Below are 56,434 nucleotides of genomic sequence, written 5' to 3'. Positions count from 1 at the left end.
GACAAAGCCGGAGAGCCACTTCGGCTGTCGGGCCAATTTCAAGGCCTGCACCGTTTCGTTGATGGCCGCCGATTCCGGTATCCGATCCAGAAAAATAAGCTGATACAGACCGACCCTGAGCGCCGCGAGGGTAAGAGGCTTCATCTGCCGCAGAGGATGGCTGGAAAATTTCTGGATACTTGCATCCAGATAGCCTTGCCAGCGGACAACCCCGTAGACCAGAGCCATGACAAGCTGCCTGTCGCGCGGATCGTCCATGGCAGCCAGGGACACCATGCTTTCCAGCACCTGATCCAGCGGCTCCTGCGATTTCTCCCAGGCAAGGAGGGTATCCATGGCAATACCGCGGGAATTTATCATGCAGAATCAGCCGGTAGCTGGCAGATGACGGTTTTCAGCTTTTTTATAGTATCCATTCGATGGCTCTCCAAAATGCGTTGTTATGCTTCGACAAGGCCCTCCTGAGCAACGTCGAAGGACTCAGCATGAACGGAAGAAACTATAATGATTTCAAGATGGATTCCGTTCGCCCTGAGCCTGTCGAAGGGTGTTTTTCTCTTTTTTGCAAAAGGCTCATTCGTTCCTTCTTTTTTATCTGACAGATGACGCTTGAACGCTCTCCGCTGAGACCAGCCCTATCACCGAGGCGAAGCGTCCGGTAACTCCCTCGCGACGGAAGGAGAAATAATTTTCATTGCAGACCGTGCAGCGTCCAGCGATCTCGATATGTTCGATCATCACCCCACAGTCGCGGAGCTGATCGCGGCTGATGGCCCAAAAATCAAAATGATTGGGCTGCGGCTGGTAGGCGTGAAAGGCCGGGGGCAGTTCTTGCTGATAATTGACAAACTCCCCGCAGCATGGCCCCAGAGATGGACTGATTGCGGCATGCAACGCGGCTGGTCGTGTGCCGTAGGCTTTGGTCATGGCTGCCACGGTTTTGGCGATGATGTTCTGCACGCTACCACGCCAGCCGGAATGGATGTTGGCCACGGCCCCGTGTTCCGGGTCATAGAGCATCACCGCCTGACAGTCGGCCTGCTGGATCATCAGGCCGAGGTCGGGAATATTGGTCATGAGGGCGTCATGGTCCGCATACTCCACATCGGCATCCGGCAGCCAATTCACATTCAGAATGTTGTCCCCATGCACCTGACGCGCCGAAACCAACCGCGCCAGCCCAAGTTCTTCCCTGATCAACGCCCGATTTCGCAGAACCGTCGCCTCGTTATCGCCTACATGCAGGCCGACATTACGCGAATGATACGGAGCCTCGCTCAAACCGCCATAACGCGAGAAAGTGCGGGCAGAAAGCGTTTGCACGTGAGAAAAAAATGAATATCGCACAAAAAACTCCAAAATAAAAAGAGGGAAAAGTCAAACACCCTTCCCTCTTCGCAACAAGTGCAGCGAGAAAAACTTCAACTGTCAGGCGGTACGCAGATAGTTACACCACTTCCAATTATTCCGTAGAATATCTACGCTGCGGAATGATTGGAAGTGGTGGCGTGGCCGTGCAGCTTCAAGCCCAAGGCCTTGATGACCTTCATCACCGTGGCAAATTCAGGATTCCCCTCGGCGGACAGCGCCTTATACAGCCCTTCCCGAGCCAGACCGGTATCGCGGGCCAACTGACTCATCCCACGAGCGCGAGCGATATCGCCAAGGGCGGCGCGGATCAGGCTTCCGTCTCCAGGGTCTTCCTCCACGCAGGCATCAAAATACAGTTCGATGTCCTCTTCTGTCTTCAGATGATCAAGCACATCCCATTTGCGCAAAGCGATCTTGCTTCCCATTTTTTTCTCCTATACCTGCCGCGCCAGCTTCAACGCGGTCTTGATGTCCTTTTCCTGCGTTCCTTTGTTCCCACCCGCCAGCAGAATCACCACATCAAGACCCCGCCGGACGAAATAGATGCGATATCCAGGCCCGCAGTGAATCCGCATCTCCGACACGCCTTCTCCCACCGGCTTGCAATCTCCAAAATTTCCCAGCTCAACAGAACGCAGCCGCGCTTTAATGCGGGCCCTTGCAATCGTATCGCGCAGTCCGGCAAACCACGCGAAAAAATTCTCTGTTTCGCTGATCGTGATCACAAAAATAATGTATACCATGGATTACATGCTGTCAACCACAGGCTACACAAACCGAACAAAAAGGGGAAAGACTATAATGGCAGGAAAATTCTATTGCTTGTTTTCTATTCGCCGGGCTGTAGATTTCCAGGTGGCAAGCGCGGATCCCACGCTTTTGGCCCTAAGCGACCATTCCCATTGGCTTGAGGTGGTAATTCTCTAGGTTCACGTCAAGGCATGAGCATCTTCCCGCAACATCTCGCCGGGGTGAGTGGGCCTGCGTTTTTTGGCGCGCATGGTATCCATCAGTGGCAATCCTTATCATGCCGGATTATGCGTTTTCAACCATTCGCGCAGGGCTTCGTTGACGCGAGTCTGCCAGCCCTTGCCGGTTGCCCTGAAGGTATCAAGAACATCCTGTGACAGCCTGATATTAATGGCCTTACGCGGTGCATCAACCGGCGGTCTCCCTCGGAGTGCCTTCGCAAATGCGGCTTTTCCTTTTTCAGGAGAAACCACTTTATCTCCTATCCGCCAGACGCCACGGTCGATTTCTTCTCCGGTCAATTCCGGTGCATCGTCCGGGTCAACCCAATTTTGTGCTGTACTTTTCAATCTCGCGCCCATTGGCATACCTCATGGAGATAATGCGGCGTGCCGCGCCGCGCGGTGTCCAAACTACAACTGCCATCCGCCCAGCAATAAAACCGACCGTTACAAAACGGGTTTCTCTATAGTCTGTTCGGTTGTCCTCGAATGTCACGTTCACCGATGCAAATATTTCGGTGGCCTGTTCAAACGGTAATCCTCGTTCTCTGGCATTCCTCTCGGACTTCGCCGGGTCAAAATCGATTTCCATATATTTAATGTATCCACAATAAACAATTCTGTCAATAGCGCCATACACCAAACAAAAAGAGGGAAGGGCTTGCGCCCTTCCCTCTTCAGATAATGCGAGAACAACAGGTACTACACGACCGGATTAGAATGCAGCCTCAAAGGTCATGTACACCTGATCTGCACTCTCAATCGGCGCACCCATCTGCGCCCCATTGGGATCGGTCAACAGTTCGTCCATGTCAACCGGCTGAAAACCCCATTGACCAGAACCAGTGTAGTTATAATCATAGTGCTGGTATCCCAAACGGATAAAGGCCTTGCCGTACTTGGAGACCGCCTCGCCGCCGGGAATGTCGTAGATGCCGTAGACTTCGTACACATTGCCACGGGTGGCAAGCTTGGACTGATACAGGTCGTCATGGCCCGGGGTCATGGAAATCCAGTACTTGGAACCATGGTTGTACTCAGCACCCAACTTGAAAAGAGAATCCGGAATGTCGTAGCGAACGCCCACATGCACGGCATAGCCATCATCACTCTCAGTGTTGACGCCGGTCGCTGGTCCATTGAACATCCCACTGCCATCAGGATCGGTGCGGCTCCAGCCCAAGGAACCAAAGTAGTTCAGGTTCTGCCACTTGTCCATATACACGGCGCTGGTGTGGAGCAGATTGCCAACATTCTCCCGAGGCATATTGTAAACATCCGAATAGGTCATACCCAAGGCGTCATAGGTGTCGCTGGCGGGATAATTGAAGATGTTCATGGCCAAGAAGGATTGAATATAGGCAAAACGGTCGCCCTTCTTGTAGATATCCCAGCTCACCCCGGTAAAATCGGTGTCATCGAGGTTGTTGCCGTTCAGATCCTGCTGCAAGCCATCTTCAAAGCCACGGCCCCAGCAGATCCGCACCCGGCCAGGGGCATCCTGTATGCCAAAAAGATTGTTGTAGGCATAGCCCACGGAAACGCCGTCAAATGGCCAGTCCATGTAGGCGGTGGGGGTAGCCATCCGCTCGTCCTGGTTCATGCGCAGATGGTTGGGCGGACCATCGGTAGTGGGCCTGCGGCCAACGGAAAACCATACCGGCGCGCCGCCGATGTTGTTCCAGTTGACAAAAGCACGGTCAACCCGGAGAATGGAGTCGTTGGGCTGACGGGTGGCGTTGCTGTCCATGAGCATGGTCGGGCTGCCGTTAACATCATACACTGGGTTATTCTGATGGCCCCAAGCCTTGTACATGGCCAGACGGCCTTTGAACTCCACGTCCTCCAGCGCCTTGGCCCGCATATCCAGACGGAAGCGGTTGGTAAACATCGTTTTGTTGTCATACTGTGCGTCGGGCATTTGAACCGGAACACCCCCGGATAAGAGCCCATTGTTCGGGACTAAAGCACCACCCGCACCCAGAGGGACCAGCATGGGGTAATACGCCTTGGTATCGGCGGTGTAGTAGTCACCCCGGGCGCGGAAATCGCCGGAAAGCTGGATACGGGAAGCCAGGTCCCACTGTTCGGACTTCTCCTCCAGAGCCTGTATTCTGCTGCTCTGGTCGCTTACCGGGGCCGGAGCAGCTTTTACCTTTGCCATCTCGGATTTCAACTGCTCAAGCTGCCTGGTCAGGGCATCGACCTGCGCCTGGATGTCCGAGGCAGCGGCTGCGCCGCCCGCACCCGCGGAAGCCATGGCAGGAAGAGCCAGAAGACCGGCCAACGCCAATGTAGAAATTTTCTTCACCATCTCATTTTCTCCTTAAGAAAATATTTGGTAATTCAGGGTGATTGCTCCACCCCCTCCCTCGCAGTGGCATGCGACGTCCACATGCCACCATTAGCTCAATGCTCCCCGCCTTTTAAAAAAGGCTGAAAAGCAAGATCAAGAACTCATTTGTAGCTGACTGCTGTCAGGCGAGTGTTGTCAGCTTGCAACGCAATTTTCCATAAAAATATAAAGATTTGTACTTTTTTACCGCAGTCTGACGCCATTGTCAAAATAAAAGTGTGTAAAATATGAATACTCCTTCAGAAATACAGTCAACAGCACTCAGATCACTTGCATTTTTCCACGCCATTGCTCCGGGCAAAAACCGGCATGCGCCCCCGCTTCCCCTGTGTGCCGGGCTATCTCCCCTGTTGCTCGTAAAAAAATCTTGCCAGCCCTGCTTGCTATGTATTAAAGGTTGAAGGCCTGTAGGAGCGGCTTCAGCCGCGAAAGAAAAAATTGGGCCGGGGACACTCGCTATTTCGCGGCTGAAGCCGCTCCTACAAAGGTTTCAAAAAAATGGCTGAAGGTTGCATCAGCTAAATAATCGCCTGTTCCCAAGGGAACCCAAGGAAATCACATGTATTTTCAGGATATCATTCTCGAACTCAGCAGATTTTGGGCCCAGCAGGGTTGCGCGTTGCAACAGCCCTATGACATGGAAGTAGGGGCCGGCACCTTCCACCCGGCCACTTTGCTGCGGGCCTTGGGGCCTGAGCCTTGGAAAACCGCCTATGTTCAGCCCTCGCGGCGGCCGACCGATGGCCGGTATGGCGAAAACCCCAACCGCCTCCAGCATTACTACCAGTTTCAGGTGATGATCAAGCCGTCCCCCCCCAACATTCAGGATCTCTATATCGAGAGCCTCACCCGCTTCGGCCTGGACCCGCTGGAGCACGACATCCGCTTTGTCGAGGACGACTGGGAATCCCCGACCCTGGGCGCCTCGGGGTTGGGCTGGGAGGTGTGGCTGGACGGGATGGAGATTACCCAGTTCACCTACTTCCAGCAGGCAGGCAGCCTGGAGCTCTCTCCGGTCACGGTGGAGGTGACCTACGGGTTGGAACGCATCGCCATGTATCTGCAAGGGGTGGACAGCGTCTACGATATCGCCTGGAACTCCGAGGTCTCCTACGGCGATATCTTTCATCAGGCCGAGGTGGAATTTTCCACCTTCAACTTCGAGCAGGCAAATGTGACGGCTCTGCTCTCGTTTTTCGACACCTTTGAGTCCGAGGCCCACCGGCTGCTGGACGCGGAGCTGATTTTGCCGGCCTACGATTACTGCCTCAAGTGCTCGCACACCTTCAACCTGCTGGACGCCAGAAAGGCTATCAGCGTGGCGGAGAGGACCCGGTATATCGGCAGGATCAGGAATATCGCCAGAAAGGTTGCGGAAAAGTTTGTGGCCCAGCGGGAGAGGATGGGATATCCGTTGATCAAGGCTAGAGGCTGAAAATTTTAGCACAAGGACAGTGGTTCGACAGGCTCACCACGAGCGGAAATGGTCAATGATTGCAAAACGACTACTGTTCACCCTGAGCCTGTCGCAGGATGTTTCTAAAAATTTGTAAACGTGTGGCGGAAGTGCATGGGAATCGAACCCACCCACCAGGCTGTTAACCCGGTGCACCGGATTTGAAGTCCGGGAGAGCCACCAGAGCCCTTTCCACTTCCATCCGCTGTGCCAAGATATAATGTTGTCCGCGGGGAAACAACATTTTTCTTTTTTTAACAAAAGAGTCTGGGCAGCGGAAAAAAAATACAGTACATATGGCTCGAATCACGGCAAGCATGGAGCTTGCCCTCTTGGTGATGTTACGCCGGTTTTAACCAGACAAAGGAGTACGTAGCGATGGAATGCGAGCGCTTACAGAGGCTTGTCAAATCATGGTATGCCCAAGTCCAGGAAGAGTCCATGGCCCCGGCGCGCATGGTTTCCTTCATGGAAAAGCACATTGCCGAATGTGCCTTTTGTCTTGCAGATCCGCTGGTGCGACAAGATATTGCAAAAATCACGGCCATCATCCTGCCCCCGACAAAAATCCGCAAGCCAACAGGTGAGGAAGAGGACGCCCTTGCCGCCGAACCGGATGAGGAATCAACCGCGGCTGACGATGAACTGCCGGAAGATGATGACGCCGGCGTCGAGGATGATGACACCGATGACGAGGTCGAGGCTCTGGAGGATGAAGAGCTTGAGGAAGACGATTTGGAGGATGACGAATAACTCCAATCACGGATCATAGAACACACAAAGCGCTCCCGAGGGGGCGCTTTTTTTATGGGCGAAAGGCTCCTCGCCCCCAACACCTGAACACAGCGCCGTTTATTGGCGGGATTTTTACCTGTATGCTTCCGGAAGAGCAACGCCATAAGAATCGCAACTCCGCCAACCACCACCCAGACTGGAGAAAAAACAAAAGCCTGTTTTTCGACATAAAAAAAGCTCCCGCCCGATGTGTTAGATCGGAGCGAGAGCTTTTTGTATACTGCAACCCGCGATACTTTCAACGGGTGATAGGTGCGATGGTGGCGATGCAGGGACTTGAACCCCGGACACTACGGATATGAGCCGTATGCTCTAACCAACTGAGCTACATCGCCAGTGAAAAAGAAGTCCTTATATTCAAGATTTTGCGGCAATTGTCAACCACAAAAAAAGGCCCCCGGTGTTTCCGCACGCGAAAAACCCGGGGGCTACTAACAGTACACAGGAAACAGCGGGCGCGCGGCTCTTACATCATGCCGCCCATGCCGCCCATGCCACCCATGCCGCCCATACCGCCAGGCATGCCGCCGCCTGCACCCTTATCTTCCTCGGGATGCTCGGCAATCATGCACTCGGTGGTGAGCAGCAGGCCGGAAACGCTGGCTGCGTTCTGCAGGGCAAAACGGGTTACCTTGGCAGGATCGATGACCCCTGCCTCAAGCAGGTCTTCAAACTTCTCGGTATCGGCGTTGAAGCCCTTGGAGCCCTTCATGTTCTTGACATGCTCCACAATCACCGAGCCTTCGAGGCCGGCGTTGTTGGCGATCTGGCGCACCGGCTCTTCAAGGGCGCGGGCCACGATCTGTCTGCCAAGATCCAACTCCGGGCTGAGCTTGAGAGCCTTCAGGGCGCCGAGGCAGCGCAGGTACGCAACGCCGCCGCCGGGAACAATACCCTCTTCCACCGCAGCGCGGGTGGCGTTTAAGGCGTCTTCCACGCGAGCCTTCTTCTCTTTCATCTCGATCTCGGTGGCTGCACCGACATTGATAACCGCTACGCCGCCGATCAGCTTGGCCAGACGCTCCTGGAGCTTCTCGCGGTCGTAGTCGGAGGTGGAGGAGTCGATCTGGGCGCGGATCTGCTTGACCCGGGCCTCGAGGCTCTTCTTGTCGCCGGCGCCGTCCACGATGGTGGTGTTGTCCTTGTCCATGACAATGCGCTTGGCTGTGCCGAGATCATTGATGGTGACGTTCTCCAGCTTGATGCCGAGGTCTTCGGTGATGACCTGGCCGCCGGTGAGGGTGGCAATGTCTTCCAGCATGGCCTTGCGGCGGTCGCCAAAGCCAGGGGCCTTAACGGCGGCAACGCTCAGGGTGCCGCGCAGCTTATTGACCACCAGGGTGGCCAGGGCCTCGCCGTCCACGTCCTCGGCGATGATGCACAGGGGACGGCCCATCTTGGCGATCTGCTCAAGGATGGGGAGCAGGTCCTTCATGTTGCTGACCTTCTTCTCGTTGATCAGGATGAAGGGCTCTTCCAGGTTCACTTCCATCTTCTCGGCATCGGTGACAAAGTACGGAGAGAGGTAGCCGCGGTCGAACTGCATGCCCTCGACCACGTCCAGGGTGGTCTCCATGCCCTTGGCCTCTTCCACGGTGATAACGCCTTCCTTGCCGACCTTGTCCATGGCCTCGGCAATGATATTGCCGATGGTGGCGTCATTGTTGGCGGAGATGGTGCCGACCTGGGCGATCTCTTTCTGCTCCTTGGTGGGCTTGGCGATTTTCTTCAACTCCGCAACCACGGCCTCGACGGACTTGTCGATGCCGCGCTTGATGTCCATGGGGTTGTTGCCAGCAGCAACCAGCTTGGAGCCCTCGGCATAGATGGCCTGGGCCAGGATGGTGGCGGTAGTGGTGCCGTCGCCGGCCACGTCGGAGGTCTTGGAGGCAACCTCCTTGACCATCTGGGCGCCCATGTTCTCGAACTTGTCCTTTACCTCGATCTCCTTGGCAACGGAAACGCCGTCCTTGGTGATAATGGGCGCGCCGTAGGATTTCTCGATCAGTACATTGCGGCCCTTGGGACCAAGCGTTACCTTCACGGCGTTAGCCAGGATGTTTACGCCATTCAGAATGGACTCACGGGCTTTTACCCCGTATTTGATATCTTTTGCAGCCATGGTGATAATTCTCCTTTCCGTCTAATCACAAAAAATTACACAATCTGTCGGAGTACGATTTATAGCGGTCCGGTTATTTCCCTTCAACAACCCCGAGCACATCGTCTTCACGCATGATGAGGTAGTCCTCGCCGTCGATCTTGATCTCGTTGCCGCCATATTTGGAAAACAACACCCGGTCGCCGACCTTGAGATCCACGGCAACCCGCTCGCCCTTCTCGTTATGGCGGCCCTTGCCAACGGCAACAACTTTGCCCTCGGCGGGTTTTTCCTTGGCGCTGTCGGGGATGAAGAGCCCACCCTTGGTTTTCAACTCTTCCTCCAGTCTTTTGATCAGGACACGATCATTTAACGGACGAATTTTCATGTAATGCCTCCAGTTGTTTTTGGTAATCTATTGTGTGTAACCACGAAACGACACATCGGGGGGAAACAACAGCCCGAAGCGCTTCCCGACCCGTAAATGAAGCGGCAGGGAAGACCGCTTGGCGCGGCGCTTTCCTGCCTTGATGGCACACAATATGTATCGGGCCTTAAAAAATCAAGAGCTGCTGTTTACTTTTTTTATTAAACAATATCAATATATTACGCCCATCTCCAGGATCCCGCCACTTTTCTCCCACGAAAAGCTCAGAGCCGTGTCACCCAGCCATAGGGGTCTTCCTTGGCGCCATACTGGATGGCCTGGATTTCATCAAACAGCTTTTGCGACAATTCCCCGGTGTTCCCGTTGTTGATCAGGCAATCCCGCCCCTGGTAATGCAGGGAGCCAACCGGGGAGATCACCGCCGCGGTGCCGGTGCCGAAAATCTCCTTGAGCGAGCCGTTTTCCTGGGCAGCCAAAACCTCGTCAATGGAAATTCTGCGTTCCACCACGGTAAGACCCCAGCCTTTGGCCATCTGGATGACCGAATCGCGGGTAACCCCGGGCAGGATGCTGCCGCCCAACGGCGGGGTGATGATCTCGTCGCCGATGACGAAAAAGATATTCATGGTGCCGACTTCCTCGATGTAGCGCCGCTCCACGGCATCGAGCCAGAGTACCTGGGTAAACCCGGCCTGATGGGCCTCCACCGCCGCCATGATGCTGGCGGCATAGTTGCCGGCGGCCTTGATATGGCCGATGCCGCCGGGCACTGCGCGGACATACTTGTCGGTGACATAGATTTTCACCGGATTGAATCCCTCTGGATAATAGGCCCCAACCGGACTCATGATGACAAAAAACAGGTACTCTTTCGCCGGACGCACGCCCAAGGCCGCCTCGGTGGCGATCATGGTGGGCCGGATGTAGAGGGTGGCGCCCGCAGCCGTGGGAATCCAGTCCTGGTCGAGACGCAGCAGCTCCTTCAAGGCGGCGAGCACCTCGTCCACGGGCAGTTGCGGCATACAGAGCCGCGCCGCCGAGGTGTTCATCCGCTCGAGATTGGTCGCCGGGCGAAAAAGATAGATGCCGTTGTCCTTACCCCGGTATGCCTTCATCCCTTCGAAGATCGCCTGCCCGTAATGCAGCACCATGGCCGCCGGGTCCAGGGAAAAATTCCGGTATGGCTGGATCGTGGCATCGTGCCAGCCCCTGCCCTCGGTGTAAGGAATGACCAGCATGTGATCGGTGAAATGCCTGCCAAAGCCCAAGGCGTTTTGATCCGGCTTGGGCTTTGCTTCTTTTTCCGTGATTTTTTCCAGATGTAGTTCCATGCGCTCTTCCTCGAACAAAAACTCTTCATTGCCCTGCGACACAGCCATGTTTCCCTGATTGCGAGGCCATTATCGAACAAAAAGCCAGGGGGCTGACCCAAAATCAAAGACAACAAATATAAATGATAATGCGCCGGGCTGAAACAACTTATTGATGATGGCGCGGGAAACGTGTGAATTAGGCGAGCAGGAAGGACGAAACAGGGGGGGAGTAAAGGTGGTCGGGGCGAGAGGATTCGAACCTCCGGCCTCCTGCTCCCAAGGCAGGCGCGCTAACCAGACTGCGCTACGCCCCGACACTGACGACAATGGGAAGCTGCTTTATTAGCACTCTGCCCGTAAGCGGTCAAGAGAATTGTTTTTTGATCGACGCCTAAAAATGTTGACGCACGGATGCGCAGTTGCTATATTGCCCGCGTTCAGTTTCACGATCGATCCTGGGTAGCTCAGTCGGTAGAGCAGGTGACTGTTAATCACCCTGTCGGGGGTTCGAATCCCTCCCCGGGAGCCATGAAAAATTTAAGGCCGCCTCCATGAATGAATAATGGGCGGCCTTTTTTTGCGCCTTTTTCCCGGCCCCGCCCTTTGCTCCGGTGATACCGGGTGACAGCCAGAGAGTGATAGGGTATTTTAGCCGTGTGCCCGTCTGGATTTCCCGCACAAAAAACCGGATCATCAACCCACAAGGAGGAATCATGTTTGAATTCACCTTTCACAACCCGACCAAAATCATCTTCGGCGCAGGCAAGGAATCCCTGATCGGCTCAGAACTCAACGCCGCCGGAATCAAGCGTGTCCTGCTGGTCTATGGCCAGAATTCGGTGATCAAGAGCGGCCTGCTCGACCGGGTTATGGCCAGTCTCAAGGCCAGCAATATCGGGTGCACCCAGTTTGGCGGGGTGGTCTCCAATCCGGTGCTTTCCCATGCCAGGGAAGGCGTGGCCCTGGCCAAGCGGGATCAGGTCGAAGCGATCCTGGCGGTGGGCGGCGGTTCGGTGCTGGACGAGGCCAAGGCTATCGCGGTGGGCGCTTTGGCACATGAAGATGTCTGGCAATTCTTTGTCGGCAAGGAGGTGGAGCGCGCCCTGCCCGTCTTCACCATCCTGACCATCGCGGCCACCGGCAGCGAGATGAACGGCAACTCGGTGGTCACCAATGCGGAGACCAAGCAGAAATACAATATCGCCTCACCCCATGTCTACCCAAGGGTCTCCATCCTCAATCCGGAGCTGACCCATTCCGTGCCCCTGAATTACACGGCCTACAGCGCGGTGGACGCCATCGCCCATGTGATTGAGGGGTACTTCACCAAACAGCCCGGCACCCATCTGCAAGACCGGCTGGTGGAAGGGATCATCAAGACGGTGATCGAAACCACCGACCTGATCATGGCCGAGCCGACCCACGCCAAGGCGCGCGCTTCCTTCATGTGGACCGCCACCCTGGCCTTAAACGGCCTGACCCCGGCCGGGATCGGCGAGTACAGCTTTCCCAATCACATGATCGAACACGCCCTGAGCGCTATCTACAACATCCCGCACGGGGCCGGGCTGTCCATTGTCATGCCCGCCTGGATGAAATGGTATCTCCCGAAAAACCCCAGCCAGTTTGCCCGGTTTGCCAAGGAGATCTTCGGGCTCGATTCCGGCGAGGCTGGGATCAAGGCGTTGGAACAGTGGTTTGTCGCGATCAAGTCGCCGGTGCGGTTGGGTGAGGTGGACATCCCGGCCGCCGATATCGGGGCAATCGCGGAAAATGCCGAGGGCCTTGCCAAACAATGGGGGATTGGCGACCTCTACCCCAAGGCAAGCATTGGTGAGATTTTGAAATTGGCGGTATGAAAATAAGGAAATCGTAAAAATAGCCCTTCGACAAGCTCAGGGCGAACGGTTGTTCTCATCGCGTAAAAAAAATCCGCTCGTGCTGAACCCTTCGGCAAGCTCAGGAGAGCCCTGTCGAAGCACCGATGTCTGTCCTGGCTGCTACTTTTCCACAAAAAGCACCGCATGGCGCTGGCGTTGATGCCCGGCAACACACTCCTGTTCCTGAAAAAAGCAGACATACCCGCCAGGGGATGCTTGGCCTTGGGCCAACCCCACCACCGTGAGCAACGACCCGGAAAACCGGGCAAAGATTCCCCGCTTGAAAAATTCGTTCCTGGTCAGCCGAGTGTAGTGCGGGGGCAGCTCTTCCGGCAGGCTCCGCCAGAGATGATCCCGGATCTCCTTGGATGGCTCTGCATCCAGCCAGGGCGGCAGCAGCCGCTGTCCGCTCACCAGCCAGTCAAAGCGCACCAGTTCGCAAAACAACTCCCGATCCGGCCTGGTATGGGCCAGCTCGACCAGCATCCGGGTCATGAACTCCTGGGTTTTCGCCAGGGAGAAGAAATCCGCCGCCTGGCAGATGGCGAGCAGTTGCGTGAAAAAGCCGAAGGGCTCTTCTCCTGTTTCCCTGATATACGCCCAGAGGTTGCGGAAAAACCGGTTGTTATAAAAAGCCTCCAGGCACTCACCCAGCCAGTACAGGCGAGAGAGAGCCGCATGGTCCAACCAGCGGGTGGCCAGCACCGAATAGGGCGGGGTGGCTGCGCTGACCAGGCCGAACGCTTCCGCCGCCTTGCTGATCGCGGTGCCGGGCAGAACCTTCAATAACCCCATCTGGAGATGGTGGGGCGCCATGCCGAAGGCCTCGTTCAGGGAGGCCGTAAAGGTTGCCTCAGTTTCACAGGGAAGCCCGAGGATCAGGTCCAGATGCAGGTGGATGTTATCAAAGGCCACCAGACGGCGGATGTTCTCTTGGGCCTTCTTCAGATCCATTTTCCGATTGACCGCCTCCAGGGTGGCGGGGTTGGTGGACTGCAAGCCGATTTCAAACTGGAAGCGTCCCTGGGGCACCTGGGCCAGAAAGGCAAGCATCTCTTGGCTGAACAGGTCCGGGGCGATCTCGAAATGAAAAAGGGTCTCCCCCGGCTGGGCCAGGAGCCAGCGCCAGATGGCCAAAGAACGCTCGGGCAGGGCGTTGAAGGTCCGGTCCACAAAGCGGATGATCTTGGGTTTATGGGCCAGGATCTGGGCCAGCTCTTGCTCCACCTCGGGCAGCTCCCGGTAGCGCACCCCCTGCCCCACCGAGGAGAGGCAGTAGCTGCAGGAGAACGGGCAGCCCCGGGACGATTCGTAGTAGATATTGCGGTTGGCAAGATGGGGGGCGTAATCGGCCTCCCAATAGGGCATGGCAAACGGAGGGGCAGGGGCGGCGCAATACTCGGCCTGGAGAGTCAAGGCGGCCAGAGCACGGAAAAAATCATCCCCCAACCCCTCCACCTCGCCCCGGACCACGGTGCAGCCCGCGGGCAGGCTTGCCAGCGCCATGAAGGTCGCCTCCGGCCCGCCCAAGATGATCGGGATCTCGGGCAGAATCCGGCGCAGGTCGCCAACCAGCCGCATGGTGTAGTCGGCATTCCAGATGTATACGGAAAAACAGATGATCTCCGGTTGATCGCCGGTGATGCGAAGCAGGGTCTGGTAATAGGGATCGTTGATGGTGAACTGGTGCAGTGCCAGGCTGCTTTCCGGCAACGCCCGCGCCAGGGCATTGCGCACATGGAACAGCGCCGGGCAGGAATGCGAGTAGCGGGCATTGAGGGTGATCAGGCTGATTTGCATTGTTTAACCTGCGGGAAACGGGTACATGTTTGTTTGTAACGCAGAGGCGCAAAGACGCAGAAAAGCATCGACTCCGAAGGTACACCATTTGATTTTTAAAACAATTCTATTTGCGACCTTGCGCCCCTGCGTTAATTTTTCACTCTTAACTTTTACCTTGTAATTGCCCTATGCTCCCCTACCCCGAAATCGACCCTGTCCTCCTCCACCTCGGCCCCCTCCAGGTCCGCTGGTACGGCCTTATGTATGTCCTGGGCTTTATCGCCTCCTATCTGCTGGTCCAGCACCAGATCAAGCGATACAACCTCACCGTACTGGCCAGACATTTTGAAAACCTCAATCTGGTGCTGATCGTCAGCCTGGTGCTGGGCGCCCGGTTGGGCTATGTCCTGTTTTATAATCCGAGCTACTATCTGGCCAATCCCCAGGATATCCTGGCTACCTGGCAGGGCGGCATGTCCTTCCACGGAGCACTGGCCGGCATGCTGATCGGAGGCCTCATTTTCTGCCGGGTCACCGGGTTGCCCTTCTGGCAGAGCGCGGATGTCTACATCATCACCACCCCCATCGGCCTGGGGCTGGGACGGATCGGCAACTTCATCAACGGCGAACTCTACGGCCGGATAAGCGATGTCCCCTGGTCCATGGTTTTTCCCGCAGGCGGAGTGATGCCGCGCCATCCCTCCCAGCTCTACGAGGCGTTCCTCGAAGGGGTGGTGCTCTTTTCCCTGCTCTGGTTGCTAAAAAACCGATACTGGCAACACCGCTGGCCCTCCGGCTCGCTCCTCGCTTTGTTTCTCCTGTTCTACGGGATATTTCGCACCATTGTCGAGCTGTTCCGCGAACCCGACGCCCAGCTCGGCTTTTTGTTCAATGTGCTCACCATGGGCCAGTTGTTGAGCAGCCTGATGATCGGGACCGGGTTGCTCATCCTGCTTGTAAGGCGAAAAAGCAACGGATTGGCCTGATCTCTTGACGCAGAATCCACAGATGTTTACAGTGCTCGGGAAACAAAAGACAACGGCTGGGAAATTCCCTCCCCCTCGCCGCTGACACTGCTGACCGGCGGGGGGATTCAATTTGGCACAGTTTTGCAAGAAATTCGCCGCTTGTCACAGCCCCAAGGCCAAAAACCATGACCCATACCAGACAGTCATCCACGAGGCTTGAATCCGGGTTGCGCCACCGGCTGCAGCCTTTCTTTTTCTTCCTTTTTCTCCTGTGTATAGCCATGACCCCCACCTATGTCGAAGCTGTTGAAATCGCCCCGCACCTCCATAAAAACAAGCTCGACAACGGTCTGACCGTTCTGGTCAAGGAGACCCCCGGCACCAAGGTGGCCACGGTCCAGATCTGGGTGAAGGCAGGGAGCATCTACGAGGAAAAGCATGAGGCGGGCATCACCCATCTCATCGAGCACATGATCTTCAAGGGCACTCCCACCCGGGCGCCCGGCGAGGTGGCCGGAGCCATCGAGGCCATGGGCGGCCAGATCAACGCCTACACCTCCTACGAGTACACGGTCTACCACGCCACCCTCTCTTCCCGGAACTGGGGGGATGCCATGGAGGTGCTCGCCGATGCGGTGCTTCACTCGACGTTCGACGCCGGCGAGTTGGAGCGGGAAAAAAAGGTGGTGCTGGAAGAGATCCGCATGCGCAAGGACCGGGCCAATATCGTCCTGTTCCAGGAACTCATGGCCAAGGCCTACACGGTGCACCCCTACCGGCTGCCCATCAGCGGCACGGCCGAAAGCGTGACCGCCATCAGCCGCGACGACATCCTCAGCTACATGAAAAACCATTATCACCCCGATAATTTCACCGTGGTGGTGGTGGGCGATGTCCGGGTGCAGCAGGTGGTGGACGCGGTGAACAGCCTGATGGGGGGCTTGGCCAAAAGCGAAGCCAGGCCGCCGGCCATCCCGAGGGAGCCGCCCCAGAAGGCTACCCGCCTCTTCGCCCTGACCGAGGATGTCAACCAGACCCAACTGGCCCTGGCCTTTCCCGGCTCCGCCTTTAAGGGGCAGGATGCGGCCATCCTTGATGTGATGACCTCCATCCTCGCCAGCGGGGAAACCTCCCGCCTCTACACCCGGCTGCGCAACGACAAAGGGCTGGTCTACCGCATCGACGGCTCGGCCTTTACCCCCCGCGATCCGGGCTTGCTCGAATTCACCGCCACCCTGGATGCGGACAAGGTCGCGCCTGCCCTGGAAGAGACGCTCACCGAGATCTTCAGGATGAAACATTCCAAGGTGAGCGATGAGGAGCTTGACCGGGCCAAACGCAACCTGGAGAGCGATTTCATCTTCAACCTGGAACGGGCCGAAGGCCAGGCCAGGGTCCTGGGCTCCTTCGAGTTCCTGACCGGGGATCCCCGCGAGGACAAATATCTTGCCAAGGTCCGGGCGGTGAGCAAGGAGGACATCCAGCGGGTCGCGGCCTTTTATCTCCGGGGAGAGCATCTCACCGTGGGCACCATTGCCCCGCTTGGCACCGCCCTGAACCTGAATCAGGCGCAACTGACCAAGATTATTGCCAAGGCCGAGGCTGCGGCCAAACTGGGCCAGCCCGCCTCCCAGGTGGACAACGCCTTTCTCTCCGGGGTGCATCGCTTTGAACTGAAAAACGGCATCCGGCTGCTGGTCCGGGAAAACCATGACGTTCCCACGGTTTCCGTCCGGGCTGTCCTCCCCGGCGGGTTGCGCAGCGAAACCCAGGCCACCAACGGCGCCTTCGCCTTTATCAGCGAACTCCTGCCCAAGGGCACCCAGCAACTGAGCGCCGAGGAACTGGCCAAAAAGGTGGCCAACATGGCCGGGTCGCTGGGCGGCTTCAACGGCAAGAACACCTTCGGAATCAGGGGCGATTTTCTCTCCCGCTTCACCAACGAGGGGCTGGCCCTGGTCCGGGATGTGCTCCTCACCCCGGCCTTCGCAGCCGCCGAGGCCGAAAAAATCCGGCCCGAGCTGCTCTCCCAGCTCAAGAATCAGGAAGACTCCCTGCCCAGCCTGGCCTTCAAGGAATTCAACAAACGGCTGTTCGTGGGCCATCCCTATGGCCTCAATGCCCAAGGCGACGAGGCCGTCATCCGCAACGTCACCGTGGCCGAGCTGAAACGGCTGTATGAAGAGCACGCCAAGCCCGAGGCCCTGGTGCTGGCCGTGGCAGGCGATGTTGATGCGGAAAAGGTCAGGGAAACGGTGGAAGCGCTTTTCTCCGCCTGGCCCATGACCCAGGAGGCCACGACATCACAGATCAAGGAAAGCGTTCTGCCCCCCGAGGCGCCGGCCGGACCGGACGTTATCAGCATTGCCCGGGACAAGCAGCAGGTGCATATCATCATCGGTTTTGTCGGCACCACCCTGAGCAGCGAAGACCGCTACGGCCTTGAGGTGCTGGACACCGCCCTTTCCGGCCAGAGCGGCCGGCTGTTCACCGAGCTGCGCGACAAGCAGAGCCTGGCTTACAGCCTCTCTTCCTTCTCCCTGCTCGGCCTGGACACCGGCTCCTTCGGCATCTACATCGGCACCAGCCCGGACAAGAAGGACCAGGCGATCAAGGCGGTCTGGCAGCAGCTCTACCGGGTGCTGGAAGAGCCGCTCAGCGAGGAGGAGCTGACCAAGGCCAAGAACGTGCTGATCAGCAACTACGAGCTGGGTCTGCAGACCCGCGGCAACCAGGCCCTGGAAATGGCCTTGAACGAAAGCTACGGCCTGGGGCAGGATTTCGGCAACCGGTATGTGCATGCCATCGAACAGGTCGATGCCGCAACCGTGCTGACCATGGCCCGCAAATACATCCGTCCTTCCAGCTATGTGCAGGTCACGGTGGGAGCAGCAGCCCCCCTCCTTGAAGCCCAGGAGCCGGAGGCAGCAGCTCGATCCGAGGCCTCGGCCTCGGCCAAGGCCGAAGCCAAAGTCGATGCCGAGGGTGTTGCCCCGGTCCAGGAACCGCAAACACCACCCCAGCCCGCGGATGCGGACCCCTCAACTCCAGATCGGTGAATACGATGCGCAAGACCATGATCGCCCCCTCCATCCTTTCCGCTGATTTCGCCCGGCTGGGAGAAGAAATAACCGCTGTGGCCAAGGGTGGCGCGGACGTAATCCACATTGACGTGATGGACGGCCATTTCGTGCCCAACATCACCATCGGCCCGCTGGTGGTCAAAGCGGTGCGCAGAATCACCGATCTGCCGCTGGATGTCCATCTGATGATCGAAAACGCCGACGCCTACCTGGATGATTTTGCCAAGGCCGGAGCGGACTGGATCACGGTGCATGTGGAAACCGGCTATCACCTGCACCGGACCATCCACCGCATCAAGGAGCTGGGCAAAAAGGCCGGGGCGGTGCTCAACCCGGCCACCCCGCTCACCAGCTTGGAGGAAATTCTGCCCGATCTGGACCTGGTCATGCTGATGACCGTCAATCCCGGATTCGGCGGGCAGTCGTTCATCGAAAGCTCGCTTGCCAAGATCAAACAGCTTAAAAAGATGATCGACGACCGGGGGCTGAGCGTGGGCATCGAGGTGGACGGCGGGGTGAGCCCGAAAACCATCGGTCCCATTGCCGCGGCCGGGGCCAACATCTTCGTGGCCGGTTCCGCCGTGTTCGGCCAGAGCGACTACGCCAAGGTCATTGCTGAACTCAAGGGTGCCTGCTGAGTATCCGTTCCTGCCAGAGCGCTTCCATGTCCTGCCGCTCAAAAAGATAGGTGGTGTTGCAGTAATGACAGCAGGTCTCCACGGGAAAAGGGCCGCTGCACAGCTCATCGAGATCTTTTTCCGGAAGGGTGAGCAAACGGGCGCTGATTGCTTCCCTGGAGCAGGGGCAGGCAAAGGCGACCGGGGTGGTGGTGAGGATTTCCGGCGTAAAGGCGGCGAATTCCTTGGCAAGCAAACCCTCCGGTTCGCCCCCTTCGGCAAAATACCTTCCCAGGGATGGCAGCCCCGCAATCCGCTCCTCCAGCTCCGCCATTAGTTCCGGTCTGGCTCCGGGCATGGCCTGCAGCAGCAAGCCGCCAGCCCCAATCGGCAACCCTTCGCTGTCGAACTGAATACTCAACGCAATGGCCGTGGGGGTCTGCTCCGAGGTCTGAAAATAATGGCTGAGATCCATGGCCAGGTTCCCGTGCTCCAGCATCACCGTTCCGGTGAACGGCTGGCTACCCCCTTCCAAGTACGTGCTCACCGAGAGAAATCCCGCTCCGAAAAAGGGGGAGAGATCAAACGACTCCAGCGGCTTTTCCAGGGGGATCGGATTCTGCCGCAGATAGCCGCGCACCTCGCCCGCCCCGTTGGCTTCCGCCACCAGCCCTTTAATCGGGCCGGAACACTCGATCCGCAGAGCAAGCCGGTCCTTGTCCCCCTTGAGGCCCGTGGCCAGCATGATCGCAGCCAGGCACCCATGCCCCAGCACCAAAGTCTCCAGCAGCCCAAGCCCGTGCCGGGTGCGCATCTCGTTGACCAAACCGGTGCCCTGCACCAGCACCCCGCGCACGCCTTTATCGCCCAAAAGAAAACGGATCCGTGTGTCAGCCGACTGTCTCACAATGCCCCCAAATACTGGCCGAATTCCGTCTTGACCTCCTCAAAGGGCACGGCAAAGCCGATTCCCTGGGCATCGCGGAGCACCATGGTGTTGATGCCGATGAGGCCGCCCTGCTCGTCGATCAGCGGCCCGCCGCTGTTGCCGGGGTTGATCGGGGCGTCGGTCTGGATGAACTTCCTGCCCTTGTGCTCGCGGTAGCCGGAGATGATCCCTCCGGTCACGGTGTGCCTTAACCCCATGGGGCTGCCGATGGAATAGACCTTCTGCCCCTGGCCGAAACGGCGGCTGTCCGTTATTGCCTGGATAAAGGGGGCGTTGTAGCAATCCACCGAGAGCAGGGCCAGGTCCGTGCGGTCGCTCATCTTCAGCGATTGCACGGGCAATTCGCTGCCGTCGATCAGGACAACCGTGATGTCGGAACTCCACGAGGAGCGTTCTATCCTCTGGAGTTGGCCGACGATTTCCTTGTGCATGGCGCTGTATTTCTCATACGCTTCCTGCCGCCGCTGCAGCTCCTCTTCCACCTGCCGCCGCACCCCCGGATCCCGGATACCGGCGAGCTGCTTCTGCAGCACCTCCCTGTTGCGCCGGTCCCGCTCAAGGTCATTGGCCAGCTTGTCCGCCTTGCCCTTGAATTCCTTCAACTGGGCGGCGTCAAATTCCACCACATGCCGGTTGGTGATAATGTAGCCGTTGGGGGTGACAAAAAAACCCGAACCGCTCCCCCACGGAGTTTTTATAAAAACCGTGGCGTTGCGGGCATGCTCCAGGGGATTGCCGGCGGGAAAGGCGGCGGCCAGTTTTCCGGCCAGCCCTTCGGCGATTTGCGGCTGAGCCATCGTCGTTTGCGGCAACGCAGGCTGCCGCGCGCCCCTCTCCTCCGAGCCTGATTCCTGGGAAAAAACAGCCGGTTGCCCGGCATCGGGCACTGTTTGCTGTTGCGGAGGCGCGAACACATACCAGCCGGCCAGCAGCCCAACCACCATGGCGAACAGCCACCCTCCCAACCCTGGCCACGTCTTTGTCGGCGCTACGGCGAGGGGCTCTCTTTCGACGTCGTCCGGCAGATCTTTGTCCTGCTCCTTTTTCTGGAGCCGGGAGAAAATCACCCCGCAGCGTTCGCATTCCTGTTCGCCAGCTTGCGCATGGCCGCATTTTGGACACTCCACACTCGCCCTCCCATGGTCAATCGCCGGGCAACACAGTATTGCCCGATGAAAAGGTATACACCATTGGCCAGGATCTTGACAAATTCTTGCCATAAAAAAAAGCCCGCTTTTTCCAAGCGGGCTTTTTTATCTCCTGAATACGGCGGAAAACTATTGGGAAATTCCCCACAGCGGGGTATGCCGCTTGGAAACCGGGGTAATGGCGATCTCCCGGCTAGCCCGCTGGCCGCCAGGGTCCGTGGCGGTTACCCGGATGACGATCCTTGGTTTGTGCTCTTTTTGAAAGGAAGAGGGGACAATAAAGGACACTGTCGAACCTTCTCCGTAGCGCTTCTCCAATTGCACCGGCACTCCGGCAATTTGCTCCCAGTTGTAGCGGAGCCCGCCCGGCGAATCATCCTTGCTGAGTCCGGCGTTTAGCACCACGGTTTCCCCCACGAAGTACGAATCAGCCACCGGCTCCAGGATCAGAACCGGGGGCTTATCGTTGCGCGTGACCGTGATGATCACCTTACCGGCCTTGGAATATACCCCGGCTGCCTTGAAGCGGTAGCGGATCTCCTCCTTGCCGCCGAAATATCTGTCCGGCTCATACCGATGCCGGCCGCGGTCGAGACGACGCAAGCCGCCGTGCAGGGGCGGACCGCCGAGGATCTCCACCGACACCTTGGCGTCAAAGGGTTCGGCATTGGCCCCGGCCCAGATCTTTTTCCAGTTAATGGTGAGCGGCACTGTGCTCAAGGTCTTGAAATACATATTTTGCGCCGTCACCACCGGGCACTCTTCCGGCGGGGCTGCTTCCGCCACCACCGGCGCCACATCCTCCGGCCCCATGACCACAACCTTGGCCGGACCGCTGACAAGCTGCCCGTCGGAGGCGCGGAATTCAAAGCTGTCTTCCCCGGGAAAATCCTTGTTGGGCAGATAGGTGATCGTGGGCAGATCGCCCGAGATCCGGCCGAACTTGGGAGGGGAAACAATTTCAAATTTCAGGGGATCGTTGTTTTCATCGGTGCCGGAAAGCTCAATGGCCAAGGATTCATTGGGTTTTGCCATGCGCCAGCGGGATTCGCTGGCCACCGGCGCCACATTGACCGGGGCCATGGGCGCGGCTACAACCGGCGGTGCTTTCTCCTGGACGACCGGCGGCGGGGGAGCCGGCATCTCGCCCTTCTTGTTTTTCATCATGTACCAATACCCGCCTCCTCCCAGCAGCAAGACAAGAAAGAACACCCCGATAGCCATGCTTTTTTTATTCCCGGCTTTCGGCGGTGGGGCAAAGGGACTATCCGTGCTCGAATCAGAGCGATTTTCCCGACTGTTCTCCATTGTGGCCTCCGCAAGAAAATCCGGCACAGCGGCTGGTGAGACCGAGGCAAAGATATCCTCTTCGCCCATCCCCCCCTGCGGAGCTGTGCCAACGGTATTTGTTTCATCGGGGATATCAGGCAGGTCGCCGAAATCGAACTCATCGTCGTCAAACCCGCCATTATCCGGCAAACCGAAACTCTCTTCGCCGGGGGTGCTGGACCCGGTTTTTTCGTTCCCACCCTGAGCCACCTCGGCAAAACTCACCGTTTCCGCTCCGGCCGATTCATCGTCACCCATGTCGGAAAAAAGATGGTCCAGATCATCCTTACTGGGAGCGCCCAAGCCTTGGGTCATGGCAGATTCGTCCGCCCCTTTTTCCTCTTCCGTGCCGGAAAACAGGCCGTCGATATCGGACTGATCCAGGTCAAAATCTTCGCCGACCGCAACGGCCGGATCTTCGCCGCCCCCAAGCAGGGAATCGATATCGGATTGGTCCAGCTCGGCAAAGCCTTCTCCGCCCCCGCCCGCCGCGGAAACAGACGGACCGGAACCGCCGCCCAGGAGAGCGTCAATATCGGACTGATCCAGCTCCCCGCCATCGTCGCCGATCGCCGGAGGCGGTCCGCTGGCTGCCGTTCCGCCGCCAAGCAGGGAGTCGATGTCGGACTGATCCAGTTCACCGGACTCCTCTTCCGCCGAGGCGCCGGGCGTGTCTTCCGCCAGATCGTCCAGCCAGTCGTCTATTTCAAGACCTGATTTTTCTTCCGCCATACCTCACCCGTGTCAGCAGCTCGCGAAAACGCTTACTGCATGTAAACATAGCTATGAAGCGCCCGATAAATGGGTTCCGACATCTCGACGTTCACCACATAGGAACGCCGGTCGCCCCGGGTATTGGCCGCGATGATATGAATCCGCAGATAGCCGTTCACTTCCTGCAGAATCCCGGAGACCCGCTGCTCATGCTCGCCGGCCGACGGGGACCGCCACACGGCCAGGGACTCATTGCCGATCACCGCGGCCATTTGCTCGGCCAAGGTGGCGCCGAGCAGGGACACCCGCTGCCGGGTGGAAAATTCACTGAGCACGATAAAGGGCTCGATGGTCACCGGCTCGGCGGCAAAAAAACCGTGCAGATGCTCCATGGCGTCGCTGCCCACCATGGCGATCAGATTGGGCAGCGAGGCGTAATTTCTCTGGCTGAGCATGCCTTCGGTGGCCGCACCCTTGCCGTCCTCCTCTTTTTCCGTGGCCAAGGCGGCTCCGGTTGCCCAAAAAACGCAGAGCAAAACAAGCAGCAGTATCTGCGTCGGGAAAACGATTTTTTTCACGGTTCCGGATATCTTCATGCGCGCGGCTCCTCTTACCGGCCAATGCCCTTTACGGCGATTTTATAGGGCGCCTCGGCCTGCTGGAACAGGCCGAGCAGTTCCCGGTTAAGAGGCATCGAGTAGCGCCAGGAGGTCTTCACCGCCCCATCGGCAAGCCGAACCAGGCGGCCTTGGACGACAAGGGTCTTGCGGGTATTGGCAAAGGTGGTCACCACCACATATTCGAGTTCCGGCATTTTGTTCGCCAGCTCGCCGATGTTCCGGGAGAGGATGAATTCTCCGGTCTGGGGGAGGATGGTGATATCCTTGCCCATGCGCAGCTCGGTTACATTGAGGCCGCGGTCCGCCAGATCGGTGAGCAGGTATTCGCCCATGACCCGGCCAAACTCGGTATCCCGCTTGAGATCGGAAAGGGGCACGGCATTGACCACGGCAATTCTGCCGGCAAGGCTCTGCCCTTCCGCTTCCCCTTGCAGCTCATAATAGACCTTCCCGGCCACTTCCTTGGCCATGTCTGCCAAGAGAATTTCCGAGCCCATGTTTTTTGCGCTCTCGGGCATGTACTGATACACGTTGTACTTGGTCGGCACCCTGCGCACTTCCGCCGCCCCCCCGTCGTTCGTCACCCTGCCGGCAACGGTCTTGACTTCCAGCTTGCCGCCACCAGGCTGGGTGGCATCCTGCTGAACCGTTACACATCCCGCGCCAGCAAACAACACCAGCCCCAGGCAACAGAGTATCGCCTCTCTCCTTCCCTTTTTCATCCTGTCCTCCCTGAACCGTGTATGCGCTTTTTCCATAAAAAGCCATGTTTCCGTGCATCCCTGCGGCTATCGTATCACACTTGCTGCAACTCTTTATCCTGTCCGTCACAATTCCAGTTTTTTCAGATACAGCGGCTCCGGTTTTTCCATCCGGACGGAAGCGGTGTCCGCCAGCAACTCCTCAGCCAGTTGATTTCTCGGAATAATGGCCGTTGCCGAGGAGAGGAGCTTGGCGCTCCGGTTGTCGATGATCCTGGCGTTGATGACGATGCTGTCCTTGCTGGGGGTGTAGGTGCCGGTGAGCATGGCCCCGGCGGCCGCGCTCTGGCTGATCTCGTCGGGATTGCGGGAAAGGCCGAACTCGCCGCGCTTTTCCTGCAGCATGATCGCCTGACTTTTCCGGACCTCCACCACCTCATAGTGGTGCTGCTGCATCTCGCTCATCAACTGCTCCGCCACATACCGCCCAAAAGACGAGGTGCGGGTCAGTTTTTTGAGCTCGACAAAGGTGCAGACCAGTACGCCCTGATCCAGACCGCGGTTTTCCGGGTCGCCACTCGCCAGATTGCGGAACAGCTCGTTGGCCAACCCCTGTATCTCCGTGCGCAGGGCGGCTGCCTCGCTCACCGTGAGCAACGGGGGCACGGCCGGCGCAACGGCCTCTGCCTTGGGCGTGCCAGCCTTTCCCTGGCTGAAGGGCCAGAAGGCTGCGGCCTGGGCCGGAAAAACCAGCAGGGCCAGGAGTGTCATTGCCGGAAGAAAAGAAGGGATAGGCCAACGAGGGCATGATTTCCTTGGGAATTGCATATGTCGCCGTTCTCCTTTATTATGTGACGCCGGTAAGCCGCCTTGGCGTTGTGCGACGGCTTTGGCGGCAAAGAGTTCCCCGTTTGTCCTTAATCATCGGTTGGCCGGCGCATTGTCTTTAACAAAAAATGCTATGCAAATTGAGAGGATAGGCGTCTTGCGGATGTCCGAAGCCCCCCCGCCCGAGGCAATGAAGCGCTCCGGCAACAACATGTGGTATGAGTGTCGAGAATGACAGCTATATCTTGCGAAAAACAACACCGTGCTCCAGGGTGGATTTTTTTCCGCCTTTCGCGGAAGGGGCTGAGTCCATGACCGAAACTGACAGTTGGCTGGCGGAAGAGCTGCTCATTGTCCGCCACTCCGGAGAGATCCCGGAAATCGCCTTCCACTCCTCCCTCTACTATCTCTGCGAAGACCCGGACGGGCCGCAACTCACCCTGGGCCAAAACGAGCTGGATCTCCTGCGCCAGCAGGTGGTGGCCCGTTACCGGGAGATCCTGCTGCGGGATCTCAGCCCGGAAAACCGGGACGCCCGCATCTTTCGGGGGTTGAAACGGTGCATCTTCAATTGGGAGCGGCTGGGAAAATTCTGTACCCGCCAGACCATGGAGATCGAGGCGACGCTACGCCAAGAGATCGCCGAGGCCTTGCGCTGCTTCCTGCAACAGGAGGCGGACGAGGTGCGGGCAGGGCTGCGGCAATCCTGCCTCAACTGCACCAGGGAGGAATTGGACGGTTTTGCCAGGGAGATAGGGGTGGGGCCGGAAGAGCTGCCGGAAGATATTGAGATGCTGTTCTGTTCGCAGAGCTAGGGGTTACTAACAACGGCCCTTCGACAGGGCTCAGGGCGAACGGTTGTTCTTAATCGCGTAAAAAAATCCGCTCGTGCTGAGCCTGTCGAAGCACCTGTCCGAGCCAAAGGCTGATTTGTTACGAGCGGATTTTTTTAATAAGGGAGGTGGTGGAGTAGTTTTCCACCAACGGAATGGAAAGCACCCGGCCGCCAGCAGCCAGCACCTCCGGCGCGCCGACTATTTTTTCCACCGGCCAGTCGCCGCCCTTGACCAGCACCTCTGGCATCAGGGTGGTGATCAGCCTCTGCGGCGTTTCCTCGCCAAAGATCACCACATGGTCCACGCAGCCCAGGGCGGCCAGAATCCTGGCCCTGCTCTGCTCGTGGTTCACCGGCCGATCATCCCCCTTGCCCAAAGCCCGCACCGAAGCGTCGCTGTTGACCCCCACCACCAGGCAATCGCCTTCCCTGCGGGCCTGCTCCAGATAGGTGACATGCCCCTGGTGCAAAATATCGAAACAGCCGTTGGTGAACACCACCTTGCGGCCCACCGCCCGATAGCGGGCAGTCAGTTCGGCCAGATCCTCACGCTCGACGATCTTGTCCTCATCGGCAAACCGATACACCGCAGGCCCCACGGTGTTGAAGCGCTGCCGCAGCTCCTGCATCCGGGCCGGGTCGATCTCGACCCACGCCTCAGCCGCTTCCGATCCAGCCTCGGCCAAGATCGTGCCGTCCGGCCCGATGACCAGGGAATGGCCGCCGAACTCGGTTTTTCCCGTTATCCCGCAGCGGTTACAGGCCACGACACAGATCTGGTTCTCGATGGCCCGCGCCACGGCCAGGGTCCGCCACTGCTCCCGCCGGGCCTCTGGCCACTGCGCGCTTACCGCCAGCAGCCCCGCGCCCTTGCCGGCTTGGGATTTGGCCAGCTCGGGGAAGCGGAGATCGTAGCACACCAGCCCTGCCACCAGGCCAAGCCCGGTTGCCACGGGTTGGGGATTGTCCCCAGGGATGAAATGACGATCCTCGGCCATTGGGGCGAAGAGGTGCTGCTTGCGGATCGACCCGCAAACCCCGTCCGGACCGACGATGTACAGGGTATTATAGATGACACTGCCCACCTCGGTGAGCACCTCCTCGGGCAGGGACCCGGCCAGATGTATGGAGTACTGCCCGGCCAGCCGCTGCAGCTCGTCCAGCACCCCCTCTGTTTGCAGGGCGAAATGCTGGAGGTGCTCGTAGGCAAAGCCGCAGCTCCACAGCTCGGGCAAAACGATGATCCCGGGTCCGTTGGGGGCCAGACGAGCCAAGCCAGCCCGCACCGCGGCAAGATTCGCCTCCGGTTCGCCCAACTGCACGTCAAACTGCAAAAACCCGGCATGGTAGCGGGTAATGTCGATGATATTTTTCATGGGGTTAGAATGACCCGCTCCGTGGCTTTTGTCAATACACGGTTGGGAAGCCAGGGTGCTGTTTCATCCCCGACTCTTGCCCCCGTGCCACAGGCCGAAAAATTCCCTCCCGGGGGAAGGGTAGGGAGAGGGGGAAACAGCTATGCCACCGGCAAGACGTCATTCCCGCGCAGGCGGGAATCCAATGGTAATCAGAAAAAATCTTGCCCATTGCGCACACCCATGGGCTATAAGAAATAGACAGGCACGGCACACGAACACCCCCCTCTGCAATTCAGCCCAAGGCAGCCCAATGAACAACAACGATATCCTGCGCAGTCTCCGCTATGCCTTTGCCTGGAACGAGGCGAAAATGCTCGCCATCTTCGGTCTGGCCGAGCACCGGGTAACCGCAGAGCAGATCAGCGGTTGGCTGAAAAAAGAGGATGAGCCGGGGTATCAGCCATGCAGCGACACGCAACTCGCCATCTTCCTCAACGGCGTGATCAACGAAAAACGCGGCAAGAAAGAAGGTCCGCAACCCGTGCCGGAGCAGCGCTTGACCAACAATATCATCCTGCGGAAACTGAAAATCGCCCTGAACCTGAAAGACGAAGACATGCTGGCGACTCTGGCCCAGGCCGAAGTCCGCCTGAGCAAACACGAACTCAGCGCCTTTTTTCGCAGGCCGGACCACCCGCACTACCGCGAGTGCAAGGATCAAATCCTGCGTGGTTTTCTCAAGGGGGTGGGGCTTAAATGCCGTGCGCCACTCGATTAACACCGACAACTGTTTTTTTGTCCGCGGAAGAATATTTAAGCCATCACCATGCTTTTTCAGGTACACTTTTTATAGGTAGTCGGCAGGGGAAAACACCATAGAATATGCAGGGAGAACAGCCATGGACTTTGACGGCCTCAGCCATCTGATGAATGCCAGTGAAAAGCTGGAGATGGGTATTGCGGAACTGTACTCCCTGTTCGGGAAAGCGCTGCCCGAGGATAGAACTTTTTGGGAACAGCTCAGCTTTGAAGAAAAGAATCACGCGGACCTGATTGCCTCGATCCATGAGACTTTTATCCCCCTCGGCGAGGAGTTCCCCACCTCCATCCTGGCCTGGACCAGAACCGAGGTCGACAGGGCAAACCAGATTGTCACCGACTACCTTTCCGCTTTTGCCCAGGCCGCACCGGATCGCGAGAAAATCTTTAATGCCGCTCTTGATTTGGAACTTGCCGCAGGCGAGATCCATTTTCAGTGTTTTATGAAAAAAAAACCTGAAAACATACTGGAGGAGATGTTCCAGCAGCTCAACCAGGAGGATAAGGACCATAGCCAGCGAATCCACGCCTATATGCAACAGCATGGCATTGCAATAACCAAAAGAATGCTCTTTCCCCACGAGCCCGAGGAATGCTCGGATTAACAAGCCCCCCCCCTTTTGCAACCTCGCCTAAAAGAAATTAGCCCAATTCCCTTGCTTAATCCGGAACATACAGACAACACCCCGTATTTTTTCAGCATTGACAATCTGTTAGGTGTATGGGATTATTACACAATTTTGTTTCTCTGGCCGAATGAGAACCTGGGGCATTCTCCGAAATCCCCATACCATGCTAATCGGACACACAAAGTACGAAAGGGGATAAACTACTATGGATTTTATTTGGGGAATTTTTAAGTTGTTCTTTTGGGGCGGAGTTATTCTCGCCGGAATCGCATTATTTTCATACAATAAACTTCAGCGTTTTTCCCAAGACATTAAAGAAAAGGCTTCAAATGTCCAAATCGCGATCAGCAAAAAGTTGACCCTGATAAATCAGTTGATCGATGTGGTTAAGGGATTCCAGGAAAGTGAACAGTTTACGCATCTTAAAATCTCTCAGGATAGTACCGCGACAAATTTGATGAATGCGTATCAACAGTCCGGAACACTGCTGACATCATTACAAGGAATGGCTGAGAAATTTCCAAATTTAAAAGCCAATGAACAATATCATCGCTTGGTTGACAGCATACAACACTGTGAGTCAGATATTCAACAATGCAGAAAAGACTACAATTCAGCAGTGAAGGAATACAACTCCACTTGTCTTTCAATTCCAACAGTATTTATCGCAAGATTTATCGGATTTTCAAGTGCCCCTTATCTTGAATTCGATATATCTGGCGTAAAGGATATAACTAGCCTGAAAGAATTTAAGACTGATGACGGAGAAAGGCTTCAGCAGTTATTGGCGAGTGCAGGGAATCAGCTCGCAGGGGCAACCAGAAATATTGCAAACCACGCAGGGCAAGCGGGAAAATTGCTGTCGGAAAAAATTAAAGAAAAATCTACTCCAAAATATTTTTATATGATCCCCGGAGGAGTACCTAAAGGTCCCTTGTCATTCCCTGATATACAAAACCTCTTGTATCAACAAAAAATTGAGGGCAATGTCTTGGTTGCCGAAGTTGAGTCTCAAGATTGGCGTAGTATTGAATCCGTGGCTGCACAACAACGATAAACAAGCGCTGAAAAAAAATACCGAGCTCCGTTCCCGCATAAATAGGGGCCGGAGCTCGGTTTCCATAATCTTTCTTCTCCCAGTTATTCCGCAAAACCCTCCCCACTTTCCCCTCAAGTTTTCCACCCTCCCTCCCGAAAAGCACAACAGCACGGCTGCGCCTTCCAACCGCCGTGTCACACCGCAACCAACACCGGGAGTCTTGCCGATGAACATCCCAACCAATTCCATCCAGGGACCAGCCGCCTCCACCGACTACCAATCCCTGTATTCCGCCCGCGCCGGCAAGTCCACCTTCGAGCAGACCCTTGCCCAGACGCAGTCGTCCTCTTTCTCCCTGACCACGGCGGAAGGCGATCAGGTCACCCTTTCGGGTCTGAGCCGGAATTACCAGTACACCCAGGCAGTGAGCTGGTTCAACCCTGCATCCTCGGGGGTGAATTATGCCAGCAGCTCCACCTCCGCCGAAGCCATGGGCATCTCGGTGCAGGGCGACCTCAATGCGCAGGAGCTTGCCGACATCACCCGGCTGGTGGGGGAACTGACCTCCATTGCCTCTACCTTTTTTTCCGGAGACCATGAGGAGGCCCTGACCAGGGCGATGGACTTCGGCGAAATGTCCATGGGCTCGGTCTCCTCCTTTGCCGCTTCGTTCAGCAGACAAACCGTCACCCAGACCCGGATCGCCAGCTATCAGCCCCTGCCCGCCGCGACGGACCTCAGCGACCCGAATCTCAAGGAGCTCTACGATACCCTGACCGGCGAGGGGGAAGAGCGGGATTACGCCGAAATGCTTGAGGCCCGCTGGCAGCAGATCCTCAAGGCCCTGGATGAAATGAAGGCCAACGAACTGGATGGCTTATTCGCCCGGAGGATGGAGCCCACGCCGGTGCCGGTGGAAGAGCTGAACGCCGAAGCGCCAGAAGCGGTGGCACCGCCATCCGGGCCGCCAGCGGAGCGGGCCGCCCAACAGATGCTGTCCCGCATGGAACAACTCCTCACCGACCACCCGAAACTGACCCCCTTTGCCAAAGCCCTGGCCACCACGGCCATGGAAAAAGCCGCTCGCCAGACCGAACAGCCCCTGCCGGACACAGCCAAGGCGCTGGGCGAGCTGAAAAACGGTTTCCTCAACCAACTGCACCAGCGATTTCTGCCGCCGAACCCGCCGACAGCATTCACCCCGCTCACCCCGGCATAGCACGTCCTGCAACTCGGCTGCTGATCACCACTTGACCACATTCACCAAGGCCGGGCCACGCTGCACGGTCCGCTGGTATTCCACCGCCGGATCGCCAAAGGCCATGGCATAGCCCAAGGTATGATTTTCAGGGATGCCGAGCTTGCCCGTCACCTCGGGGCAAACACCTAAAGCCATCATACAGATGCCGTCCCAAACCGTGCCCACCCCGTGACCATGGGCGAGTAACTGGAAGGTGGTCAGGGCGATCAAGGCGTCCTGGGTTGGGCAGGGGGCGTCCGCCGGAGCGCTGGTGATGAGCAGATGCGGGGCGCCCCGAAAAAGGATGTCCTTGCCCTCCTCCTGCCAGGCCTTGGCTGTCCAGCCCAGGTATTGACCGACAAAGCCCTGCGGCAGCCCGCCGAGATCCTTCAACGTGACCAACCGATCCATGAGATACTCGCGCAGCCTGTGCATCACCGCCCGCTCCCGGACCACGGTGAACAACACCGAGCGGGCATTGACCCCGGTGGGCGCATGGCAGGAAACCGCAAGCAGGTGGTCGATCAGCTCCGGGGCCAAATCCCGGTCGCGATAGCGGCGCACCGCCCTTCTGCCCTTGATCAGGGTTGCAAGCTGGGCCGGGTCCGGCAGGTTGCCCTGCAGCACGGTGCTCACCTCGGGGTCCTTGCCGAGAATCGAGACCGCCGCGGTGGGGCAGATGGCCAGGCAGTGCTGGCACTGGAAGCAGCCCGCCTCATCGGTTATTTTCGGGTATCCGTCCATGGCGATGACACCGGCGGGGCAGTCAAGCGCGCATTCGCCGCACTGGATGCAGCGCTCCTCATCGATGCGAAATTGCAGCATGGGAAACCTCCTTGTGTTTTCAGGACGTGTGCAACGTCTGGAATATATTGCTCGATTATCGCGGCTGAAGCCGCTTCTACAACACCCGATATTCCCCGACCCGGGAGGAGCGGCTTCAGCCGCGAGAGATAGCTCCCATGGAACCGCCGGAATATAGTCTTGTATTAGCGCATTTTCCCAGGGAGCGCCAAGAGAATTGCTCCGGCCGGCATCCGAGTGGTAACGACAAGCCCGACCCTCGTCTTTCCGGACCTGCTGATGTTGAGCATGAACGGCCGGGAAAACCGGTTACCCGCAGACCTTCCTCCCCAACATATCTCCGCCCACTACCGTCTCTTCCCGGAAAGGATGCTTGACAAGCCCCGCCTTCCTGCTATCTTTGTGGCAATAATCCATCCCTTGCCAACACTTCCCCGGAGACCGGAGAATTATGAAAAAAACCGTTACCTTTCTGCCCGACAACGTCACCATCGAGGTGGATACCGGCGAAAACCTGCTGAGCGCCGCGGCCAAAGCCGGGCTCTATATCCAGGCCTCCTGCGGCGGCGACGGGGTGTGCGGCAAGTGCAAGGTCAAGATCGAGCAAGGCGAGGTTGCCGCCAACAAGGCCATGCAGCTCAAGGCCGAGGAGCACGCCGAGGGGTTCCGCCTTGCCTGCCAGTCTTCGGTCATCGAGGATCTGGTGGTCTCGATCCCGGTCGCCACCAGCAAGGACGGCAAGGCCCTCAAGGCCAAACCCAAGACCACCCGCGCCATCTCGGCCCGGTCGCTGGACCATCTGATCGGCACCTGGCAGGTGGCGCCGCCGGTGGAGAAGCGTTTCCTCACCCTGGAGCCGCCGACGCTCGAAGACAACGTGCCCGACCTCCAGCGGCTGATGCGGGCCATCAAGAAAAAATGCCACGACTGCGCCGAGCCCACCTACGATCACCCGGAGCTGTTGATGGAGCTGCCCTTCACCCTGCGGGAGGCCAACTGGCAGGTGACGGCCATCATGCTGCGCGGCAAGCGGGCCGAGGAGCCGGACCGCATCATCGCCGTGGAGCCGGGGGACACCACGGGCAACCTCTACGGACTGGCGGTGGACATCGGCACCACCACGGTGTGCGGAGTCTTGATCGACCTCAACTCCGGCGAGGTGATCGCCGAGGCCTCGGCCTACAACGACCAGATCAGTTGCGGCGAGGATGTCATCTCCCGGATCATCTATTCCCAGCGGCCCGGCGGCCTCAAGGCGCTGCAGGAAAAGGTGGTGCGCACCATCAACGCGGTGATCGAAACGGTGTGCAAAAAGGTGATGATCAGCCCCAGCGACATCAGCTACATCATGGCCGCGGGCAACACCATCATGAGCCACCTGCTCCTGGGCCTGAACCCGAAATACCTGCGGGAATCGCCCTATGTTCCGGCCTGCAGCCATTTTCCCCTGACCCGCGCCGCATCCTTAGGCATCCACGCCCATCCCTCGGTGCGCCTCTTCCTCTACCCGGCAGTGGCGAGTTATGTGGGCGGCGATATCATCTCCGGGGTGCATGCCTGCCAGATGTACAAAAGCCCGGAGCTGACCCTGTTCATCGATATCGGCACCAACGGCGAAATCGTGGTGGGCAACGAGGAATGGATGGTGTGCGCCGCCTGCTCCGCCGGCCCCGCCTTCGAGGGCGGCGGCATCCGCCACGGCATGCGCGCCAATGCCGGGGCCATCGAAAACTTCCACATCCACCCAGAAACCCTGGAGCCGATGATCATCACCATCGACCGCATCAAGCCTTGCGGCATCTGCGGCTCCGGGCTCATCGCCATCGTGGCCGAGCTGCTGGAGGCGGGGGTCATCGACCAGCAGGGCAAGTTCAACCGCAGCCTGGATCATCCCCGCATCCGCCAAGGAATCGACGGCTACGAGTACGTGCTGGCCTGGTCCAAGGACACCCTCATGGGCGAGGACATCGCCATCACCGAGGTAGACCTGGACAACCTGACCCGGGCCAAGGGCGCCATGTACGCGGGCTACGTCACCTTGCTCGAATCCGTGGGCATGACCTTCGACGATCTGGACCGGGTGATCATGGCCGGCAACTTCGGGGCCTACATCGATCTTGAGCAGGCAATCTGCATCGGGTTGCTCCCGGACATCGACCGCGACAAGTTCTATTACCTGGGCAACGCCTCCATGCTCGGCTGCCAGATCAGCCTCACCGACCATGTCCGCTTCCGGGAACGGATGATGGTCAGCTCGCTGATTACCAACTTGGAGCTGTCGGAGAGCAGTCAGTTCATGAACCACTACATGGCCTCGCTCTTTTTGCCCCACACCGACATGGCGCTCTTCCCCACAGTGCGGGAGAAACTGCCGCGGTAAATTCAGCAGCACCGCATCTGCGTTGTCATCGGCCTGCTCATGTGCAAATAGCACACTTCGCAGACCTCTTCCTAGCATCTGCGGCACTGCTGAATTTACCGCCATGCCAACATGCCAAGACGAGATTTTTTACGAGTCCATCAATACTCCATGGAAGACATCGAACCCGACTTGGCGATCTGCCTGATCCACAACCCGGCCCAGCCCGAAGGGCTGTTCCCCTTTCTGGACGCGCTTCTGCCCCAGGCCGACCAGGTGGCCCTGGAGATCATCGTGGTGGCCGATCAGCCCGAGCATCCGGCCCTCACCCGGCTGGAACGGGCCTTCCCGGAGATCGTCATTCTGGAAAACAGCGGGGGCGATCACCCGGCCAAGGCCCGCAACCACGCCTGCCGGTTGGCCGCGGCCCGCTATCTCTCCTTCTGGGACGAAAATCTCCGCCCGCAGCCCGGCTGTCTGGCCGGGCTGGTCCGTTTTCTCGATGAAAACCCCGAAGCGGGGTTGGCCGCGCCCCGGATCGTTGACCCCAGAGGCATGGTCCTCCCCTCGGCGCGCTCCGCCCCGACCCTGGCCGCGCTTCTCTGCCTGCACACCTCCCTGGGGAGGTTGCTCCCGGCCGCCCCGCTGATCCTCAAGCAGCACCTTCTTCTGGAACAGGACCATCTGCGCTCCTTCGAACCGGAGTGGCTCCTGGACACCTGTCTGGTGATACGGCGGGAGGTGGTGGAGGAGATCGGTCTGCTGGACGAGGGCTTTGCCGCCCACTACGCCGATGCCGATTATTGCCTGCGCGCACACCAGGCGGGCTGGCATCTCCACTACCTGGCCGAGGGTGTGGCGCTCCAAACCGGGGCCGCATCCTCCCCCGCGCCGGCCATTCCCGTTGCCGAAAATATCCCGCGCCTGGTGGGCGACTGCACCCGTCTGCTCTTGAAAAAATGGCTGCGCCCCGCGCAGATGCCCGCGTGATTCACGGACAAACCCCCTGTTGAAACCCTGTTGGCGAATTGTTGATTGGCTGTTGAAAACCTGTTGATTTATCCCGGTACGCCCCGCAATCCCTTATCGGGGGCGGGATTTCTCAGTTTTTCCCCAATGGCTCCACCCGCGTGCCCGCTGTTGATTTCCCGCGCGTTTCACGTGAAACCCTGTCCGTAATTCCGCGACAAAACACCACGCTGGGCAAAAACTACTCGGTTGGCGGCCGGGAGCTGGATACAAATTATCCAGACTTTCCCTTGGCCAAAAAAATCATCGCCACTCCGATCTGGAATTATCCTCGGTAAATCAGGAGAATGGTGCACTGTCTGTTGGTTATGGCATGATTTGTGATATACTGACGCACAGAGTTTTGCAGACCCGTTTTTCCCACAATACATATTTCATCACAAGGAGAACCACCCCCATGAAGACACGCACGATGCTCCGGATCAGCGCCATCCTGGCAGGCTCCCTGCTCACCGCCACCATGGCCTGGGCCGCCACCGACTACAGCGCCATGACCAACGAGGAGCTGGCCGCAAAGCGCGGAAGCATGAAACAGTCCACGGTGGAAGAACGCAACGCCTTCCAGAACGAATGGCAAAACCGGGTCCAGAAGATGAGCCCGGAAGAACGGCAAAAGGCCGTGGGCCAGCCCGGAAATGCCCCCCGTGACGGATCTGGCCAGAAAAACGGCCAGAGGCAAGGCATGGGCAGCTCCGGCGGCGGTATGAGCTCCGGCGGAGGCATGGGCTCAGGCGGTTCCGGCATGAACCGGGGCTCCATGGGTGGCGGACGGCGATAAACCCAAACCTTGGCAACACCTTTGGAGGCAAAACCATGGCGCTCGTGACTGCGACAGGACTTGAAAAAACCTACATCATCGGTGAGGTACGGGTGGAGGCGATCCGGGGGGTGGATTTCACCATCGAGCCCGGCGCCTTTGTCTCCTTTGTCGGACCATCGGGCAGCGGCAAATCGACGCTGCTCAACATGATCGGCTGCCTGGATAAACCGACCAGCGGCAGTCTCAGCGTGGCCGGCACCGAGGTGGCAAGCCTCGACCGCAGGGAAGGGGCCCGCTTCCGGGGCGAGACCCTCGGCTTCATCTTCCAGGACTTCAACCTGCTGCCGGTGCTTTCCGTCTACGAAAACATCGAATACCCCCTGCTCATGGTGCTGGAAACCCCGGCCTCCGAACGGCGCGACCGGGTCATGACGCTGCTCAAAGCGGTGGGCATGGAGAAACAGCAAAAACAGTACCCCGACCAGATCTCCGGCGGCCAGAAGCAGCGGGTGGCCGTGGCAAGGGCGCTCATCACCAACCCCAAGCTGGTGCTGGCCGACGAGCCCACCGCCAATCTGGACCATCAGACCGCCTACAAGGTCATCGAACTGATGAAGACGATGCGGGACGAATCCGGCACCACCTTCATCTTCTCCACCCACGACCCCAAGGTGGTGGGCGAGGCGGAGACAATCTATACCCTGGAAGACGGCAAGCTGATGAACCACGGCAAGGGAGGACAAAACCATGGGTAGCCTCGTGAAGATCGCTGTCCGCAACCTGCTACGCTACAAGCGTCGCACCCTGCTCACCGCCTCCCTCATCGCCATCGGCGTGATCTTTGTCCTGGTCTTCGTGGCGGTGACCGGCTCCTTCAAGGCAATGATGATCGCCCAGAACACCGACGCCATGCTGGGCCATCTCCAGGTCCACCGCAAGGGCTATGTGGCCTCCATCGATAACCTGCCCCTCAATCTCAACCTCATGGGTGGGGCCATAGCCCGCCTCGAAAAGGTCCTCGACGCCCAGCCGGAGATCGCGGCCTACTCGCCCCGGATCAAGTTCGGGGCCATGTTCAGCACCTTCACCGAAACCACCAACATCCGCTTGAACGGAGTGGAGCCCGAGCGGGAGCTTGCCACGGTGCCGCTTCTGGCGGGCCGGGTGCTGGAAGGGGACAAGACCCTTGTGCGCGGCAAGCTCTGGCTGCCGGAGCTTTTGGCCAAGGGGATGAAGGTCAAGGTGGGCGACACAGTGGTGATCGTGGCCACCAACAAAGATGGCTCGGTAAACGGCAAGCCCATGGTGGTGAGCGCGATCCTGGAGAGCGCCACCGGACCCGGCGGCCGGGACGGCTATCTCCACAGCGAGGACGCCGCCGAGATCCTAAGGCTGGAAGGCCGCGAGGTGAGCGAGGTGGCTATCCGCCTCAAGGGGTTCGACCAGCTTGACGCAGTGAGCGCCCGGCTCGACACCCTCCTTGCCAAGGAACTCAACCAGATGCAGAAGCCGATCTTCGAGCTGCACACCTGGGAGAAGCTCTCGCCCTTTTTCAACATCGCAAAAATGATCGACGTGATGACCTTCTTCATCAAGCTGATGCTCATCGCCATAGTGCTCGTCAGCATCATGAATGTAATGATTATGGCGGTCTACGAGCGGATCCGCGAGATCGGCACCATGGCGGCCATCGGCACCCTGCCGGGCAAGGTGCTGGGCCTTTTTCTGCTGGAAGGCTTCAGCCTGGGAGTGGCGGGGGCGATCAGCGGCGGGGTTCTGGGAACAGCGCTGGTCTGGGTGCTCAATATCTCCCATATCTCCTACGACTTCGGCCGCCAGAAGGGGTTGATCCTTCAGGCCACGGTCGATCCCAAGGAGCTTCTGATGATCTCGCTCATCGTCATCGCCGGCGCGGTGCTGGCCAGCCTGCAACCCGCCTTCAAGGCCTCGCGCATGGATCCGATCAAAGCGCTTAGACATTTATAGGAAGAAGGAAGATTGTTCACCCCAACCAAGGAGGAACCACCATGACCAGAAAGATGCTCATCCCGCTGCTTGTTGTTGCTCTCTCGCTTTTTGCCGCCTCCGGTGCCCTGGCGGCGGCCGGCAAGGCCGTCATTGCCGTGGCCGCCGAGGGGTCTGCCCCAACGGCCCAAATCAGCAAGCTGGCGGCCCGGGCCCCCTATTTCCTCCTTTTCGACGACAAGGGTCAATTGGCCGAGGCCCTGGCCAACCCCTATCGGCAAGGCGCCGGCGGCGCCGGCCCCCAGGTGGTTGACTTTCTCGCGGCCAAGGGGATCAAAACCGTGATCGCCGGGGAGTTTGGGGCCAACATGACCAATGCCATGAAAAACAAGGGCATGACCCATCGAACCGCTACCGGCCCTGCCGTCGAGGCGGTAAAGGCAAAATAGGAGGAAGAAAGCCATGTCCCGCATCGTCGCAGCCCTTGTTGCCCTGTTCTTTGCCGCCAGCCCGGCCCTCGCCCTGACCGCCGACGAGGTGCTTGCCAGGGTGGACCGCAATCTTGAACCCGAATCCTCGGAGACATACCGCAAGCTCATCAACATTGAGCCGGACGGCAGCAAGAAGGAGTTCGTCCTCTATAGCGTCCGCAAGGGCCGCGACAAGATGGTGGCCCTTTTCCTCGCCCCGGCCAGTGAAAAGGGCCGCGCCACCCTGCGCCTCGACGACAACATGTGGCTCTACATCCCCAATGTTGGCAAGCCCATCCGCATCACCAGCCTGCAATCGGTGGTGGGCGGGGTCTTCAACAACTCCGACATCCTCCGCCTCGACTACAGCACCGAATATGCGCCGACCAAGATGGAAGAGGCAGGCGGCGCCTACCTCATCGATCTCAAGGCGAAAAGCGCCACCGTGGCCTACGACCGCATAAAGATGACGGTGGACAAAAAAGCCCTGGTGCCGACCAGGATCGAATGCTACGCCGCCAGCGGCATGCTCATCAAGACCCTTTATTACAAGGAGATCAAGGACTTCGGCGGCGGCATCGTCCGCCCCTCGGTGCTTGAAACCGACAGCCCCCTGTACAAGGGGTACAAGTCGGTGATGATCTATGCCAAGATCCAGAAAAAAGAGATGGCCGACGAGATCTTCACCCTCAACTACCTGCCCCGGGTAGTTGAGCTGCGATGAAAATAGCGCCCCACCGGCAAACCCTTGCCGCCCTGCTCGGACTCCTCTCGCTTGCCACCTTCCCCGCCTTGGCCGGGGCGGAAGAGGAATACGGCTTCGACCTGGAGGAGTTCGAAAAAAAAGACCGGGTGTGGGGAGGGTATGTGGAGGCCAAATGGGACCGGAGCGATATCAACCAGGACGGAGCCTTCTCCGCCCTCAATTTGTACAAAAACCCGCGTTCCTCCCTGGAGAGCCTGAGCTCAACCCTCCAGCTTGACGGCAGCGTGAGCCGGGGGATGACAACCTTCAAATGGGTTCTGCAGGCAACCGGCACGCAGGACGATCTTGCCTGGCACGACCGGGCGGATATTTTTGAAGGGTATGCCAGCATCAAGGCGACCCCGAACCTCACCCTCGATCTGGGCAAAAAGGTTTTCAAATGGGGCAAGGGATACGCCTGGAATCCCGTGGGCTTCATCGACCGGGCCAAGGACCCCAATAACCCGGAAGAGGCCATGGAAGGGTATCTCGGGGCGGGCTTTGATCTGATCAAAAGCTACGGCGGAGAGTTGCAGACCGTGGCCCTTACCGGTGTGGCCCTGCCGGTCTGGCAAGGAGTGAACGAGGATTTCGGCGAACGGGAGAATGTGAACCTGGCGGCCAAGCTCTACCTGCTGTACAAGGATACGGACATCGATCTGCTCTGGTACGGCGGCAACAGCCGGACCACCCGCTATGGCGTGGATTTTTCCAAAAACCTGGCCGCCAACCTCGAGGTGCACGGCGAACTGGCCCATATCCCCAAACAGCGGTACAAGGTGCTCAGCGGGGATACCCTTGTCCAACGGGAAACCAGCGACACCAGTTATCTCCTCGGCGCCCGCTATCTGACGGAAACCGACCTCACCGCCATTGTCGAGTTCTATCACAACGACGACGGCTACACCGAGCAGGAAACGGATCGCTTTTTCCAGCTCGTTGCCGACGGCTACAGCCAGTTTCAGGCAACGGGAAACGACGCCCTGCTCCAGCGGGCGGAGGTCGCCTCCGAGTCCGGATACGACAGAGCGCAAAACGGGCGCAACTACCTCTATGTGCGCCTCACCCAAAAGGAGCCCTATGACATTCTCTACTTCAGCCCCGGAATAACCGTCATCGTCAACCTCGACGACCAGAGCCGCTCCATCAGCCCGGAAATTGTCTATACCGGATTTACCAACTGGGAAACGCGCCTGCGCTTTTCCTGGCTCAGCGGCGCCGAATCGAGCGAGTACGGCGAAAAGCAAAACAGCAACAAACTGGAGCTGAGGGCTCGTTATTTCTTCTGATTGCATGACGTCCCATCGCCAAGCTCCAGAAAAGGCCATGACCCCGGGCAGCCCAAACATATCAGGTGAGCCATCATGCCGGACACATTGAATCAGGCAAAACTTTTCCAAATTATCACAAACAACCTGCCGGTTGGCTACATGGTCATCAATAAAGAGGGCCTGATTGTCGAGTTTAATAAAACAGCGGAAAACATAACCGGCTTCAGCCGGGATGAGGTGCTGGGCACACCGCATGAACTGTTCCATGCCTCACCCGCGACCCATGCCTGTCCGCTTCTGGAACATGTTTTTGCACACCGGCAAGGGGCCGTGAACACCGAAACGGAAATTGTCAGAAAGGATGGGTTGAAAATCAATATATCCGTAACCACCATCCCGCTGCTGGATGAAAATGGAATTTTTCATGGCGGCGCGGCGCTTTTTCGCAATATTACCTCCTTGAAAAAAATGCAACGGGAGCGGGAAAATATCCTTTCCATGTTTGCCCACGACATGAAGAACCCGCTGCTGGCCTCGATCGGCTTCATCAACAGGATCCTCGAAGGAAAAACCGGCAACATCACTGAAAAGCAGCAACAATATCTCTCTGTCGTCAGCAATAATATGAAAAATATTGAGGCGCTGATAACCGGGTTTCTGGATTTCTCCCGCCTCGAACAGCACGAATGTCTCCCGGTTTTTTCCGAGACAGCCCTTGTGCCGCTCGTCAAGAAAATCTTCACAAATCTCTCCATTGCCGCCGAGAGAAAACAGGTCGAACTTCGATTCGAGGCGCCCCCGGAAACCGGGTTTCTTGCACACGCGGATCCCTTTATGCTTGAGCGGGCATTAACCAACATCATTGCCAATGCCGTGAAATATACAGTCCCCAAAAGCACCGTGACTGTCGGCCTGACCCGTCAAGGCACATCCTTTCTCTTTTCGGTTGCCGATACAGGCCCGGGCATTCCTCCGGAAAAGCTCCCCCTGATCTTTGAGCCTTTTTACCGCGGAGAAAACCATGACGGAAACGGCTCCGGCTTGGGCCTGGCAATTTCTAAAACCATCCTGGCGTGTCACGGCGGGAGCGTTGAAGTGGAAAGCTGCCCGGAAAAAGGCAGCACCTTTTTCATCCGGTTGCCGCAGGGCGACATGCGCCGGCCATAACCCTGGAAATTCACACATCCTAGGCATGAGGGAGAAACGGCATGAACCATTTTGAGATGCATAAAAATCAGGTGCAGTCGACCATCGCGGAACTCCAGGCCATGATCGAAAAGCTTCGGGTTCTCGAAGAATCTTTTCTCGGCCAGGAGGAAGCCCTGTTTGTCATTTCCGAATTTGCCTATGACTGGGAATATTGGCAGGATGTTGCCGGGAATTACCACTATGTTTCCCCCTCCTGCGAGAGCATAACCGGTTACTCCCCCGATGATTTTTACAAAAAGCCCAGCCTGCTTCAGGATATTATTGTTCCCGATGACTGGCATAAGTGGAAGGAACACCGGCACACCATGACCGAAAGCGGCAAGGTAGAGCCGTTGGAATTCATGATCCGCTCACGGGACGGGGAAATAAAATGGATTCACCATGTGTGCAGAACAGTATTTAACAGCGCCGGGGAAAACATCGGCATCCGGGGCAGCAACCGCGATATTTCCGATCTGAAAGCCTTGCAGGAAAAACTCGCACATGTGGCAAGCCATGATCCGCTCACCGGCCTTGCCAACAGATCACTTTTCATGGAGCATCTCACCCATGGCATGGCTGAGGCAGCACGCATGGACTGGATGCTGGTCGTGGCCTATATCGACCTGGACGGCTTCAAGCAGATCAATGACACATATGGCCACGAAGCAGGGGACCATGTCTTGAAGCGGGTTGCCAGGGATCTGAAAAAGATCATGCGCCAAGAGGACATCATCGCCCGATTCGGCGGCGACGAGTTTGTCGGCCTCTTCCATGTGAATTCCCATGCCGATGCCGCGACGCTAAAAAAGAAGATTCTGGAGCAAATCGGCACGGAAATTATCTGCGATACATTTCAAACCAGCATACAACTCAGCATCGGCATGAGTGTGTATCCCACGGACAGTACCGATATCGACACGCTCTTCAAGATTGCCGACCGGGAAATGTACGCCATGAAAAACCAGAGCAAGCCTTACAGCGAAAAGGAAAAATAAGGCTTTTTACCGGGATGCGACCGATAGGTATATCCACCGATTTCCGCGCCAATTCGACACTTTTTTACACCGCTTCGCCCTGTTGCCTGTTGACATCCGTTGTGTAAAACGCTATTTTCCCACGTTACCATGCACTCTTACACGCGGGAAAACCGCCGTTTCCATCGGGAGCGGCAGAAATAGTTACGATTGAAACCACAGCACGGGAGAAAACAATGAAGGTAGCAGCCATCGCGGAAAGCATCAACATCATGGGCAAGAGAAGCGGCACCGCCATGAAGGAACGGAACCCCGGCCCGGTTCAGGAAATGGCCAAGGAAGAGTCGGCCGCAGGCGCCTCCTACCTGGACCTCAACATCGGACCGGCCCGCAAGGACGGAATCGAGTTGATGCCTTGGATTGTACAGACCGTGGAAGCGGCAAGCTCCGTGCCCCTCTGCCTGGATACCACCAACACCGACGCCATGGCCGCCGGATTCAAGGTAGTGAAAAACCGCGAAGCCGCGATCATGAACTCCATCTCCGCCCAGCCCGAGCGGATGGAAAAACTCATCCCCGTTGCCGCCGAGGCCGGTTGCAATGTTATCGCCCTGCTCTGGGGTCCGGAGGGCATGCCCCGCGACTCCAACGAACGTTGCGCCATGGCCGTTGACCTGATGATGGCCCTGGCCGAGGCTGGTATCCCCAACGAAAAAATGCTCTTCGACCCGATCGGCACCCCCATCACCCTGGGCGCCGACCAGATCGCCTCCGGTCTTGAGTTCATGTCCATGCTGCAGGAGATCGCTCCCGGCGCAGGCTCCACCGTGGGTTTGTCCAACGTCAGCAACGGCGTGGCCGAGCATCTGCGCAAGTACCTGGACCGCACCTACCTGATCATGCTGATGAAGCACGGGATCACCACCGCCATCGTCAATTCCTACGACAGCGAGCTCATGGCGATCTGCAAGGGCGAGCGCCAGAACCTGGTGGACATGGTCCATGGCATGATGGACGGCAACGACCCCGATCCTTCCGGCCTCACCGGCACCGCGCTGGAGCACTATAAAACCTATAAGGTGCTCTCCGGCCAGAACGTGTTCAGCGAGTCCTGGCTGACTCTGTAAAAAAGCGGTATCATATGGAGGCCGCTTTCTCGAATTCGGGACGGCCTTTCTCAAAGAGGGGGCTGCGGCCTCCTCTTTTTTTGTTTGGAGGTTTGGCAGTTACAATCCCATTGGCACGCAGCCGAGCACCGGAAAAGCTGCCGAAAAGGGAGGTTGCACTGTTTGAGCGTAGCGAGTTTGCAACATCCCGGCAGCTTTGAGGAGTACCCCTGCGGGGCATAAACTCCGGGCATCCCGCCTACGGCGGGACAAGAGACACAGGGTGCCCTTTCTTTGGTTCGTTTCTTTGGGCAAGCAAAGAAATGAACAGAAGGAAAAAACGTATTCCTCTGACTGCTCTTTATTTGAGGCCTAGAAGTTATGGCAGACATTCCCACGCACCACATGATCTACGGCAACCTCGTTGATTACGTCACCGGCGAACCGCTGGTGGACACCGACGACGAGCGCTACCGCCAGAAACTGGCCCGGCTGCTCGTGGAAGAACGGGGCTTTGCCAAAAACGAATTGGAGATGCGGCGCAGGATCGAAACCCTGTTCGCCCATCAGTTCGTGGCCTCAAAAATCGATATCGTGGTGAGCATCGGGGAACAGCGGGTGATGGTGCTCCGCTACGGCCCCGGTTCGCTGGTGACCAGGGAACGGGCCGCCATTGCCGCGGCCAGGGTATTGGAAGAAGATCAGATGATCCCCCTGGCGGTGGTGACCAACGGCGAAGACGGTGAGCTGCTGAACGCGAAAACCGGCAAGGTGCTGGCCACCGGGCTTGAAGCCATCCCCACCAGGGAGCAGATTGTCGCCATGCTGCCCGACCTGGATTTCACCCCCGTCGTCCCGCAACGGCGGGAACCGGAGCTGCGCATCTTGAATGCCTTTGATGTGGAGGTCTGCTGCGCGGGCGGGCCTTGTGCGTTGCCAGGGGCGAAAGAAGGCTGAATTTTTTTTTGCCACGAAACCCACGAAAGAACACGAAATAAAAAACCTGTTTCCCCAGAAAAAAGCCCGCCACGACCTGCGCACCCATAAAAATTTTCGTGGTTTTCGTGGCAAAAGTAATCCCTTGGAGAAAGCACCATGACACAGCACTGGAGCAAGACAAGCTGGCAGAAATTCACCGCCCTGCAGCAGCCCAACTGGCCGGATAAAAACGAGTTTACCGAGACGGTGCAGACCATCTCCAAGCTCCCCCCCCTGGTCTTTGCCGGGGAGATCCGCACCCTGAAGAAACAACTGGCCTTGGCCGCCGAGGGCAATGCCTTCCTGCTCCAGGGCGGCGACTGCGCCGAGGAGTTCTCCATGTGCACCGCCCCTTCCATCCGGGAGCTCTTGAAGGTTATCCTCCAGATGGCGGTGATCATGAGCTACGCGGGCGGCAAGCCGGTGATCAAGGTGGGCCGCATGGCCGGGCAGTACGCCAAGCCCCGCTCCGCCGACACCGAGATGATAAACGGCGTGGAGCTGCCCAGCTACCGGGGCGACATGGTCAATGCCATCGAGCCGACCCCCGAGGCCCGGCGGCCCGATCCGCAGCGGATGCTCAAGGGCTACCACCTGGCCTGCGCCACCATGAACATCCTGCGCGCCTTCACCATGGGCGGCTATGCCTCTTTGGAGCGGGTGCATTCCTGGAACAACGAGTTCGTGGGCCGCTCCCCCCAGGGGCAGCTCTACGACAAGCTGGCCCGCCAGATCGACCAGGCCATCAACTTCATGCGCATCGTGGGCATCGACACCGATATCCCCCAGCTCAATCAGGCCAGCTTCTTTACCTCCCACGAAGCGCTGCTCCTGGGCTACGAGCAGGCCCTGACCCGCCAGGATTCAACTTCCGGCGACTGGTACGACTGCTCGGCCCACATGCTCTGGATCGGCGAGCGCACCCGCCAGATCGACGGGGCGCATGTGGAATTTTTCCGGGGGGTGCATAACCCCATCGGGGTCAAGATCGGCCCCAACCACGACATCGACGATGTGAAAAAGCTGGTCAGTATTCTCAACCCGGACAACGAGCCGGGCCGCTTGACCCTCATCACCCGGTTCGGCGCGAAGAAGATCAACAACGGCTTGCCGAATCTGGCACGGGAGATGAAAAAAGAAGGCTTCAAGCTGGTCTGGAGCTGCGACCCCATGCACGGCAACACCTACACCGCCGAGTGCGGCCACAAGACCCGGAATTTCGACGAGATCATGAGCGAGATCCGCTCGTTCTTCGAGATCCACTGGAGCGAGGGCACAGTGCCCGGCGGGGTGCATTTTGAGATGACCGGGGACAACGTCACCGAATGCACCGGCGGCGGGAGAAAGATCCTCGATCACCATCTGGCCCAAAACTACCTGACCAACTGCGACCCGCGCCTCAACGCCGAGCAGAGCCTGGAGCTGGCCTTCCAGATCGCGGAGCTGATGCGGGAGAAGTAAGGACCTCGCAAAAAAGGAAAAACCGCTTTTCTTTAAAAGACCCCTCTCCCCTCGCGGGAGAGGGGTAGGGTGAGAGGGAAGTCGACAGAGGCAACCCTGCTGGCACATTCACCCACCCCCCAGCCCCCACCCGGCAAGGGAGGGGGAGCCTAATACAAAAAAAGCCCGGTGCATTCTCCATGCATCGGGCTTTTTTTGTATTCGCTTTCCTGAAAAAACTTACAGTCTCGGCGGCCCCGCCAGGATCATCTCGGCAATGGTCTTGTTGACCTTGGGCAATTGGCCCTGCTGTACGCCGAGCAATTCCTGCTCCAAGGCAACCAGCTCCCGGAAGAGAGGCGCCCGCTCCACCATGGGCACAGCCGGCCGATCCCCTACGATCTCCTGGCAGCGGAAACAGCCGGGGAATTTCTGCACCTTGCCGTTGGGAAAGGTAAGACTGGACGGCACCCCGTGCATCCGGCAGATCATCAGCCGGTGGAGGTACAGGCCGCAACGCCCCTCTTCGTTGAGCGGACACATGCGCTGCGGCCGTTCATTCCTGGCCAAGGCCCGCTCGCTGGCCGCAACATATTCGGCCGCCCGGGTTTCGATTCCCTTGCGGCGTTCCGGCGCTAACTCCATCAGCCCCACCCAGAGGTACGCCCACTCCACATGGGTGTGGTGCAGAAAATAGGAATCGCAGCAATTGTCCGGGCAGCCGTCGCAGGTGAAATCGAGCTGCCTGGCAACGAGGTCGTAGGCCTTTTCCATGCGGCTGTACAGATCGGCGATTTTCGCGGCAAGTTCCGGTTGCAGAATAGAGGCTTCCATGCTTAGGTATCCTTGTTGTCTTGACAAAAAAATCAATCTACCCGAAAACGAGCATTCCTTCAAAGAGTTCCACCATGCCCTCGCTCCTTCCCTGTTTCAAGGCCTACGACATCCGGGGCCGCGTGCCCGCTGAACTCAACGACTCCCTGGCCTTCAGCATCGGCCAGGCGTACAGCGCCCAATTCGCCCCGAAAAAAGTGGCCATCGGCCATGACATCCGGATCTCCAGCCCCTCCTTGGCCAAGGCGCTGATCAACGGCTTTCTCGCGGCCGGGGTGGATGTGGTGGATCTGGGGATGGCCGGCACCGAGGAGATCTACTTCGCGGCCTTCCATCTTGAAGTGGAAGGAGGGATCATCGTCACCGCCAGCCACAACCCGGCGGATTACAACGGCATGAAGCTGGTACGCCAAGGAGCAAGGCCCATTTCCGGCGACACCGGCCTGCGGGAGATCGAGCGGTTGGCCGCGGCAGAGCATCGGGTTACAGCAAATCAGCCCGGCACTCTGACCCAATTGGACAACAAACCCGCCTACATCGAGCACCTGCTGGGCTATGTTGACCGGCAGGCATTGAGGCCGCTCAAAATCGTGGCCAATGCGGGCAACGGCTGCGCCGGGCCGGTGATCGACCGGCTGGCCGCGAAACTGCCCTTTGAATTCATGCGGGTGCAGTGGCAGCCGGACGGCTCCTTTCCCAATGGGGTGCCCAACCCCCTGCTCCCGGAAAACCGGGAAGTCACGGCCCAGGCGGTTCGCGAACATGGCGCGGATTTCGGCCTTGCCTGGGACGGCGATTTTGACCGCTGCTTCTTCTTTGACGAACAGGGCGGGTTTATCGAGGGCTACTACCTGGTGGGTCTGCTGGCCCAGGCCATGCTGGCCAAACATCCAGGGGGCAAGATCATCCACGACCCGAGGTTGATTTGGAACACCCGGGAGCTGGTGGAGCAGTCCGGCGGCCTGCCGGTGATGAGCAAGACCGGGCACGCCTTTATCAAGGAGCGCATGCGGAGTGAGGATGCGGTGTACGGCGGCGAGATGAGCGCCCACCATTATTTCCGCGATTTTGCCTACTGCGATTCGGGCATGATCCCTTGGCTGCTGGTCGCCGAGATCTTGAGCGGAACGGGCCGCCCCCTGTCCCAACTGGTGCGCGCCCGGCAGGCAGCCTTTCCGGTGAGCGGCGAGATCAACAGCCGGGTGGCAAACCCGGACGCGGTCATCGCCACGGTGGAGGATTTTTACGCCGAAACCCCCGGGGCAAAGGATTACACCGACGGCCTCAGCTTCACCGCGGAGCGATTCCGCTTCAACATCCGCAAATCCAACACCGAACCGGTCCTGCGCCTTAATGTGGAAACCAGGGGCGATGCCGCGCTGCTGGAGGCAAAAACCGCGGAGCTGCTCACCCTGATCCGGGGCTAAATCAGGCTTATTCTGCCCCCGCCCCAAACAAAGTCTGCCGATGCATCTCCTTTGCTTGACGAATATTTTTTTTTGCTGCTACCATGAAGTTTTCCGCAACACGCTCGCAACACTTCCGTCAGGAGAGAGGATGCACAACACCCCACACGCCGGTCTGCTGACTAGTTGTTGTCATGACCGCACGCAGGTGATCCGTTAATGGATATCCGCGCCAAAGCCATCCTTTCGGTGATGCTTACCATCGCCATCCTGACCTCGGCCTTCGTTTTCATGTCCATTCAGCAGCGGAATGGACACCTTGCGGGCGCAATCCAGACCAAGAGGGAAAGCGCCACGTTTCTGGCGGAAAACATGCAGGAACAGATGTTTGCCGCCTACAAGTCGCGGATTGTCAGCCTTGCCACCACCAAGCATGATGTGATCGATGCCTTTGCCAAGCGCGACCGGGAGGCCCTCTATCAAGCAACCTTGCCCTTTTACAAGACGATCAGAGGAGAAAACCCCTACTTCACCATCATGCATTTCCACCTGCCGAACAACTCCTCGTTTCTGCGCATGCATCTTCCGGAAATGCATGGCGATGAACTGGCCGAGATCCGCCCCATTGTCCGTGAGGTGAACAGCAGCCGCAAGCAGCGCGCCGGCTATGAGGTCGGCAAAATGGGGCTTTTTTACCGAGTGGTCCAGCCGGTATTCAAGAAAGGGCAATACCTCGGCGCCCTGGAGTTCGGCCTCAGCCATGAGCAGCTTGTCACACTGCTCCAGCAGCGCATCAGCCCCGAAATCGCCGTTGCCGTCAAATCGGAGGGTTGGCAAAAGGCCACCCTGGTTGCCGACCAAAAGATCAAACAGGGGGAATATACCTTCCTGCCCAAACAAAACTCCATTTTCGGAAAAATTGGCGAATCGGTTCTTCTGGTGCAGGACAATACCCGCCGCTACACCGTCGACGGCAAGACATATCTCCTCTTCTCCAATATCGAACTGCAAAATTTCCAGAAGGAACCCATTGCCAAGATCCTGGTCGCCCTGGATATCAGTGAAGAACTGGCCAAAGCCAGGACGTTCATCAACAAGGTTGTCCTGCTCGCCCTGCTTCTTCTGCTCATCTCCAGCCTGGTCCTCTACTTCAGCTTTGGCCAGTTGCTCACCCGAATTCTCACCCTCAACACCTCGTTGAGCAAGAGTAATCAGGAACTCACCACTGCTAAAGCCTATGTGGATAATATCCTTGCCTCCATGCACGACGGCCTGCTGGTGACCACGGCGGACGGCTCGATCAGCAAGGCAAACCTGGCGCTCTGCCGGTTGCTTGGCTATTCGGAAGCGGAGCTTCTCGGAAAAAAAGTCTTTTCCTTCCTTGAAAACCCCACGGAGATCGAAGCTGCTTTTGCTTCCCACGGGAGCACGGACTATGCCATCACTTCGACGGAGCACCGGCTCGTCACCAAGGACGGAGCGCGCCTCCCGATCCTTTTCTCGGCCTCCTCCCTCACCGACGAGGCTGACGGATTCTTCGGCATTGTCTGCATTGTCACCGATATCACCGAGCGCATACTTGCGGAAACCGCCCTGCGCGAAGCGCACGACCTGCTGGAACAGCGGGTTATTGAGCGCACCGGGGAACTCGCCGAGGCCAACGCCGCCCTGACCCGGGAGATGGCGGAGCGCAAGCGCGCCGAGGCTGAACTCCGCCAGGCCCAGAAAATGCGGGCCATCGGCACCCTGGCCGGCGGCATTGCCCACGATTTCAACAACATCCTCGCCGCCATCATCGGCTACACCCAACTGGCCCTGACCAGGGTCACTTCGGACGATACCGCTCGCACCTATCTCAGCGAGGTTTTCATTGCCGGCGAACGGGCCAGGAAACTGGTCCAGCAGATCCTTACCTTCAGCAGGCAGAGCGAACAGGAAAAAAAGCCCATCGCCATCCATTTGATCGTCAGGGAGGCCTTGACGCTGCTGCGCGCCTCCCTGCCGGCCAACATCGAAATCGTGCAGAATATCACGGCAAGCTGCGGGCCCGTGCTCGCCGACCCCACCCAGATCCACCAGGTGGTTATGAACCTCTGCACCAACGCCTACCACGCGATGCAGGAAAAAGGCGGCACCCTGACGGTTTCTCTTTTTGAAACAGCGGCGGAAAATATCGCCCCGCCGCTGCCCGCCGGCGACTATGTGCAGCTTGTGGTGAGCGACACCGGCTGCGGCATGGACACCACCACCCAGGAACGGATCTTTGAACCCTATTTTACCACCAAGGAGACGGGTAAGGGCACCGGCCTCGGCCTGGCCGCGACCCACGGCATCGTCGAGGGGCTCGGCGGCCAGATCAGGATGGTCAGCACCACGGGCCTCGGCACCACCTTCAGCATCTACCTGCCCCTGCACAAACAACTTCAGGCCGAGCCCCTGGCACCGTTGGGGACAAAGGATATCCGGGGCGGCAACGAGCGGATCCTGGTGGTGGATGACGAACAGGAACTCGTCCGCCTCCTCGAAGTGGTTCTCAGCCGATACGGCTACAGGGTTACCAGCTTCTCGGACAGCACTGCCGCCTCGGCATGGTTCGACGCCAATCCGGGCTCGGTGGATCTGGTGATCACCGACATGGCCATGCCCAAGCTGACCGGCCAGGACCTTGCCCGCGCGATTCTGGCAAAACGGCCGGAACTGCCCATCATTCTCTGTAGCGGATACAGCGAGGTGATCAATGCGGAGCGCGCGAAACAACTCGGCATCCGCGCCTTCTTTCTCAAACCCTTACAGGAAGAGGAGCTGGCCGGTTTGGTGCGGGAGGTGCTGGACGCAGGGCCCGGCCGGGACAAGTAGATCCGTGGTGTTTTTTTCAGGAAGGTTGAAAACAGCGGGCTGCAGAGACGTGGCGACCCCATTTTTCAATGGGCGGTCACCGTCGCCAGCAATCCATGCAGGCTCGCGCAGATAGCTAGGGCGAGGCCCGTTTTGCGGTGGGTGCCGGTTTTCACCTGTATCCACCGGAGGCCGGAAGAAAGCTGAAACAGGATCAGCATAAAATTGATGATCCCGAGGAGCTGCACCAGGGAGATTCCGCCGATCCGCATACCGTCACCCCTTTTGCACTATTGAAAGCCGTCAGGAACTATCGCAGGCCGACGGTCGCCGTTGCCGTGTTGGCGCTGCCATGGACATTACAGACCGCGGCAGATTCCAGGGTGGTTGGCCCGGTCACCTCATATTCAAAGGTCCGGCTGAACTCGGCCGAGTCCGGAAGATTGAACGCGCCGAACTCCCAACTGGCAGCTTCCTGGCCGTTGATGATGAGATTCAGCCGTTTGGTGTAGTGCAAAAAATTATTGGCGCTGTGTCTGGCAAAAAGGGTGATGGTGATCTTTTCCCCTTGCCCCGCATGCGCCGGGGCTTCCAGACGGACAGCCGACTTGTCCGCCAAGGCGGAACCCGCATCAAGAAAGAGCAACGCCCCGACCACTGCCAGCATTATTTTTTTCATGGTGCCTCCTTTCGTACGCTTCATTGAAACAACCCTTGGCTTGATTATACTTCACATGGCGTCGACAATGGCATTAAAAGTTGTGCTGGGACGCATGGCCTGTCTGGTCTTTGCCGCCTCGGGCCGGTAATAGCCGCCGATATCCACCGGCTGCCCCTGGGCGGAATTCAGCTCACCGACAATCTTCCCCTCGTTGTCGGAAAGCGCCTGCGCCACCTTGGCAAACCGTCCCTGCACCTCTATATCCTTGCTCTGTCCGGCCAGGGCCTGGGCCCAGTAGAGGGCCAGGTAAAAATGGCTGCCCCGGGTATCCAGCTCCCCCACCTTGCGGGAGGGTGACTTCTCGTTTTCCAGAAATTTGCCGATGGCGGCATCCAGCGTCTCCGCAAGCAATTGCGCCTTTTCGTTCTTGAAGGTGGCGTAAATATGCTCGAAGGAGGGCACCAGGGCACAGAATTCCCCCAGCGAATCCCAGCGCAGATGGCCTTCCTTTAAAAACTGCTCCACATGCTTGGGCGCCGAGCCGCCGGCGCCGGTTTCGAACATCCCTCCCCCGTTCATCAACGGCACGATGGAGAGCATCTTGGCGCTGGTGCCCAGCTCCAGGATGGGGAAGAGATCGGTGAGATAGTCGCGCAGCACGTTGCCGGTCACGGAAATGGTATCCTCGCCCTTGCGGATGCGCGCCAGGGAGAAGCGCATGGCCTCCACCGGCTGCATGATGCGGATATCGAGACCGCTGGTGTCGTGGCTGGGCAGGTATTGCTTCACCTTGGCGATGAGCTGAGCATCGTGGGCCCGGTTGGCATCGAGCCAGAAGATGGCCGGCGCACCGGTGGCCCTGGCGCGGATCACCGCCAGCTTGACCCAGTCCTGAATGGGCGCATCCTTGGTCTGGCAGCCCCGGAAGATGTCGCCCTCTTCCACCTCTTGCGCCAGCAGGGTCTCGCCGGAAGCGGCGTCCACCACCCGGATCGTCCCCTTGCCCGGAGCCATGAAGGTCTTGTCGTGGGAGCCGTACTCCTCGGCCTTTTGCGCCATCAGCCCGACATTGGCCACCGAGCCCATGGTGGCGGGATCAAAGGCGCCGTTGATTTTGCAATCGGCCACCACCTCCTGGTAGATCGTGGCATAGCAACGGTCCGGCACCATGGCGATGGTGTCGTGCAGCGCATCGTCCGCCCCCCACATCCTGCCGCCGTCGCGGATCACCACCGGCATGGAGGCATCGACGATCACGTTGTTGGGCACATGCAGGTTGGTGATCCCCTTGCTGGAATCCACCATGGCCAGTGCGCAGTTCTTTGTATAGGTCGCCTGGATGTCCGCCTCGATCGCCAGCCGCTCTGCTTCGGGCAGGGACTGGATCTTGGCGTAGAGGTCCCCCAGGCCGTTGTTGACGTTGACCCCCAGTTTCTTGATGATCGCCGCGTGTTTCTCGAAAACATCCTGATAAAAGACCGAGACGCAGTGGCCGAACATCACCGGGTCGGAGACCTTCATCATGGTCGCCTTGAGGTGCAAGGAGAGCAGCACCCCGTCTTTTTTCGCCGCCGCGATCTGCTCGGCGTAGAAAGCGCGCAAGGAGCGGACATTCATGGCCGAGGCATCGAAGATCTCGCCGGGCAGCAGCGGGGTTTTGGGCTTGAGCACCGTGGCACCGCCATCCGCGCCGACAAACTCGATCCGCGCCTCGCAGGGTTTTGCCATGGTCACCGACCGTTCGCTGCCGTAGAAATCGCCCGCGGTCATATGCGCCACCCGGGTCTTGGATGCGGCGGGCCACGGTTTCATCATCCGGTGCGGGTTTTTCTGGCCAAACCGCTTCACCGAGGCCGCTGCCCGCCGGTCAGAGTTTCCTTCGCGCAGCACCGGGTTCACCGCGCTGCCCAAGACCTTAGCAAATCTGGCCTGCAGCTCTTTTTCCGCCTCGGTTTTCGGCGCCTCCGGATAGTCCGGGATGGCATAGCCCTTTTCCTGCAGCTCCTTGATCGCCCCTTTCAATTGGGGGATGGAGGCGCTGATATTGGGCTGCTTGATGATATTGGTTGCGGGCAGCTTGACGAGCTTGCCCAACTCGCCCAGATAATCGGGGATTTTCTGGCTCTCGGTCAGGTTTTCCGGAAAGTTGGCGATGATTCTCCCGGCCAGGGAGATATCCATGGTGGTAACGGCAATACCCGAGCCCTTGGTATAGGCCTGGAGGATAGGCAGCAGGGAATAGGTTGCCAGGGCGGGCGCTTCATCGACTTCCGTGTAGATAATCTTCTGGGTGGTCATATGGGTTCTTCCTTCATTGGTATGTACAATCGAGGCAATGGCTTACGTTGCGTAATCCGTAACCGAAGCCCACAGAATTAGCACATACCGTCCGGGATTGCAAATAGCATGTGTGGCCGCGCAGCCTGCCCCGCCCGCGCCCGCGCCGTTTCGGGGTTCGCTCTTTTTCCTCTTCCCGGTTGCTTTTTGCCGCCCAAACACCGTAGAGTGTCTGTACAAATCCATTCACTCCCGGAGCACGCTACGGCATGACCGAATTCACCTGGAAAGACGAATACAGCCTCGGCAACGCGCAGATCGACGCGGAACACCAACGGCTGCTTGAGCTGGCCAACGCTGTCGCCACCCTTGCCAACAGCGGGGAACAAATGGCGCGGATCAAGGAGAACATCGTCGCCCTCTACGACTATGTGAAAACCCATTTTCAGCACGAGGAAGAGTACATGCTCCAGCTCGGCTACCCGCAGTATGAGGAACACAAAAAACTGCACGAAGGGATCATCGCCGAGATGAACACCATCATGAAACACAGCGGCAACCTGGATATGCTGGTGTACAAATTCAAACGGCTCATGCACGTCTGGGTGCTGGAGCATATCCTGACCGAAGATTCGCGAATAGCCCAAGCCAAAAAACAGAAAGAGGTCTCGGATGAACCAGCAAGCGAGGCCGGTTGAAACCATGCCAGCCATCCCCAAAACCGTTCCCCCCTGGGTCATCTACCTGTTTTTGGTGATCGGCCTGCTTTCCGCCGTGGCTTTTCGGCTGCTGACCATCATCAACACCTTTGCCCCCGCCCTGCTGCGGCCGGTCTGGTATTTCGGGGTCATCGGCTACATCTTCTTTTTCGCCTACCGCTACCATATCTCCGAGAAACGGAAAAACGCCATCCGCGCCAACCGGCTGCTGGAAAAGATCCAGGGTCAGGGCGAAATCACCAGCGAAGACCGGACGCTCATCGCCTATGTGCTCTCCTCCATCATCAAGTCCAAGGAGAACCTCAACTACCTGTTCATCTTTGTTCTCTCCATTGCCGCGGTAGCCGTGGATATCCTGCTCGCCCTCCAGGGCCGTTAAGGAAATACGGGGTACTCTGTATTCTGCGCGCAAGCCGGTGCTCAAGACGCAAACCTCTTGTCTTTTGCGATTTTTCCATTATAAAACCGTTACTGCCTGCAGATAAACCCTCCGCATACTGGATGCCGAAACGCCATGAAAACGATTCTGGTGGTGGACAACCACCCTGTTGTCTTGAAACTTCTGGTGGAATTCCTGAAAAAGCAGGGCCATGAAGTGATCACCGCCGAAGACGGGCTCGCGGCCTTGGAGTTTCTCAAAAAAGCACGGCCGGACATCATTTTTACCGATCTGATCATGCCCAACATCGGTGGGGAAAAACTCTGCCAGGTGATCCGCAGCCGTCCCGAGCTGAAAAATCTCCACATCATCATCTACTCGGCCACGGTGCTGGAGGATGCAACCAATATCCTCAACCTCGGGGCCGATGCCTGCATCGCCAAGGGGCCATTCAAAAATACCGAAACGCATATCGCCAAGGTCATCGAGCATATCGACAATGGCACCCTCCATGAACTGAAGGGCACGATCCTCGGCGGCGAAGACCTGTACAAGCGGCATATCACCTCGGAGCTGCTCTTTTCCAAGCGGCATTACGAGAGTATCTTCAACTCCATGCCCGAGGGGGTGATGGAGTTCACCCTGGACGGCAAGATCTTCCACGCCAACGCCGCGGCCCTTGCCCTATGCGGCCTGCGGGAGGAGGACCTGCTGGCCTCCGGTTTTCCCGAGCTTTTCACCGGCACCCACCGGGAACGGTTGCACACCCTGTTGCACACCCTTGGCCACGCTCCGGTGGTCATCGACGAGACCGAACCCGTCCTGCTCAACGGCAAGATGGTCACCATGAAGCCGCCACCCTGCTTGGCGATACCTTCCGGCTGGCGGATGTTGTCGCCCGGCTGGGCGGGGACGAATTTGTCATCCTCTGCACCGACAAC

General features: G+C 58.2%; 53 protein-coding genes, 4 tRNA genes and 1 pseudogene (3 of these 58 only partly in view). 31 read left to right on the top strand and 27 right to left on the bottom strand.

Annotation, left to right across the window (positions count from 1 at the left end):
* From rsmB to MWR57_RS10690, 7 genes are all read right to left on the bottom strand, one after another.
* Positions 1-360: the 5' portion of a 16S rRNA (cytosine(967)-C(5))-methyltransferase RsmB gene (rsmB, locus tag MWR57_RS10720; protein WP_423124809.1), read on the bottom strand. It extends 972 nt beyond the left edge of the window; only the first 360 of its 1,332 coding nucleotides appear in the window; it begins with the start codon at positions 358-360; the stop codon falls past the left edge of the window.
* 231 nt (positions 361-591) lie between these two features.
* Positions 592-1,323, bottom strand: a complete 732-nt coding sequence (gene pgeF, locus MWR57_RS10715; RefSeq protein WP_423124808.1) for a peptidoglycan editing factor PgeF — start codon at positions 1,321-1,323, stop codon at positions 592-594.
* Between the two features lie 155 nt (positions 1,324-1,478).
* Positions 1,479-1,796 carry an addiction module antidote protein gene (locus MWR57_RS10710; RefSeq protein ID WP_423124807.1) on the bottom strand — a complete coding sequence of 106 codons (318 nt, stop codon included), beginning with the start codon at positions 1,794-1,796 and terminating at the stop codon, positions 1,479-1,481.
* A gap of 9 nt (positions 1,797-1,805) precedes the next feature.
* A complete protein-coding gene (locus tag MWR57_RS10705; RefSeq protein WP_423124806.1) occupies positions 1,806-2,114 on the bottom strand; it encodes a type II toxin-antitoxin system RelE/ParE family toxin in 309 nt (102 codons plus the stop codon).
* 282 nt (positions 2,115-2,396) lie between these two features.
* Positions 2,397-2,702: a BrnA antitoxin family protein gene (locus tag MWR57_RS10700; RefSeq protein WP_423124805.1), complete on the bottom strand. Its 306-nt coding sequence runs from the start codon at positions 2,700-2,702 to the stop codon at positions 2,397-2,399.
* Complete coding sequence (locus MWR57_RS10695; RefSeq protein WP_423124804.1) at positions 2,662-2,934, bottom strand: BrnT family toxin; 273 nt, start codon at positions 2,932-2,934, stop codon at positions 2,662-2,664. Before MWR57_RS10695 ends, MWR57_RS10700 begins: the two co-directional genes overlap by 41 nt.
* A gap of 123 nt (positions 2,935-3,057) precedes the next feature.
* Positions 3,058-4,656 carry a DUF3373 family protein gene (locus MWR57_RS10690; RefSeq protein WP_423124803.1) on the bottom strand — a complete coding sequence of 533 codons (1,599 nt, stop codon included), beginning with the start codon at positions 4,654-4,656 and terminating at the stop codon, positions 3,058-3,060.
* 601 nt (positions 4,657-5,257) lie between these two features.
* Here MWR57_RS10690 and glyQ point away from each other — a divergent pair.
* Positions 5,258-6,133, top strand: a complete 876-nt coding sequence (gene glyQ, locus MWR57_RS10685) for a glycine--tRNA ligase subunit alpha (RefSeq protein ID WP_423124802.1) — start codon at positions 5,258-5,260, stop codon at positions 6,131-6,133.
* A 123-nt stretch (positions 6,134-6,256) separates the two neighbouring features.
* On the opposite strand, the gene MWR57_RS10680 is transcribed toward glyQ, so the two are convergent.
* Positions 6,257-6,354: transfer RNA gene (locus MWR57_RS10680), tRNA-Sec, on the bottom strand.
* A gap of 178 nt (positions 6,355-6,532) precedes the next feature.
* Here MWR57_RS10680 and MWR57_RS10675 point away from each other — a divergent pair.
* On the top strand, positions 6,533-6,907 hold the full coding sequence (locus MWR57_RS10675; protein WP_423124801.1) for a hypothetical protein: 375 nt from the start codon (positions 6,533-6,535) through the stop codon (positions 6,905-6,907).
* 300 nt (positions 6,908-7,207) lie between these two features.
* Here MWR57_RS10675 and MWR57_RS10670 read toward each other — a convergent pair.
* The 5 genes from MWR57_RS10670 to MWR57_RS10650 form a co-directional block, all read right to left on the bottom strand.
* A tRNA-Met gene (locus MWR57_RS10670) sits at positions 7,208-7,284 on the bottom strand.
* A 131-nt stretch (positions 7,285-7,415) separates the two neighbouring features.
* On the bottom strand, positions 7,416-9,071 hold the full coding sequence (gene groL / locus MWR57_RS10665) for a chaperonin GroEL (RefSeq protein WP_423124800.1): 1,656 nt from the start codon (positions 9,069-9,071) through the stop codon (positions 7,416-7,418).
* A gap of 73 nt (positions 9,072-9,144) precedes the next feature.
* Complete coding sequence (groES, locus tag MWR57_RS10660; protein ID WP_423124799.1) at positions 9,145-9,438, bottom strand: co-chaperone GroES; 294 nt, start codon at positions 9,436-9,438, stop codon at positions 9,145-9,147.
* 263 nt (positions 9,439-9,701) lie between these two features.
* Positions 9,702-10,769: a branched-chain amino acid aminotransferase gene (locus tag MWR57_RS10655; RefSeq protein WP_423124798.1), complete on the bottom strand. Its 1,068-nt coding sequence runs from the start codon at positions 10,767-10,769 to the stop codon at positions 9,702-9,704.
* Positions 10,770-10,987: 218 nt separating this feature from the next.
* Positions 10,988-11,065 (bottom strand) — tRNA-Pro (locus MWR57_RS10650).
* A gap of 139 nt (positions 11,066-11,204) precedes the next feature.
* Between MWR57_RS10650 and MWR57_RS10645 the strand changes: the two genes are divergently transcribed.
* Together MWR57_RS10645 and MWR57_RS10640 are read left to right on the top strand one after the other, a co-directional pair.
* Positions 11,205-11,280 (top strand) — tRNA-Asn (locus tag MWR57_RS10645).
* Between the two features lie 184 nt (positions 11,281-11,464).
* Positions 11,465-12,610, top strand: coding sequence for an iron-containing alcohol dehydrogenase (locus MWR57_RS10640; protein ID WP_423124797.1), 1,146 nt, complete (start codon positions 11,465-11,467; stop codon positions 12,608-12,610).
* Positions 12,611-12,751: 141 nt separating this feature from the next.
* Here MWR57_RS10640 and MWR57_RS10635 read toward each other — a convergent pair whose 3' ends face one another.
* Positions 12,752-14,431, bottom strand: a complete 1,680-nt coding sequence (locus MWR57_RS10635; RefSeq protein WP_423124796.1) for a B12-binding domain-containing radical SAM protein — start codon at positions 14,429-14,431, stop codon at positions 12,752-12,754.
* 170 nt (positions 14,432-14,601) lie between these two features.
* Between MWR57_RS10635 and lgt the strand changes: the two genes are divergently transcribed.
* From lgt to rpe, 3 genes are all read left to right on the top strand, one after another.
* A complete protein-coding gene (gene lgt, locus MWR57_RS10630; RefSeq protein ID WP_423124795.1) occupies positions 14,602-15,399 on the top strand; it encodes a prolipoprotein diacylglyceryl transferase in 798 nt (265 codons plus the stop codon).
* Positions 15,400-15,566: 167 nt separating this feature from the next.
* On the top strand, positions 15,567-18,440 hold the full coding sequence (locus MWR57_RS10625; RefSeq protein WP_423124794.1) for a M16 family metallopeptidase: 2,874 nt from the start codon (positions 15,567-15,569) through the stop codon (positions 18,438-18,440).
* 5 nt (positions 18,441-18,445) lie between these two features.
* Positions 18,446-19,102, top strand: a complete 657-nt coding sequence (gene rpe, locus MWR57_RS10620) for a ribulose-phosphate 3-epimerase (protein WP_423124793.1) — start codon at positions 18,446-18,448, stop codon at positions 19,100-19,102.
* On the opposite strand, the gene MWR57_RS10615 is transcribed toward rpe, so the two are convergent.
* The 6 genes from MWR57_RS10615 to MWR57_RS10590 all read right to left on the bottom strand — a co-directional run bounded on the left by MWR57_RS10615 (position 19,086) and on the right by MWR57_RS10590 (position 25,370).
* Positions 19,086-19,988 (bottom strand): Hsp33 family molecular chaperone HslO, encoded by a 903-nt coding sequence (locus tag MWR57_RS10615; RefSeq protein WP_423124792.1) that lies wholly within the window; start codon positions 19,986-19,988, stop codon positions 19,086-19,088. The genes rpe and MWR57_RS10615 overlap by 17 nt on opposite strands.
* A complete protein-coding gene (locus MWR57_RS10610) occupies positions 19,985-21,157 on the bottom strand; it encodes a S1C family serine protease (protein ID WP_423124791.1) in 1,173 nt (390 codons plus the stop codon). The genes MWR57_RS10615 and MWR57_RS10610 overlap by 4 nt, the downstream gene beginning before the upstream one ends.
* A 150-nt stretch (positions 21,158-21,307) precedes the next feature.
* Positions 21,308-23,239 (bottom strand): Ig-like domain-containing protein, encoded by a 1,932-nt coding sequence (locus MWR57_RS10605; protein WP_423124790.1) that lies wholly within the window; start codon positions 23,237-23,239, stop codon positions 21,308-21,310.
* 32 nt (positions 23,240-23,271) lie between these two features.
* Positions 23,272-23,817 carry a hypothetical protein gene (locus MWR57_RS10600; RefSeq protein WP_423124789.1) on the bottom strand — a complete coding sequence of 182 codons (546 nt, stop codon included), beginning with the start codon at positions 23,815-23,817 and terminating at the stop codon, positions 23,272-23,274.
* Positions 23,818-23,831: 14 nt separating this feature from the next.
* Entirely contained in the window at positions 23,832-24,563 is a 732-nt protein-coding gene (locus tag MWR57_RS10595) for a FlgO family outer membrane protein (RefSeq protein ID WP_423124788.1), read from the bottom strand.
* Positions 24,564-24,668: 105 nt separating this feature from the next.
* Positions 24,669-25,370, bottom strand: a complete 702-nt coding sequence (locus tag MWR57_RS10590) for a FlgO family outer membrane protein (RefSeq protein WP_423124787.1) — start codon at positions 25,368-25,370, stop codon at positions 24,669-24,671.
* 311 nt (positions 25,371-25,681) lie between these two features.
* Here MWR57_RS10590 and MWR57_RS10585 point away from each other — a divergent pair, with 311 nt between their 5' ends.
* Complete coding sequence (locus MWR57_RS10585) at positions 25,682-26,185, top strand: hypothetical protein (RefSeq protein ID WP_423124786.1); 504 nt, start codon at positions 25,682-25,684, stop codon at positions 26,183-26,185.
* 118 nt (positions 26,186-26,303) lie between these two features.
* Here the strand turns inward: MWR57_RS10585 and rfaE2 are convergent, their stop codons facing one another.
* Together rfaE2 and MWR57_RS10575 are read right to left on the bottom strand one after the other, a co-directional pair.
* Positions 26,304-26,834 (bottom strand): D-glycero-beta-D-manno-heptose 1-phosphate adenylyltransferase, encoded by a 531-nt coding sequence (gene rfaE2, locus MWR57_RS10580; RefSeq protein ID WP_423124989.1) that lies wholly within the window; start codon positions 26,832-26,834, stop codon positions 26,304-26,306.
* Positions 26,829-27,581 (bottom strand): annotated as a pseudogene (locus MWR57_RS10575) (nitrilase-related carbon-nitrogen hydrolase); the annotation flags it as partial. The pseudogene MWR57_RS10575 and the gene rfaE2, both read right to left, overlap by 6 nt.
* A gap of 292 nt (positions 27,582-27,873) precedes the next feature.
* Between MWR57_RS10575 and MWR57_RS10570 the strand changes: the two are divergent.
* The 4 genes from MWR57_RS10570 (at position 27,874) to MWR57_RS10555 (ending at position 31,269) form a co-directional block, all read left to right on the top strand.
* On the top strand, positions 27,874-28,341 hold the full coding sequence (locus MWR57_RS10570) for a YehS family protein (RefSeq protein WP_423124785.1): 468 nt from the start codon (positions 27,874-27,876) through the stop codon (positions 28,339-28,341).
* Between the two features lie 121 nt (positions 28,342-28,462).
* Positions 28,463-28,987, top strand: coding sequence for a hypothetical protein (locus tag MWR57_RS10565; protein ID WP_423124784.1), 525 nt, complete (start codon positions 28,463-28,465; stop codon positions 28,985-28,987).
* Positions 28,988-29,216: 229 nt separating this feature from the next.
* A complete protein-coding gene (locus tag MWR57_RS10560; protein ID WP_423124783.1) occupies positions 29,217-30,068 on the top strand; it encodes a LemA family protein in 852 nt (283 codons plus the stop codon).
* 208 nt (positions 30,069-30,276) lie between these two features.
* Positions 30,277-31,269 (top strand): hypothetical protein, encoded by a 993-nt coding sequence (locus MWR57_RS10555; RefSeq protein ID WP_423124782.1) that lies wholly within the window; start codon positions 30,277-30,279, stop codon positions 31,267-31,269.
* Positions 31,270-31,293: 24 nt separating this feature from the next.
* On the opposite strand, the gene MWR57_RS10550 is transcribed toward MWR57_RS10555, so the two are convergent.
* Positions 31,294-32,115 (bottom strand): nitroreductase family protein, encoded by an 822-nt coding sequence (locus tag MWR57_RS10550; RefSeq protein WP_423124781.1) that lies wholly within the window; start codon positions 32,113-32,115, stop codon positions 31,294-31,296.
* 430 nt (positions 32,116-32,545) lie between these two features.
* Here MWR57_RS10550 and MWR57_RS10545 point away from each other — a divergent pair, with 430 nt between their 5' ends.
* The 13 genes from MWR57_RS10545 to MWR57_RS10485 all read left to right on the top strand — a co-directional run bounded on the left by MWR57_RS10545 (position 32,546) and on the right by MWR57_RS10485 (position 46,403).
* The gene (locus MWR57_RS10545) at positions 32,546-34,474 is read left to right on the top strand and encodes an ASKHA domain-containing protein (protein ID WP_423124780.1); all 1,929 of its coding nucleotides are present in this window, start codon (positions 32,546-32,548) and stop codon (positions 34,472-34,474) included.
* A gap of 150 nt (positions 34,475-34,624) precedes the next feature.
* Complete coding sequence (locus tag MWR57_RS10540; protein ID WP_423124779.1) at positions 34,625-35,443, top strand: glycosyltransferase; 819 nt, start codon at positions 34,625-34,627, stop codon at positions 35,441-35,443.
* A 436-nt stretch (positions 35,444-35,879) separates the two neighbouring features.
* Positions 35,880-36,260, top strand: a complete 381-nt coding sequence (locus tag MWR57_RS10535) for a hypothetical protein (RefSeq protein WP_423124778.1) — start codon at positions 35,880-35,882, stop codon at positions 36,258-36,260.
* Between the two features lie 35 nt (positions 36,261-36,295).
* Positions 36,296-36,997, top strand: coding sequence for an ABC transporter ATP-binding protein (locus MWR57_RS10530; protein WP_423124777.1), 702 nt, complete (start codon positions 36,296-36,298; stop codon positions 36,995-36,997).
* Entirely contained in the window at positions 36,990-38,228 is a 1,239-nt protein-coding gene (locus MWR57_RS10525) for an ABC transporter permease (protein ID WP_423124776.1), read from the top strand. Before MWR57_RS10530 ends, MWR57_RS10525 begins: the two co-directional genes overlap by 8 nt.
* Positions 38,229-38,269: 41 nt before the next feature.
* Positions 38,270-38,656: a NifB/NifX family molybdenum-iron cluster-binding protein gene (locus tag MWR57_RS10520; RefSeq protein WP_423124775.1), complete on the top strand. Its 387-nt coding sequence runs from the start codon at positions 38,270-38,272 to the stop codon at positions 38,654-38,656.
* A gap of 13 nt (positions 38,657-38,669) precedes the next feature.
* Positions 38,670-39,401, top strand: coding sequence for an outer membrane lipoprotein-sorting protein (locus tag MWR57_RS10515; RefSeq protein WP_423124774.1), 732 nt, complete (start codon positions 38,670-38,672; stop codon positions 39,399-39,401).
* The gene (locus MWR57_RS10510; RefSeq protein ID WP_423124773.1) at positions 39,398-40,711 is read left to right on the top strand and encodes a hypothetical protein; all 1,314 of its coding nucleotides are present in this window, start codon (positions 39,398-39,400) and stop codon (positions 40,709-40,711) included. Before MWR57_RS10515 ends, MWR57_RS10510 begins: the two co-directional genes overlap by 4 nt.
* 75 nt (positions 40,712-40,786) lie before the next feature.
* Positions 40,787-41,860: a PAS domain-containing sensor histidine kinase gene (locus MWR57_RS10505; protein WP_423124772.1), complete on the top strand. Its 1,074-nt coding sequence runs from the start codon at positions 40,787-40,789 to the stop codon at positions 41,858-41,860.
* A gap of 41 nt (positions 41,861-41,901) precedes the next feature.
* On the top strand, positions 41,902-42,879 hold the full coding sequence (locus MWR57_RS10500; protein WP_423124771.1) for a sensor domain-containing diguanylate cyclase: 978 nt from the start codon (positions 41,902-41,904) through the stop codon (positions 42,877-42,879).
* Positions 42,880-43,094: 215 nt separating this feature from the next.
* On the top strand, positions 43,095-43,985 hold the full coding sequence (locus MWR57_RS10495) for a dihydropteroate synthase (RefSeq protein WP_423124770.1): 891 nt from the start codon (positions 43,095-43,097) through the stop codon (positions 43,983-43,985).
* A gap of 360 nt (positions 43,986-44,345) precedes the next feature.
* Positions 44,346-44,921, top strand: coding sequence for a type I restriction enzyme HsdR N-terminal domain-containing protein (locus MWR57_RS10490; protein ID WP_423124769.1), 576 nt, complete (start codon positions 44,346-44,348; stop codon positions 44,919-44,921).
* Positions 44,922-45,059: 138 nt separating this feature from the next.
* The gene (locus MWR57_RS10485) at positions 45,060-46,403 is read left to right on the top strand and encodes a class II 3-deoxy-7-phosphoheptulonate synthase (RefSeq protein WP_423124768.1); all 1,344 of its coding nucleotides are present in this window, start codon (positions 45,060-45,062) and stop codon (positions 46,401-46,403) included.
* Between the two features lie 219 nt (positions 46,404-46,622).
* Here MWR57_RS10485 and MWR57_RS10480 read toward each other — a convergent pair whose 3' ends face one another.
* Positions 46,623-47,216, bottom strand: a complete 594-nt coding sequence (locus MWR57_RS10480; RefSeq protein ID WP_423124767.1) for a hypothetical protein — start codon at positions 47,214-47,216, stop codon at positions 46,623-46,625.
* 74 nt (positions 47,217-47,290) lie between these two features.
* Here MWR57_RS10480 and MWR57_RS10475 point away from each other — a divergent pair, with 74 nt between their 5' ends.
* Complete coding sequence (locus MWR57_RS10475; RefSeq protein WP_423124766.1) at positions 47,291-48,643, top strand: phosphohexomutase domain-containing protein; 1,353 nt, start codon at positions 47,291-47,293, stop codon at positions 48,641-48,643.
* Positions 48,644-48,841: 198 nt separating this feature from the next.
* A complete protein-coding gene (locus MWR57_RS10470; RefSeq protein ID WP_423124765.1) occupies positions 48,842-51,478 on the top strand; it encodes a cache domain-containing protein in 2,637 nt (878 codons plus the stop codon).
* 65 nt (positions 51,479-51,543) lie between these two features.
* Here MWR57_RS10470 and MWR57_RS10465 read toward each other — a convergent pair whose 3' ends face one another.
* From MWR57_RS10465 to MWR57_RS10455, 3 genes are read right to left on the bottom strand one after another with little or no spacing between them, the layout of a single operon-like run.
* Complete coding sequence (locus MWR57_RS10465) at positions 51,544-51,729, bottom strand: hypothetical protein (protein ID WP_423124764.1); 186 nt, start codon at positions 51,727-51,729, stop codon at positions 51,544-51,546.
* A gap of 38 nt (positions 51,730-51,767) precedes the next feature.
* Positions 51,768-52,136: a hypothetical protein gene (locus MWR57_RS10460; protein ID WP_423124763.1), complete on the bottom strand. Its 369-nt coding sequence runs from the start codon at positions 52,134-52,136 to the stop codon at positions 51,768-51,770.
* A 51-nt stretch (positions 52,137-52,187) separates the two neighbouring features.
* Positions 52,188-54,416 (bottom strand): NADP-dependent isocitrate dehydrogenase, encoded by a 2,229-nt coding sequence (locus MWR57_RS10455; protein WP_423124762.1) that lies wholly within the window; start codon positions 54,414-54,416, stop codon positions 52,188-52,190.
* A 248-nt stretch (positions 54,417-54,664) separates the two neighbouring features.
* Between MWR57_RS10455 and MWR57_RS10450 the strand changes: the two genes are divergently transcribed.
* The gene (locus MWR57_RS10450; RefSeq protein WP_423124761.1) at positions 54,665-55,093 is read left to right on the top strand and encodes a bacteriohemerythrin; all 429 of its coding nucleotides are present in this window, start codon (positions 54,665-54,667) and stop codon (positions 55,091-55,093) included.
* Positions 55,068-55,493, top strand: a complete 426-nt coding sequence (locus tag MWR57_RS10445; protein ID WP_423124760.1) for a hypothetical protein — start codon at positions 55,068-55,070, stop codon at positions 55,491-55,493. Before MWR57_RS10450 ends, MWR57_RS10445 begins: the two co-directional genes overlap by 26 nt.
* A gap of 135 nt (positions 55,494-55,628) precedes the next feature.
* On the top strand, positions 55,629-56,434 hold the 5' portion of the coding sequence (locus tag MWR57_RS10440; RefSeq protein WP_423124759.1) for a response regulator. Its footprint extends 40 nt past the window's final position; 806 of the gene's 846 nt are visible here — the first part of the coding sequence; it begins with the start codon at positions 55,629-55,631; the stop codon falls past the right edge of the window.
* A protein-coding gene (locus MWR57_RS10435) for a diguanylate cyclase domain-containing protein (RefSeq protein ID WP_423124988.1) crosses the window boundary here: on the top strand, positions 56,375-56,434 show its beginning. Its footprint extends 228 nt past the window's final position; the window shows 60 of its 288 coding nt (coding positions 1-60); its start codon is at positions 56,375-56,377; its stop codon lies beyond the right edge, outside the window. The genes MWR57_RS10440 and MWR57_RS10435 overlap by 100 nt, the downstream gene beginning before the upstream one ends.

Origin of the sequence: Hydrosulfovibrio ferrireducens (assembly GCF_046883345.1) — a bacterium.
GTDB lineage: Bacteria > Desulfobacterota > Desulfobulbia > Desulfobulbales > Desulfurivibrionaceae > Thiovibrio > Thiovibrio ferrireducens.
The sequence above is the reverse complement of the archived record's forward strand: the minus strand, read 5'-3'. Positions and strand labels throughout refer to the sequence as shown.

Excerpts from the sequence above, each read along its gene's own strand:
- MWR57_RS10710 (WP_423124807.1), bottom strand. The coding sequence starts at position 1,796 with ATGGGAAGCAAGATCGCTTTGCGCAAATGGGATGTGCTTGATCATCTG.
- MWR57_RS10705 (WP_423124806.1), bottom strand. The coding sequence starts at position 2,114 with ATGGTATACATTATTTTTGTGATCACGATCAGCGAAACAGAGAATTTT.
- MWR57_RS10700 (WP_423124805.1), bottom strand. The coding sequence starts at position 2,702 with ATGGGCGCGAGATTGAAAAGTACAGCACAAAATTGGGTTGACCCGGAC.
- MWR57_RS10695 (WP_423124804.1), bottom strand. The coding sequence starts at position 2,934 with ATGGAAATCGATTTTGACCCGGCGAAGTCCGAGAGGAATGCCAGAGAA.
- MWR57_RS10690 (WP_423124803.1), bottom strand. The coding sequence starts at position 4,656 with ATGGTGAAGAAAATTTCTACATTGGCGTTGGCCGGTCTTCTGGCTCTT.
- glyQ (WP_423124802.1), top strand. The coding sequence starts at position 5,258 with ATGTATTTTCAGGATATCATTCTCGAACTCAGCAGATTTTGGGCCCAG.
- MWR57_RS10675 (WP_423124801.1), top strand. The coding sequence starts at position 6,533 with ATGGAATGCGAGCGCTTACAGAGGCTTGTCAAATCATGGTATGCCCAA.
- groL (WP_423124800.1), bottom strand. The coding sequence starts at position 9,071 with ATGGCTGCAAAAGATATCAAATACGGGGTAAAAGCCCGTGAGTCCATT.
- groES (WP_423124799.1), bottom strand. The coding sequence starts at position 9,438 with ATGAAAATTCGTCCGTTAAATGATCGTGTCCTGATCAAAAGACTGGAG.
- MWR57_RS10655 (WP_423124798.1), bottom strand. The coding sequence starts at position 10,769 with ATGGAACTACATCTGGAAAAAATCACGGAAAAAGAAGCAAAGCCCAAG.
- MWR57_RS10640 (WP_423124797.1), top strand. The coding sequence starts at position 11,465 with ATGTTTGAATTCACCTTTCACAACCCGACCAAAATCATCTTCGGCGCA.
- MWR57_RS10635 (WP_423124796.1), bottom strand. The coding sequence starts at position 14,431 with ATGCAAATCAGCCTGATCACCCTCAATGCCCGCTACTCGCATTCCTGC.
- lgt (WP_423124795.1), top strand. The coding sequence starts at position 14,602 with ATGCTCCCCTACCCCGAAATCGACCCTGTCCTCCTCCACCTCGGCCCC.
- MWR57_RS10625 (WP_423124794.1), top strand. The coding sequence starts at position 15,567 with ATGACCCATACCAGACAGTCATCCACGAGGCTTGAATCCGGGTTGCGC.
- rpe (WP_423124793.1), top strand. The coding sequence starts at position 18,446 with ATGCGCAAGACCATGATCGCCCCCTCCATCCTTTCCGCTGATTTCGCC.
- MWR57_RS10605 (WP_423124790.1), bottom strand. The coding sequence starts at position 23,239 with ATGGCGGAAGAAAAATCAGGTCTTGAAATAGACGACTGGCTGGACGAT.
- MWR57_RS10600 (WP_423124789.1), bottom strand. The coding sequence starts at position 23,817 with ATGAAGATATCCGGAACCGTGAAAAAAATCGTTTTCCCGACGCAGATA.
- MWR57_RS10595 (WP_423124788.1), bottom strand. The coding sequence starts at position 24,563 with ATGAAAAAGGGAAGGAGAGAGGCGATACTCTGTTGCCTGGGGCTGGTG.
- MWR57_RS10590 (WP_423124787.1), bottom strand. The coding sequence starts at position 25,370 with ATGCAATTCCCAAGGAAATCATGCCCTCGTTGGCCTATCCCTTCTTTT.
- MWR57_RS10585 (WP_423124786.1), top strand. The coding sequence starts at position 25,682 with ATGACCGAAACTGACAGTTGGCTGGCGGAAGAGCTGCTCATTGTCCGC.
- rfaE2 (WP_423124989.1), bottom strand. The coding sequence starts at position 26,834 with ATGCAGGAGCTGCGGCAGCGCTTCAACACCGTGGGGCCTGCGGTGTAT.
- MWR57_RS10570 (WP_423124785.1), top strand. The coding sequence starts at position 27,874 with ATGAACAACAACGATATCCTGCGCAGTCTCCGCTATGCCTTTGCCTGG.
- MWR57_RS10565 (WP_423124784.1), top strand. The coding sequence starts at position 28,463 with ATGGACTTTGACGGCCTCAGCCATCTGATGAATGCCAGTGAAAAGCTG.
- MWR57_RS10560 (WP_423124783.1), top strand. The coding sequence starts at position 29,217 with ATGGATTTTATTTGGGGAATTTTTAAGTTGTTCTTTTGGGGCGGAGTT.
- MWR57_RS10555 (WP_423124782.1), top strand. The coding sequence starts at position 30,277 with ATGAACATCCCAACCAATTCCATCCAGGGACCAGCCGCCTCCACCGAC.
- MWR57_RS10550 (WP_423124781.1), bottom strand. The coding sequence starts at position 32,115 with ATGCTGCAATTTCGCATCGATGAGGAGCGCTGCATCCAGTGCGGCGAA.
- MWR57_RS10545 (WP_423124780.1), top strand. The coding sequence starts at position 32,546 with ATGAAAAAAACCGTTACCTTTCTGCCCGACAACGTCACCATCGAGGTG.
- MWR57_RS10540 (WP_423124779.1), top strand. The coding sequence starts at position 34,625 with ATGGAAGACATCGAACCCGACTTGGCGATCTGCCTGATCCACAACCCG.
- MWR57_RS10535 (WP_423124778.1), top strand. The coding sequence starts at position 35,880 with ATGAAGACACGCACGATGCTCCGGATCAGCGCCATCCTGGCAGGCTCC.
- MWR57_RS10530 (WP_423124777.1), top strand. The coding sequence starts at position 36,296 with ATGGCGCTCGTGACTGCGACAGGACTTGAAAAAACCTACATCATCGGT.
- MWR57_RS10525 (WP_423124776.1), top strand. The coding sequence starts at position 36,990 with ATGGGTAGCCTCGTGAAGATCGCTGTCCGCAACCTGCTACGCTACAAG.
- MWR57_RS10520 (WP_423124775.1), top strand. The coding sequence starts at position 38,270 with ATGACCAGAAAGATGCTCATCCCGCTGCTTGTTGTTGCTCTCTCGCTT.
- MWR57_RS10515 (WP_423124774.1), top strand. The coding sequence starts at position 38,670 with ATGTCCCGCATCGTCGCAGCCCTTGTTGCCCTGTTCTTTGCCGCCAGC.
- MWR57_RS10510 (WP_423124773.1), top strand. The coding sequence starts at position 39,398 with ATGAAAATAGCGCCCCACCGGCAAACCCTTGCCGCCCTGCTCGGACTC.
- MWR57_RS10505 (WP_423124772.1), top strand. The coding sequence starts at position 40,787 with ATGCCGGACACATTGAATCAGGCAAAACTTTTCCAAATTATCACAAAC.
- MWR57_RS10500 (WP_423124771.1), top strand. The coding sequence starts at position 41,902 with ATGAACCATTTTGAGATGCATAAAAATCAGGTGCAGTCGACCATCGCG.
- MWR57_RS10495 (WP_423124770.1), top strand. The coding sequence starts at position 43,095 with ATGAAGGTAGCAGCCATCGCGGAAAGCATCAACATCATGGGCAAGAGA.
- MWR57_RS10490 (WP_423124769.1), top strand. The coding sequence starts at position 44,346 with ATGGCAGACATTCCCACGCACCACATGATCTACGGCAACCTCGTTGAT.
- MWR57_RS10485 (WP_423124768.1), top strand. The coding sequence starts at position 45,060 with ATGACACAGCACTGGAGCAAGACAAGCTGGCAGAAATTCACCGCCCTG.
- MWR57_RS10480 (WP_423124767.1), bottom strand. The coding sequence starts at position 47,216 with ATGGAAGCCTCTATTCTGCAACCGGAACTTGCCGCGAAAATCGCCGAT.
- MWR57_RS10475 (WP_423124766.1), top strand. The coding sequence starts at position 47,291 with ATGCCCTCGCTCCTTCCCTGTTTCAAGGCCTACGACATCCGGGGCCGC.
- MWR57_RS10470 (WP_423124765.1), top strand. The coding sequence starts at position 48,842 with ATGGATATCCGCGCCAAAGCCATCCTTTCGGTGATGCTTACCATCGCC.
- MWR57_RS10465 (WP_423124764.1), bottom strand. The coding sequence starts at position 51,729 with ATGCGGATCGGCGGAATCTCCCTGGTGCAGCTCCTCGGGATCATCAAT.
- MWR57_RS10460 (WP_423124763.1), bottom strand. The coding sequence starts at position 52,136 with ATGAAAAAAATAATGCTGGCAGTGGTCGGGGCGTTGCTCTTTCTTGAT.
- MWR57_RS10455 (WP_423124762.1), bottom strand. The coding sequence starts at position 54,416 with ATGACCACCCAGAAGATTATCTACACGGAAGTCGATGAAGCGCCCGCC.
- MWR57_RS10450 (WP_423124761.1), top strand. The coding sequence starts at position 54,665 with ATGACCGAATTCACCTGGAAAGACGAATACAGCCTCGGCAACGCGCAG.
- MWR57_RS10445 (WP_423124760.1), top strand. The coding sequence starts at position 55,068 with ATGAACCAGCAAGCGAGGCCGGTTGAAACCATGCCAGCCATCCCCAAA.